Here is a 53051-nt window from a genome sequence, read left to right as displayed (position 1 = left end):
CGGCTGCGACAACCGCGGGTCGGCACCCGCAAGCTGCATTATCTGCTCCAGGGTCAGGATGATGTGTGGCTCAAGGTCGGGCGGGACAGGCTGTTTCGGATATTGGCCGAGCATCGCCTGCTGGTGCAGCCCAAGCGGGCGTATCACAAGACCACCCACAGTTTTCACCGCTTCTACCGTCATCCCAACTTGCTCAAGGCAGGGTCGGAGCAGGTCACGCCGGTGGCACCGGAGCAAGTCTGGGTCGCCGACATCACCTATCTGCCAGCCAGGAGCGGGCCACTGTACCTGAGCCTGGTGACGGATGCTTACTCACGCAAGATAGTGGGTCATCACGTGCACGAGGGGATGCACGCCGAGTCGGTGGCGATGGCGTTCAGACAAGCGCTGAAGCAACAGCGTGGCGGCGGGGGGCTTATCCATCACTCGGACCGCGGCGTGCAGTATTGCTCGGGCTTGTATCAGTCATTGCATGAACGGCACGGGGTGAAATGCTCGATGACGGATGGCTATGACTGTTACCAGAATGCGTTGGCGGAGCGGGTGAACGGGATATTGAAAGGAGAGTTGTTGTTGCAAAGCCCGCAAGATTTGGCGCAAGCACGGGAGATGGTGCGTGAGGCGGTGGATATTTACAACCTGGAGCGGCCGCATCAGGCCTTGAAATACAGAACCCCCGATGCGGTGCATCGGGGGTTCTGAGTGGAGAAATGCTAGCCGAAAATGTGTAAACCTATTTCAGGACTAGACAACCTTTACCGCGGCTAGATGTCGTCGAGCCGATGCACACCGTGTACCAGTCGGGTCAAGCGGGTTTGTTCCAGCGACGCCAGCGAGGTCAGCAAGACAGCTGTCTCGTCGGTCGGGCACTCGCGGGCCAGATGGCTCAGCTCGCCGATGAGTTTTTCTTCCTGACGACACACCTGCTGCACTATGTCCTGAGTCTGGGCAGTGGCAGGTAGTGCCAACCGCTGGATCTCGGGCAACAGATCCTCGCTGAAGCCCCGCTCCAGCCAGGTTTCCTTGACGCCCTGACTCAGCTGTCCCTGATAATCGTGCAGATGGGCACTCGCTTCATCTTCCCGCCCTTGCAGATACGCCAGCAACATGCGGCTGCGCTCGCCATCCACTTCTGCCATCAGTCGCCCATAACAGAGTCCGAGCTGGTGATGAACCTGTTCGAGGTAAGACAGCAAATCCTTGATCTGTTGAAATCGCATCACTCACTCCTCCTGCCACGCCACACCTGTTGAGTATAAAAAACAACCACACATATCCCAAACCAAAGGAGGTCACTTTTTGTGCTGCATCAAGGGGATGGATAACAAAAGAGATAAAGGAACAAAGTGGAACGATTTGTGCCATCTTGGTGGCAGCCAAAGAGTGCGAACAGCCCTCCTGCTCCCATGACTAACAAAACAGACAACGAAAGCAGATTATCCAGGCTATATTCGGAAAAAATCAACAATAGCCAAATACAATATTGCGCCCTGATAAACCACTGTCGTCGTTAGTCATCCGGCGAGAATCCTTATCACTTTTTTAGACGTCTAGACGTAGAAACATGCGTTGACATAGCCATCCAGACATCTTAGCATCATCCTCCATGATGACAGAGTAACCCAGTGGAACCTCTGCCCAATTCACCCGCCTGTAGCGCCCTGTGCTTTAAGGCTGTTAGCACGGAAGAATCCATGATTAAGTTGATCGGTCTCAACAAAGTCTACGGTAAAGGCAGTGATGCCGTGCACGCCCTGCGTGACGTGAGCCTGCATGTGCCACAAGGCAAAATTTTCGGGGTGATCGGTGCCTCCGGTGCCGGCAAGAGTACCCTCATTCGTTGTGTCAACCTGCTGGAGCGCCCGACAGAGGGGCAGGTCATCGTCGACGGCCAGGACCTGACCGCCCTGCCGGAGCGGGAGCTGACCCAGGCCCGCCGCCAGATCGGCATGATTTTTCAGCACTTCAACCTGCTCTCCTCCCGCACAGTGTTCGCCAATATCGCGTTCCCGCTGGAACTGGCAGGCTGGAGCAAGGCCCAAATCCAGACCCGGGTCTTTGAGCTGCTGGCGCTGGTCGGGCTGGAAGCCCGCGCCCACGCCTATCCGTCCGAGCTGTCCGGCGGCCAGAAACAGCGTGTCGCCATCGCCCGCGCCCTGGCACCGGCTCCCAAGGTATTGCTGTGTGACGAAGCCACCTCGGCCCTCGACCCGCAGACCACACGTTCGATCCTGAGCCTGCTCAAGGAGATCAACGTCAAGCTGGGGCTCACCATACTGCTCATCACCCACGAGATGGATGTGGTGAAGGGGATTTGTGATGACGTGGCCATCATCAGCGACGGCAGTCTGATCGAGCAGGGCGAGGTCGCCTGGTTCTTCAGCAATGCCAAGACCCAGCTGGCCCGTGATTTCATCCACTCCACCATCCATCTGGAGGTGCCGCAGGAGTATCAGGACCGCATGGGCAGCGAGCGAGTGGCGGGCAGCTATCCGCTGGTGAAACTCGGCTTTACCGGCAGCACCGTCGATACACCGCTGATTTCCGAGGCGAGTCGTCGCTTCAACATCGATATCAGCATACTGAGCGCCGATATCGAGTACGCCGGGGGCGTCAAGTTCGGTTTCCTGCTGGCAGAACTGTTCGGGGATGAGGCCCAGTGCGAGGCGACTCAGCAGTTCCTGATAGACAACCATATTCAGCTGGAGGTCATGGGTTATGTCCGCAGCAACGACTGATCTGCTCATCACTGCCCTCAAGGGCTGCCAGACGCAGTCCCTGATCACAATCGCATTCAGCTGGAGGTAATGGGTTATGTCCGAAGCCATGATTAATCTGCTGGTCACCGCCCTCGGTGATACCCTGCTGATGGTGTTTGCCTCCGCCCTGTTTGGCTGCCTGCTCGGCCTGCCGCTGGGTGTGGCACTGCACGTGACCAAGGCGGGCCAGATCCTGGCCAACCCGGCCCTGAACAAGTTGCTCGGCATTCTGGTCAACATTGGCCGCTCAGTGCCCTTCATCATTCTGCTGGTTGCCATCATTCCGCTGACCCGGCTGATCGTCGGCACCAGCATAGGCACCATAGCCGCCATAGTACCGCTGACCATAGGTGCCGTGCCCTTCATCGCCCGTCTGGTGGAAGGGGCACTGATGGAGGTGCCGGACGGCTTGCTGGAAGCGGCCAAGGCCATGGGTGCCAAACCTTTGCAAATCATCACCAAGGTGCTGCTGCCAGAAGCCCTGCCCGGCATCATCAACAGCGTCACCATTACCCTGGTCACGCTGGTGAACTACTCCGCCATGGCCGGTGCCATCGGAGGGGGTGGCCTGGGCGATGTGGGTATTCGCTACGGTTATCAGCGCTTTGACCCCACCGTCATGCTGGCAACCGTTGTGATTCTGGTTTTACTGGTTCAAATCATCCAGAGCGCGGGTGAGCGCCTGGTCAACACATGTGATCATCGTTAATCGTCGATTTCTGACAGGAGGTTTTTATGAAATTTGGCATTAAATCCGTTGCGGCAGCCTTGTTGGCTGGCTTGGTACTGGCCGGTTGCGGTCAAAAAGAAGAGAGCAAGACCCTGAAAGTAGGCGCCATTGCCGGGGCGGAATCCCAGCTGGTGGAAGCCGCGGCCAAGGTCGCCAAGGACAAGTTCGGTCTGGATGTCGAAGTGGTCACCTTCTCCGACTTTGCCACCCCGAACGTGGCCCTGAACGATGGCAGCATCGATCTGAACGCCTTCCAGCACAAACCGTATCTGGATAGCCAGGTCAAGGATCGCGGCTTCGATCTGGTACCGGTTGGCAACACCTTCGTCTACCCCATCGCCGGCTACTCCAAGAAGATCAAGGCCCTGGCTGATCTGAAAGAGGGCGCGCAAATCGCCGTGCCGAACGACCCGACCAACCTGGGCCGCTCTCTAATCCTGCTGCAAAAGCAGGGCCTGCTGACCCTGAAAGAAGGCACAGGTCTCGAAGCGACAGTGCTCGACATCGCCAGCAACCCGAAAAATCTGAAGATTGTTGAACTGGAAGCGGCACAGCTGCCCCGCTCCCTGGAAGATGTGGACTTGGCCATCATCAATACCGTGTATGCCTCCCAGATCGATCTGCTGCCTGGCCGTGACGGTCTGTTCGTGGAAGACAAGGATTCTCCCTATGTCAACCTGCTCGTCTCCCGTGGCAACAACAAGGATGACGCCAAGGTGAAGGAGTTCGTCCAGGCCTTCCAGAGCGACGAAGTGTACAAAACTGCTGACGAATTGTTCAAAGGCGGCATCGTCAAAGGTTGGTAATCACTCACTCAGCAAAAAAGGCCACGCCAAGCGTGGCCTTTTTTATTGCCGCGGTTATCATAACCGGGAGCACGGCAACACGAACGTAACAGAACATGAAAAAATGGTATCTGGCCTACTGCAAGCCAAAGGAAGAGGCCCGCGCACGCGCCCATCTCGAAGCCCAGGGGATTGAGTCCTATTACCCCATGGTCGAGATCGAGAAGCTGCGACGGGGCAAGCGTGTCCCTGTGCGGGAACCCATGTTTCCCAACTATCTGTTTATCTATGTGGATCTGGAGGAGGTCACGCCGGTCACCCTGAAGTCGACCCGTGGCATCAGCCGCATCATCCACTTCGGCAAGGAGTGGACCGCCATCAGCAGCCAGCTGGTTTATCAGTTGATGAGCCGTGACGACAGCGACGAGGCGAGAGCCAGCTACGCCAACCTGCCGACCCAGGGCGACAAGGTATTGATCGAATCGGGCCCATTGGCCGGATTCGAGGCGATTTATCTGGAACCGGATGGGGAGAAACGCGCCATCCTGCTGGTCAGCCTGCTCAACCAGGAGACCTCCAGCAGCTTCGATAATCAGGCTTTTCGCCGCCTGTAATGACCCTCATCAGGCAGGCGTTCATGACAAGCAACGCCTCATTCTTTCAGCAGCTTCGACTATCATGCTGTCTGCCGCCTGTACCAATGCTGAGGCGGGCCATCTGGCCCGCCTCATTTATTTATCCAGATCATCCGCCTTGGCGGCGTTATCAGGCCCCCAGTTCGAAGCGACTGATGACGGACGTCAAACGACCCGTATCCTGTGCCAGTCTGGCCACTATCTCTTCCCCCTGCTGGCTGCGCTGGCTCGATTGCCGGCTCAGCCCGGCGATCTCTTCCACTGTGCCCGCCACCTCCTGGGCAACCCGCGACTGCTGCTCGGTAGCGGTGGCAATGGCCCCCAGCTGACCGGACAGATCCTGCACCAGCTGCAGCATGGTATCCAGGGTCTGCGTCACAGAGGCAACGGCGTTGCGGCCCTGTTCGACCAACTGGGTACCGCTGCCGACCGTGCTCACCGTCTGGCGGGTCTGTTGCTGAATACTGGCGATGGTCTGACTGATCTCCTCGGTTGATTGACTGGTGCGACTGGCAAGCAAACGCACCTCATCGGCCACCACGGCAAAGCCACGCCCCTGCTCCCCGGCCCGCGCCGCCTCGATGGCAGCATTGAGCGCCAGCAGATTGGTCTGCTCGGCTATGGTAGCGATCACCTCGGTCACCCGGCCGACCTGCTCGCTCTGGGCACTGAGCAGCCCCATGGCCTGATTGGCCTGAGCTATCATGGCGGCAATCTCCTGCATTGTGGTGGTCATGCGACCGAGGGCACTGCCCCCTTGCTGTGTCTGTCCCTCAGCCTGGTGGGCCACTCGAGCCGCCTCGGCTATGTTCCCCGCCACATCACGGGTGCTGACTGACATCTGTTCGATCGCCGCCGCCACCGTATCCACCCGCTGATTCTGACTCGCCAGATCGTCGACGATGGCCCTGGTGGTGTTACCCACCTCGACACACGCCCCCTCCACCTGCCCCACTGCGCCCTGGATCTCGCCGACCAGCTGACGCAGCTGCAGCGACATCTGGTTGATGGATCCCGTCAATCCACCCAGCTCATCCTGACTCTGCACCGGCAGAGGGCGGGACGGCAGACGGCCATTGGCCACCAGATCGGCCCGCACCACCAGACTGGCGATGTCCCGGGTCAGACGGCGACTGAACAGCAGGGCGACCAGGGTGCCCAGCACTATGACGGTCAGGGTAGCCAGCAACAGGGTACGGTTGATGGTCTGACCGGCACTGGCCATCTTCTCCCCCATGCTGTCCACTTCAGAGCGAGTCTGGGTCACCTGGGCGGCCAGCTGACTGGCCAGCTGGGTCAACGCAGGTTCTATGTCGGTTGCCATCAGATGATTGGCCTGATCCCAGTCCGGGGCCTGACGCTTGCTTATCACCTGACCGACCAGTTCGGCAAAGGGCGCTGACATCTCTTCAAACAGCGACCAGAGGCTCTTCTGGGCCTCGGAGAAATTGGCCTGCTGCTGTTTCAGCTCGGCGACCCGCTGCTGATGGAACTGGTAGTAATCCTGATACTTGGTGCCATATTCGGGGTCACCCGAGATAAGGAAGTCGCGCAGGGCTGAGAGGGCATTGGAGAGGCTGTTATACGCATCCCCCACCTGCTTGAGCAGCAGACGGCGATCCCCTGGCAACTGATCCTGTGGGGTGGCTACCTCTTCATTGGCGAATGACTGCAACTGATCGAGGGCCGCTTCTGCCAGCGGACCCGCCTCCAGCAGCATGAGCGTGTGGGCGGGCAGGTTCTCCTCTGTGTGGGCGATGGCCCATACCTGCTCCTGACGTCCTTTGAAGGCCTTGAGCGACTGGGCAAGTGCGGGAGTGAACTGCTGCTGCTCGATGGCTTGCCAGGCCCCTTCCCACTCCTGCTTGAGGCGGGAGGCCTGGACCGGATCCTTGCCAAGAATGAGATAACCACGCAAGGAGGAGACGGTGGCCACCAGCGCCTTCTGGCTCGCCTCATCCCGTTGCAGGGCAGGCAGTGCCTGCTCCAGCAGCGCTGTCTCGACCTCGCCGATCCGGCCGAGCTGGTGATAGACAAGGCCGGAGGAGAGGATCACCAACAGATTGATAAAACAGAAACTAAACAACAACTTGCTTGAAATTTTCATGAACGTCCTTGTTCAACTGCGGGCATGCCGCCTGGCGATCAGTCCCCGATCAGGCCGGGTAACCGTTCGCGCCAGGTGTCATGCCACCCCATCAATTCATCCCGCGGCATGGGCCGGGCGGAGAAGAAGCCCTGACACACATCGCACCCCAATCTGGCCAGCAGTCGCCAGGTCAGCTCATCCTCGACCCCTTCGGCGACCGACTTGAGTCCCAACTTGCGGGCCAGTTCGATACTTGACTCTATTATGGCCAAGCGAGAGGGGTCCTCATAGCAGCGATCGACGAAAGAGCGATCCAGTTTGAGCTCGGTGAAGGGCAGCAGCGCCAGCTGCTGCATGGAGGAGTAGCCGGTCCCGAAATCATCGATGGAGAGGCCAAAGCCATGCATCCGCAGCCGAGTCAGCACTTCCAGCGACTTGCCCAGATCCTTGACGAACGAGCTTTCGGTCACCTCCAGGGTGATGAGCTCGGGGTTGATGCTCCAGCGCTGGCACTGGTTGATCAGGGTATTGCAGAGATCCCCCTCGATAAGGGAGGTGGTTGAGAGGTTCATCGACAGATTGAGGGAGAGACCTGTCTGCTCCCACAGGTGACCGTCACGCAACGACTTGCTGATGATCACCTCAGTCAGTTGATCGATGAGGCCGTTGTTCTCCGCCAGGGGAATGAAGCGCACCGGCGAGATGAGGCCGTAGTCAGGGTGCTGCCAACGGGCAAGCGCCTCCATGCCGACCCAGTGCCCCGAGCCAAAACTCACCTTGGGCTGATACCAGGGCAGCAGTTGATCCTGCTCCAATGCCCGGCTCAGCTCATCCAGCGTCAGGCTGTGACCATCTTCCTCCTGGGTACGCTCCTGCTGTGGGCGCCAGGCGCCGATCAACTGGCTGATCTGCTGCTGGCTGGAGGGCTTTTCGATGCGCCCAAGCACCTGCAGGCCATAGGCGGCACTCATCCGCAACACAGCCTCGACCACGTCATCTTCCAGTGCACTGGAGAGGATGATACCGCCACGAAAGCCCCCGAGGGAGAGACGGCGCAGCAACGCCATGCCATCCATGCCGGGCATGCGCAGATCGCAAAACAGAATGTCGACCTGATGGCGCTGACACATTGCCAGTGCCTCCACGCCATCCTGAGCCTCCAGCAGTGAGGTATAACCGAGCCCACGGATCTGGTGCATCAGTGCCTTGCGCTGAAACGCGTGGTCTTCCACCACCATGATCGCCAACTCATGCTGTGTCTTGTTCATCGAGCCATAGTCCAATTTCGCGTGTTATAGAGTTCATCAGCGCCTGTACTGTCTGGCTCAACTCGGTGAGTTCTTCCAGCTGTTTCAGTCGGGCCGCCGCTTCGAGTCGGGCAGCTTCCTCTGCCAATGGTAGCTGTCCTACCATGCGGGCAGCCCCCTTGATGCGGTGCGCAGTCTCTACCAGAGCATACGTATCCTGACGGGCCAATGCCTGCATCATGTCATCACTATCCTGGCGGTTGGAATCCAGATACTCCCGCGCCATGCTGCGGGCCACCGCCTCATCGCCAAACAGCGAGATCCAGCATGCCCCCAGATCCGCAGCGGGTTCAGCAGGCACCGGTATTACCTCGGCGACCGGTGCGGCGACCGGCAACCAGTCCTCCAGCATCTGGCGCAAGGTATCCAGGGTGTAAGGCTTGAACAGCATGTCGTTCATGCCGGCCTCCTGCATCTGCAGACTGGCTTCTTCTGACGTATCCGCCGTGACGCCAATGATGGGCGCCTGTTCCCCCTGCCCTCGCAGGGTCCGCGTCAGGGTATATCCATCCATCACCGGCATGTGGCAATCGGTGAGCAGCAAGGCAAAATCTTGCCCCTGCCAGGTGCGCAGCGCCTTCTCGCCATCATCCACCACCTCGGCATCCACCCCCAGAATGGCGAGCTGACGGGCCAGCAGGGCACGGTTGATGGGATGATCATCGGCCACCAGCACGCGTCCTTGCAACTTGGCCGTATGGGCCTCGACCGGATTGATCGCTTTCTCTCCCAGCAGCTGATGGCAGGTTTCCAGCAACAGATCCGGATAGAGCGGGGATTGCCCCAAGCGCCACCAGGCATCCGATCCCATGCGTCCGCGCAGTGCCTCCAGCGGGGAGAGCACTATGCCCTTGAGCGCGGATTGCTGTAAACGTGTCAGCCAATCGCTGCCCAGGGCCTGTTCCAGCCAGCCCTCCTCCGCGAACAGCAAGCCACTAAGTGGCTGTTGCCACTGCTGAGGATCCAGACGATTCAGCCTGGCCCCCAGCCGCTGCATGGCAGACTGCAAGGCGGCATCCTCGCCAAACAGCCACCATTCCTGACCCGCCAGCGCAGGTGCATCCCATCGACTCTCGGTCAACGGAAAGCTGAACGTCAGGCGGGTTCCCTGGCCGGGCTTGCTCTCAAGGGCCAGGCTGCCTCCCATTTTCTGCGCCAGCTGATGACAGATGGCCAGCCCCAGCCCTGTGCCGCCAAAGCGTCGATTTATGTCGGATTCCACCTGCTCGAATGGGGTAAACAGGCGATCCTGCTTCGCTTCGGCAATGCCGATACCGGTATCACTGACGGCGATGAGCAGTTGCTCGGCGCGATAACTGACCTGGATGCGGATCTCCCCCCGCTCGGTGAACTTGACCGCATTGTTGAGCAGATTGGAGAGCACCTGTCCCACCCGCACAGCATCGATACGCGCCTGGTCCGGCACGTCTGGCGCCCAATCCAGTGTCACTTTGAGCCCCTTGCCATGGGCCAGGGTGGCATGACCACGGATCACGTCACAGATCACGGAGGCGAGACGGCAGGCTTGATAATGCAGTTGCAGCTGGCCCGCCTCTATCTTGGAAAAGTCGAGCACATCGTTGACCAGATAGAGCAGATTGTTGGTAGAGGTGATGACGTTGCGCAGCATGTAACGCTGATCTTCATTCAATTCGCTCATCTGCAGCAGCTCCAGCATGCCGTGCATGCCGGAGATGGGGGTTCTGAGTTCGTGGCTCATGGTGGCGAGGAAACGGCTGCGCACCTGCATCGCCTGCTCCGCATAGGCGCGCGCCTCCCTCAACTCATGCTCCTGACGCTTGAGGGCAGTGATGTCCTGGATCACGCCGTTGAGGATCAGATTCCCCTCTTCCTGCGGCACGAAACTGCCGCGCACCTGCAGGTAGCGATCTCCCTCAGGGCGCTCGACCTTTACCTCCAGGTCGAGCGGTGCCAGTGTCTCGGCGTGGTTGGCGACCTTGCTGACAAAATCCTGCAGCGCCTCTTCGGTAAAGCCGAACACCTCGCCCCCGGACTCCGCCGACAGCATCTCCTGCTGGCTGGCCCCCAGGATCTCGTTCGCCCCTTGCGAGGCATAGAGGAAGCGCCCCTGGCCCGGCCCCTGCCACAGGTACTGATATACGATACCCGGCATACTGTCAGTGATCTGGGTGAGCCGTGTCTCAGCCTTGCGGGCCCGCGCCTCGGCTTCCTTGATACGGGTCACATCGGTGAGCACCGTCAATACACCCAGCATATCGCCGCTCGGTGATCGGTAGGGGCGCTTGGCATAGATGACGTGAAACAGGGTGCCATCCTGGCGGCGACTGTAACCAGCCCCTTCCAGCTGCTTGCCGCTGTGCCACACATCCTGCTCCTCTTTGAGCACCCGCTCACGCTCCTGGGGCGGCATGCCGTCAAGATCGATACACTCATCGCCCACGCAGGCACCAAGGAAAGCATCCCGATAAGCCTGGTTGCACAGCGTGATGCTCTGCTCCCGGTCACGCAGTGCCACCATGTTGGGCAGGGAGTTGAGCAGGGTCTGCACAAAGGTCAGCTGCTCGTTCAATTTGCGCTCGGCCAGCTGGCGCTGGACTATCTGGCGACGCAGCGTGCGGTTCCAGCCCATGAACAACAGCACGCAGAGCAGGAAGGCCCCCATACCGAAAGAGGACCAGAGCAGCACGGTCGCCGGGTTGATGCCGGTCTGGATGGTGAGGGAGAGCCACTTCTGTTCCAGCCTCGACAACTCGTCAGGCCGGATGGAGAGCAAGACCTTGGTCAAGATCTGCTGCAACATGGGATCTTGCTGATGGGCCGCCATGGCAACGGGCACTCGCAACTCGTTGCCAGAGAAGACCACCTGATAGCGGTTGTTGAATCCCTTCTGCAACGCCAGTTGCAGCGTCGTCATGCTCATCAGCACATAATCGACCTCATTCTGATCGAGCAGGGGCAACAGCCTGGTATCACTGCTGACCGTCACCGGATAGGCTCCCACCTCCTTGAGCACCAGTTCCTCCACAGAACCACCGACTATGCCTACCTTGTGCCCCTTGAGCTGATTGAGATCCTCAAGCTCAGCCACCCCCTGTCTGGCCGCGATCACTCTGTGGATGAAGGCGTACTCAGGGGTAAACAGAGAGAATTGGCGGCGCTCGGGCGTCGGCGTCATGGCCGGAATGAAATCCAGTTTGCGCGCCTGGAACAGCGCCTGGGTTTCGGTCCAGCTGCTGGTCGGTACCAGAGTAAACTTGAGACCGGACCGGGTGCTCATCACCTTGAGCAGGTCGGCGATGAAACCCTTGAGCTGACCCGTACTGTCGATCTCGCTCACAGCGGGCCAGTCAGGTGCAACGCCAAACTTGAGCGTGGGATGCAAGGCCAGCCAATTCAGCTCGCTCTGGTTGAAGATAATCTGGCGAGGGCCATGAGCCAGTTCATAGTCGACTATGCCCCCCGTCTCCAGAATGCGGCGCCGATCCTCAAGGGGGATGTCGTTGAGCGCCAGCTCCAGCAGTGCCAGTAGTCCCTGATTATTGGGTCCCACTGCCATGGCCAGCGAGGTATCCGTCACCCAGTCCGGAGTGATCACTTTCAGGCCGGCCTGCTGCTGCAGGCGTTGCAAGCGAACCAGGGCAGGCAGATCGGCCAGATAGGCGTCTGCCAACCCCTTTTTCACCATGAAGACGGCCTCGTCGCTGCTGTCTGCCTGCGCCAACTGGTCCATGCCCAGCTTCTCAAGGTCCTCACAGGAGTTGAATCCCTGTTCACACACCCAGCGTAATTGACGAGCCGCCGCCAGGGAGAGGGTGTCGTTCCCCTTCGCCAACAGCACACCACGGGGCAGCCCCATGAGATCCGAGGTAAACCGCATTTTCTGTTGCCGCGAGGCACTGGGGGTCACGCCGATCAGCATGTCGACCTCGCCATCAAGCAAAGCTTGCTGGGCACCAGCGTAGTAGGGATAGGTCTTGTAGCGCAGCGTCAGTCCAAGCCGACCTGCAACCAGAGAGGCAAAATCATCCAGCGGACCACTGAACCCCCCCCGGCTATTGGCATAGACGTAAGGGGGCCAGGCCACAGAGGGCATGCCGACAACCAGATCGCTGCGCGAGGCGAGCCACAGGCGCTCAGACAGCCCCAGCCGGTCCTTGTCCAGACTGGTTTGTGCCACAGCCAAATGACCCCAGCAGGCAAGCCAGCACAGCAGGAAGGCGCGATAGCAAAGACGCAACATGGATAACTCCTGAACAGATCGGAGAGCGATAATAGGGATTTTGGCAAAATGTGCGAATGAACATTCGTAATCAAACTCAACCGGATACAAAAATGGCAGGCCCAAGCCTGCCATTTTCCTGCAAGAAGGGGGCCAAGCCCCTTCTTGTCAGGTTATTCGATTCCCAAGTCGGAAGCCGGTTTGATATTCCTGCTCACGGATGTGGGCGATCTGCACATTTTGCCCTTCCAGGCCGATATCTTTCAGCAAGGCAGGTGAGAGGTGCAGGTAGCTGATGCGGCGCTCCAGCCGGGTGATCCGTTTCTGAACCAGGGATTCGACAGTGCGCAGCAGAGCCAGTTCGATAGACATGATATTCTCCAGTTGAACGTGCGGTTCTCCCGGAGAGAAGAGATCACCCTGCGGGACAACCGCGGGTGATAAAAAGACAGGGGTTACCTGTTTCCTCCACGCGGTAAAAAAAGAGCACGAGTCTTCGCGCTGCCAATGCAGCGATCGGACGCAACGTTTAGCATTGAATGTTGCATATTCGTCTCCTTACCAAGTGAAAGTTGAACAAGTTGCCACAGTCTAAAAAAAGACCGAATTTTATACAATAACCTCACCCCCATATGGGTGGTGAGTCATCTATCAATGCCTGCGCGCGTTCATTTCTGCCCTTCTCGCGGGCGTATCAGATCCCGGACAGCAAGCGGAACTCTTCCAGCGCATAGGTATCCGTCATGCCGCTGACATAGTCGAGCAACAGCCGCACCCTGTAGTACCACTCCTGCTCTGCACCGCTGTCGAAACGGGGATCCCTGTTGGCCACGGCCAGCCGGTATGCCTTGAGATGACGGGCCGACAAGCGGTGAAACAGGCGACGGGCGAAGAAGAGCTCGCTGCCCCCCTGCCCGGCCAGCAGGCGCTCGAATTGACTGGCGGGCAATGCCAGCAGGCAGGCATAGGTAGAGAGCACACCGCGCAAGGCGGCATAGCCTTCGAGCTCCAGCGCCTCGACCTCGGGGCGCATGAAAACCTGCTCGCGAGCCACCTGCTTGAGGGTGTCGAGCACCATGGCCGCCGGAGCCTGACCGTGCAGCAGCGCCTGGGGATAGGCACCGCTCAGTATGATCTCGTGCTCGCTCACATAGGTGTGGGCTGCCAGTGCGATCAAGTCGTGAGTCAGATGCTGGCGAAAATGGGGGAAGAAGCCTCTGTCCGAGGCAGTGGCATCCGTCAGCAGTCCGGCCATGTAGCTGCCTTCATCGGCCAGACGCAGCGCCTGTTGCAGCTCGCTCAGGCTGAGAATGCGTCTGTCCACCGCATCTTCGAGATCGGCGATGCAGTAAGAGATGTCGTCAGCCGCCTCCATGATGTAGACCAGCGGATGGCGGCAACCGGGTGCCAACCCCAGGCTCTGGCTCAGGGAACGGTAGAGGGGTTGCTCACTGAAGAAGATGCCGCGCTTGCTGGTCCAGCCGTGATGCTGGCCGTAATGAAGCCCCGGTAGGGGTTGCTGCGGATACTTGCACAGGGCGGCCAGCTGCCCCAGGGTCAGGTTCAGCTCATGCAGACTGTGCACCAGCCGCAGGCTCTGGGCATTGCCGTCAAACACCAGCAGATCCTGGCGCAGCTCAGCCCACTGCGGACTGGGCGTCTGGCCAAGGGCTGCAGCGAACAGGGTATCCAGCTCCTGTGCCAGCCACTGGCTCATCACCTGTTCGCCAAAGTGGCCGAACGGCGGGTTGCCGACATCGTGCAGCAGGCATGACATCTCCACCAGATTGATGAAGGCCCCCTCGCACACAGCACCCGCAGGCAGCGCCGCCAGAATGCGGCGGCTGATCTGGCGGCCGGTCTCCTGCACCTCCAGCGAGTGGGTCAGACGGCTGCGTACCGAAGCCTTCACATCGAGCGGGAAAACCTGGGTCTTCTGTTGCAGCCGGCGCACCGGTGCCGCCTGTACGATGCGGGCACGATCCAGCTCGGTCGCCTCAAGCAAATCTTCCTCACCCCAGGGGTGACTGCGCAGTGACGGGATCAAGCGCTGATACATATTATTCATCTCCTTCTGTGCCTGAAGCGGCAACGTAATGAGGCGGCAGACAGGCTCAGGAGAGCAGCCAGCGCTTCAGCCGGGCTATGTCACCCGGGCACTCGCGGCGCAGCGACTCTATCCAGTCCTCCACGTTCTCCCACCAGGCGGGGTGATCCGGGCTCTGGATCAGCTGGGCCAGCTGTTGCAGCCGGCGCAGACCGATGGAACCGGCCGCGCCCTTGATCTTGTGCGCCTCTTCCACCACGCCTGCCTGATCCTTGGCAATCATGTTGGAGTCGAGCACAGCCATGTAGTCCGGCATCATTTTCTCGAACAGTTCGACGCTGGAGAGCAGCACCGGCTTGCCCACTGTATCGGCGTAATCGGTGAGAAAGGCCAGGTCAAGCAGCGCATCCTGATTGTCTGCATCGGCTTGCTCGTCGGCCTCATCGTCAGCCAGATCCGCAAACAGGTGACCAATCACTTCGCGCACCGCCCTGGAGCCCAGCGGCTTGCTGATCACATCCTGCAGGCCGCGATCCCGATAATACTGGCGATCGCCGGTGGCATTGGCAGTGAGCGCCACCATGGGTGGCAAACTGTCGCCGTAGCGTGCCAGCAACTGGGCCGCCACATCGAAGCCGGTCATGTCCGGCAGCTGGATGTCGAGCAGGATCAGGTCAAAGTCATCGGGATTGGCCATGGCCAGCGCCTGGGCGCCGTCCCGGGCCACCTTGACCTCATGCCCCAACTTGTTGAGCAGGGCGCAGGCCACTGTCACGTTCAGCTCCACGTCCTCCACCAGCAGGATATCGAGGGTCGGCATCTCCTGCTCGGAAGTGGCCACCTGAGGTTCGACGCAATCCACCTCCAGCTCGGCGGTGAAGCAGGATCCTTCACCCGGGTCGCTGTCCACATAGAGCTGACCACCCATGGCCTGCACCAGCTGGCGGGAGACGGCCAGACCTATGCCGGTGCCGGTGGCGTGCTTCTTGCCTTGCACCTGATAGTACATGGCAAAAATTTTCTCCTGCTGGGCGCGAGGTATGCCGACACCGGTATCCTCCACCTCGAAGTGCAATGCCAACTTGCCCGGCACATCGGCCGCATGGGAGAGGCAACGCACAGTCACGCCGCCCTCATCGGTAAATTTGACCGCATTGCCCACCAGATTCCACAGCACCTGGCGCAGGCGGGTGCCATCGGCCATCACGAACTGCGGCATGTCGCCATCCCGATCGAAATGCAGATAAAGCCCCTTCTGCTCCGCCTGGATGCGCGACAGCGTCTCCAGCTCGTCCAGAAAGGCGGGCAGGTCGATGGGGGTCGGCGCTATCTCCAACCGGCGCCGGTCCAGCTTGTCCAGATCTATGATGTCATTGAAGATATTGCCCAGGGTCACGGCACTCAGGTGGATGGTCTTGAGCTGCTGATGCTGCCGGGGATCGAGGGGAGTATCCATCAGCATGCGACTGAGGCCCACTATGCCGTTGAGCGGAGTGCGCAGCTCATGACTGATGGTGGAGATGAAGGTGGTCTTGTCGCGGCTCGCCTTCTCCAGCTTGTCCTGATACTGCTTGCGCTCTGTGATGTCGCGGCCAAAACCGAGCAGGCCGAGCCGCTTGCCGAAGCGATCGAAGAAAGGCACCTTGCGCAGCTCGAAGTAGGCCTTGCGACCGTCGGGGTACTCCAGCCACTGTTCATAAGTGAGCGGCTCGTTCTGGGCGAAGACCTGCTTGTCGGTCTCCACCACCTTGCTGGCGATGTCGTGCTTGTAGACATCGAACGGGGTCAAGCCGATGAGCTCCGCTTCCACCTTGCCGGTCAGCTCCTCCATGGCGCGATTGCAGCCGGAGAACTGCTCGTCTTCGTTGCGGTAGTAGACCAGATCGGGGGAGCAGTCGATGAAGGAGCGCAGCAGGGCGGTGCGCTCCCCCAGATGCAGCTGGGCCTTCTCGCGCTGGAATACCTCGTTCTCCAGATCCTCGATGGCCTGCTGGCGCAGTGTCTCGGCCCGGTTGGTCTCGGCGATCTGGGCGTTGAGGCGGCTGATGTTCTCCTGCAGCTGGCTGTTGAGCTCGAGATCCCGCTCGCGCATGTCCTGCAACTTGCGCACCATGCGAGTCAGCCGCTGGCGGGAATCCTCCAGCTGATCCACCACGATGGAGAGAAAATAGACGGCCCAGGGGGTCACCAGCAGGCCGAAGAAGACGGAGCGCACCAGGTCGACTATGTCTACGGTGCCGCGCAGAAACAGGGTTACCCCCATCTGGATGGAGACGGCCAGCACTATGATGCCCGTCGCCAGGAACATGCTGAAGCGCACCAGACCCAGCTTGGTCATCAGATCGACGTAATATTGCGCCCAGGATTTTATTTGTTTCATCTTGTTGTTTTCTCCCCGATATTCGCCGAACAGAATACCAGCACGGCGCGCCGAACTCTTGTTCCGTCACGCTATTAATTATTGATTAACGCCATCTGCCAACTGGGATAGCATGCTTTGGTGGACTCAGTCAGCCGCAGTTCAGCTTGCTGTCCTATCATCCCGAGCCATTTCATCCAACAGCTTGTTATTTCAGGAGTCTTACCGATGCGCACTCTCACCCTGCTGAGTCTTGGCCTGCTGGCAGCCAATGCCGCACACGCCGATCTGGGGGAGATCCCCAAGCAGTCCGGCTGGTCCGGTTTCCTGCTGGGCGGGGTCAACGCCGTCAGCTACAAGTCCAACTTCTATGCAGGCGATGACAGCAACAGCCGCATCAATGACCTCGGCTCTCCCGACAGTGAAAGCGGTCTGACTCCCCTCATCAACGCTGACATTCGCTACACCTTTGCCGATACCCGTACCCAAGTGTTCCTCGGCAACCTGATCCAGGATGCGATCCGCTTCGACTTCACCCAGCAGCTGGGTCTGCGCCAAGAGATGGGCGACAAGGGAATTGTCGCCACTTCCCTGGTGTTCAACGCCATGCCGGTCGAGCTGTGGAGCGATCCCTTCGCCACCAATGTGGATCGCAGCTCCACCGATGTGAAATCAAAAGGGGTTCGCTTCACCTGGGACAAGATCTGGGGCAGCAACTTCCACGGCAGCCTCACCAGCCGGGAAGTGGATCTGGATGAAGAGCGCAGTGGGCAGCAGTATGACCTGACCCACGGTACCCACTATGCCTCCATGCTGGATCGCAACGGCAAGGTGCACGACATGGAGATCTCCTATCAGTGGCACTTTGGCGGCAACCAGCTGCTGGAGCCCGCGATCCTCTACAAGCAGGCAAGGCTTGATGGCAGCGCCGAGAGCTTCAAGAACACGGGTCTGCAGCTGACCTACGCCAAGCGTGGCCCCCAGTGGTCCATCGTCAGCAACGTCTATGCCGGCAAGCGCAACTATGAAGAGGCGAATCCCATCTTCGGCCAGAGCGCCGATGCAAACGAGTTTGCCATCAACGGTACCTTCTTCTGGCACAGTCTGTTCGGCGTCAAGGATCTCGCCGCCACCTTTACCACGGCCTACTCCACCGCCGACTCCGACATCAGCTTCTACGACAGTCAGGCCACCCGCGTCAGCACCGGCCTGCTCTACAACTTCTAAACCGGTCCATTCCAGCAACAACAAGGCCACCCCATGGGGTGGCCTTGGCATTTGTGCGCGTGGCTGACGTCAGATACCGAGCGAATCGAGCAGATCGTCGTGCTCATTGGCCGCCTTGGCGGCAACCGGCGTCGGCTTGGATGCCGCCAGCTTGGTCTGGGCGATCAGCGCATCCGGATCCAGCTCCTCTTCGTCCATGCCATCACTGTGAATGCGGATGAACTCTGTCCTGTCCATCGCCAGCTCCAGATAGAAGATGTTGTTGCGGGAGGTGAAGAAGGTAACCCGCCGCGCTTCCGGGTTGTCGAGGTTGGTGTCGACGCTCAGCATCACCTGTTTGTTCAGCGCCAGCATTTTCGGCTGGTTCTGGGTAATGTGAGTCTGCAGATCCCGGCCCACCTTGACGGTGAAACTGCCGACGATCTGGTTCATCAACTCGCCCATGACGTTGCTCACCTCGTCCGAAGTGTGGGAGATGGCGAGATCTTCCTTGGAGAGGCCCATGCTGAGCATGTAGCTCTCGTACAGCTCCATGGCCGCAGAGGCGGAGAAGTTGATCACGACCAGGCCGGAGAAACCACCGTCGAACAGCACGAAACAGCCGATATCCGGCTTGAGACAGGTCTTGCTGATGCGCTGCACCATGCCGGAGAAACGCACCTGACTCTGGGTCGCCGCACTCAATACCCCCGTGACCGAATGGCACAGACTCAGCAACACATCCTCTGTGGTCAATACGGCGTCGTTGTCGGCTCTTGTCACTATCATGGGACCTTCCTGAACATCGAAAATGGGCTTATCTATACCATAACTCTAACAGATAGCGCGGCTTGAGCTCTGAAATAGCGAGCCGCCTCTCACTTGACTCAATTATCAACGCAAAGCGGGATGAAACCGGCCAGATGGGCAAGCCGGGCACGCCAGCTATCGGCTTGGGTTCGCAAGGCCTGCGGGTCATATGGCAAAGCGGGGTGAGCCCCCCAGATGGGGCCGGGCCAGGCTTTGTCCGTGGTGAAGCGGGCGACATGGTGCAGATGCAGTTGCGGCACCAGATTGCCCAGCGCCCCGATGTTGATCTTGTCCGGGCTGAGGGCCTGTTCCATCAGGGTGGCGACGGCGCAGGACTCCTGCATCAGCTGTTGCTGCTGAGCGGGCGCCAGATGGTGGATCTCGCGCAAGTTGTCTACCCGTGGCACCAGGATGAGCCAGGGATACTGGCTGTCTTTGGCGAGCAGGACACGGCAAAGCGGCAGATCGCCGAGCAGCTGGGTATCCGCCTGCAGGCGAGTGTGCAATTCAAACATGAAGACCTCGTTGGATAAGGTGGGCGCTATGCACGATGAGAGCCCCCACGTTACTGCAACGGGCTGCAAACTTAAAGTCGCGGCACGGCCCAGCCGACGAAGCGCTTGCGAAGCTCCGGGTCCGCCTGCAAGAAAAGTTGCTGCAATCGCCCCTCCAGTTCGCTGGTTGCCACAGCAGGCACAGCATTGCCCGCTGCCACTGTGGTTGCCGCTCCGGCCATCGTCAACGCTGCCTTGCCACCGCTGCGGTTGTACTCCTCGAGCCGGGCTCGCCAGTCCATACCGATCAGCATGCCGCTGGTCATCAGTGCATCCTGCTGAGTATCGAGCGCCTGACCATTGGCCTGCAGCGTCACAACTGGTGCCTTGGCATAGGCCACCATCGCCTGCTCATCGGCTGGCTGTTGGGCCACCAGCGTCAAGCGCTGGTTGCTGGCCTGATAGCGCACCACCTGGGGATCGGATCGCACCTGACGATCGTTCTCGCTGCTATTGCGACTCGGGATCACCCCCTCATATCGCACCAGCAACTGCTGCTCCCCATCCGCCAGGGTAGCGTGCTGCTCATCTTGCAGCTTGCCCGCACTGACCGCCAGGATCTGGAAATCCGGTGGCACCACCACCTCGACGGCGGCCTGCGCCGTACTCATGCCCAGCGCCGACCAAAGCAGTGTCAAACCACTCCACTTCTGATAACTCTTCATGCTCGCTCATCTTCCTGATCGCTACGATGGGCGCAGGGTAGCAGCCGAAGATGACAGAAAAATAACGCAGGTCAGAGCAAGTAGCGGGGCCGCTCGGCAAACCACTGGGCCAGCACCTGCTTGAACAACCGGATCTTGCGTGGCACCCGCCGCTGCTGGGCGTGCAGTACATGGAGCTGATGCAGGCCGCTCTGCCACCCGTCGAGCACGGTCACCAGCTCTCCCGCGGCCAGCGCGGGCTCCACCAGCATCAGAGGGCACTTGGCATACCCCATGCCGGCGCGGGCCAGTTGCAGTACGGTACTGTAATGATTGGCCCGCACCTTGCCTTGCACCAGAATGTGGGCCTCTTCCTCTCCTCTGCGAAAGTGCCACTGCTCCCAGGCGGGGTTGCTCCCCTGCAACAGGCAGGGGCGGCTACTCAGCTCATAGGGGCTGGCTGGAATCCCTTCCCGCACCAGCAGAGCGGGGCTTGCCACCACCACGTCCTTGAGCTGACCGAGTGGCAACGCCACCAGGTTGTCGGGGATGCTGCTCATGGCGCGCAGGGCTATGTCGTTCTCCCCCTGGCTCATGTCTACCATGGCATTGGTGAAGTTGAGTTCGACCTCGACACCCGGGCAGAGCACTGCAAAATGGCCAAGCAGCTCGCTCACCATGCGATCCCCTGTGCTGACCGCGCAGGTAAAGCGCAAGCGGCCAGCATCCTCCTCGGTCAGTGCCTGGATATCCTCTTCCGCCTGCCGGACTAGCGCAAAGATCTGCCCCGTCTGCAAATAGAGGGTCTTGCCCGCCTCGGTGAGGCTGAGCCGGCGGGTAGTGCGCTGCAACAACTGGGCATTGAGGGCGGCTTCCAGGGCGCTGACATGGCGGCTCAGCATCCCCTTGCTCACCCCCAGCACATCGGCAGCGGCAGAGAAGCTGCCTCGCTGCACCACCTCGTAAAAGCTGGCCAGATGGGCGATATCCATCATTAGCTCCAATATGGAAACAATGAGTTTATTTTACGCGCTTTTTCCCCCGTTTCATCGCGCTAGAATCGACTTATCCCAACCAGGAGTGAAACAGATGAAGATTGTGATTGTGGGTGCCTCCGGCACCGTCGGCTCTGCGGTCAGTGAACTGCTTGCCAAGGACCATCAGGTGATCCGGGTCGGTCACAGCCGTGGCGATGCCACTGTCGACATGCGCGATCCCGCCTCCATCAAGGCGCTGTTTGCCCAGGTGGGCCAGTTCGATGCGCTGGTCGTCGCCAGCGGCAGCGTGGCCTTCAACGGTCTGACCGAGATGACCGACGAGCAGTGGCAAGTGGGGCTCCAGAGCAAGCTGATGGGCCAGATCAATCTGACACGTGCCGCCATTCCCTATCTGAATGACAAGGGCTCCATCACCCTGATCAGCGGTATTTTGAGCGAGGAACCCATCAACTGGGGAGTCAGTGCGACCACCATCAATGGCGCCATCGAGCACTTTGTGAAGGCCGCCACCTGCGAGCTGCCAAAGGGCTTGCGCATCAATGTGGTGAGCCCGACCGTGCTGACCGAGTCGATGGACAAATACGCCGACTTCTTCCCGGGCTTCGTGCCGGTGCCCGCCGCCAAAGTGGCACTGGCCTACCAGAAATCAGTGCTGGGCGTGCAGACCGGGCAGGTGTTCAAGGTCAACGGCTGATAGCCGCCACCCTCTTGCCGCCAGACCAGCAATAAAACGGGCCCCGCACTGGGGCCCGTCTGTTGGTCGGATTGTGCCTTTTGCCACCGGCAAACGTTTGTTTTCCGATGACAAAAAAAGGCGGCAACCCTTAGTCGATCAGACCGTACTGATCCCGCAGCACCTCGATGATCTCCTGCTTCGGATTCGCGGAGCGCACCAGCGGGTGACCGATGATCTTCTCGGCGATCCCGACATAGGTGTTGGAGATATCCATCATCACCTCGGTCGGCAGCTTGTTGCCTTTGGCCAGGGCGAAACGTTCCGGCATGCGGTTCTTGTTGAGCAGTATGTCCGGATCCGGGAAGTGGTTGAGCAGCCACTGACGGAAACCCTCTTTGGACTTCTCGACGATCTGGCCATCACGCAGCGCCGCGCCATCCCAGATGCGGGAGCTGTCGGGGGTGCCCACTTCATCCATATAGATGAGCTTCTCGTTGCCGGCAGCATCCTGGACATAGCCAAACTCGAACTTGGTGTCGACGAAGATCTGATCCAGCGAGGCCAGCGCATCGCTGATGACGTTGAAGCCCTCTTTGAGCAGCACTTCGTAGCGGTCTATGTCAGCCGGTTTGCTGAAGTTGAAGCCTTGGTAGTGGCGTTCGATATCCGCACGGGAGACGTTGACGTCATCGGCTTCCGGCACACCATCCAGCCCGGTCAGCACACCCTTGGTGGAGGGGGTGATAAGGATCTCCGGCAACTTTTGATCCTTTTTGAGCCCTTCTGGCAAAGTAATACCGCAGAACTCACGCTCGCCATCCTTGTAGGCACGCCACATGGAACCAGTGATGTACTGGCGGGCGATCGCTTCGATCATCACGGGGCGGGCTTTTTGCACGATCCAGACGAAGGGGTGCGGAATATCCAGGATGTGGCTGTCGGCCAGTCCCTTCTCCTTGAACAGCTTGAACCAGTGGCTGGAGATGGCGTTGAGCGCAGCGCCTTTGCCCGGTACGCCATTCAGCCCGTCGACACCTTGCCAGATGCAGTCGAAGGCCGAGATGCGGTCGCTGATCACCATGAGGGCGAGCGGCGCATCGGCAGGCACATCATAGCCTTTCTCTTTTATGAGCCGGGCACTGTCTTCGGGGGTCAACCAGTAGACGCTGCGCACTTTGCCGGAATGGACAGGTTTATCGGTACGGATCGGCAAATCGTCATTCACCGCCAATACTTGATCTGCAAGACTCATGGCTAATAACACTTCCTGTTTGTGGGAGGAATAAAACAGGGGCACCAGGCCCCTGTTTCTGGGGGGTTAACATATCAAGCGCATCAGACCCTGTATTTACAGGGGGATTAACCTAACAAAACAGGGGCACTAGGCCCCTGTTTCTATTCTGTTTTTGCTGCCTGGTCAGCCAAGCCCTTGGCAAAGGCCTCGGACAGGCTGATGTACATCTGGGAGATGACGCCGGACGCCACTGGCTTCTTGTCCTTGTCGAACAGGGTAATGGAGGTCTTGCCCCCCGCCATCTCGCCCAACTGGAAGCGATACTTCTCCTCTTCCAGCTTGAACGGCTCGCCACCCTTGGCTTTCCAGAAATCGCTGCCCGGTTCGTCGTATTCGACGTCGATCCAGCCCAGGGACTGCTGGGTATCCTTGATGGTGAAACCATAGGCCGGCAGCACCTGATTGAGGCGACGCCAGACCAGATCAAAGGAACCGTCCGCAATCCAGGCACTCAGCTCATTGTTGTCCAGACCCAGCTGCAAGCCCATGCCATCGTTGGCCTTGTGCTGCTCGCGGGACTTGAGCTGCTTGTCGTAATAGAGGGAGAACTGGTTCAGGGCGCGGGTCGCGTAGCGCTGGGCATCGGCTGGCGTCAACACATTGGTGGTCTCGCCATCAATGGTCTCTTCGTGATCCAGCACCCGTACCGACATGTTGACGGCATGACGCTGGGCATCGTTGCGCACTGTGAACTGGTAACGCTGGCGGATGTTGAAATCATCATCCTCTTCACTCCAGCCATCGAGGGCCTTGGTGTTGTCAAACCAGCCGGTCTGCAAGACGCCAGCCTGCTGATCCAGCTTCTCTGTGGTCACCTTGTATTGGGCCAGGAAGTTCATCAGGAAGGCCCAGGTATCGCGCTCCACACTCTGATTGGTACTCAGGGCATAGAAGGCCACTGTGGGTTCGCTGGCATTGGGCACGACCTGGCTGCCCGGTACCACTGTCAGCAGCTGGGCAGGCGGACGCACGTCAATCTTGGCGCCAAGAGCACCGTCACGGCTGCTCTCTGGCAACGCCGGGATGTCGAAATTGCTGTTAAAGGCGGGGGTACTCAACCCGGACGGCACCAGAAACGCACGACCTTCAAGTCGGGCATCCTCGTACTCGAAACCACGGTTGGCCATCTTGCGATCCTGGGGTGAACTACAGGCTGCCAACACGGCAACGGTCGCTACACTCAGCACCAGGCGCACTGCATTTCCCTTTCCATTTGCTTTAAACACTCGCCATCAACTCCGCAGTCGTCAGTGCTCGCGTCATCGCTTGTTCGCCCTCTGGGGTGAGGTCGGTGAGCGGCAGACGCAAGGTCGCCATCGCAATCAATCCCAGTCGGGCGCAGGCCCACTTCACCGGGATGGGACTCGGTTCGCAGAACAGAGTCTGATGCAACGGCATCAATCGATTGTTGATGTCATGCGCCTGCCCGGCATCACCGGCCAGCGCAGCACGACACATGTCGGCCATCTGGGCCGCTGCAATATTGGTGGTGACCGAAATGACTCCGTCTCCCCCTTGCAGCATAAAATCACATCCACTGGCATCATCGCCACTATAAAGCGCGAATTCCTCTCCGCACAGCTCACGCAGCAGCGGAGTACGGCTCAGATCCCCGGTGGCCTCTTTCAGACCTATGATGCCGGGTACCCTGGCTAACCGGGCTACCGTCTCCGGTTTGAGATCGCAACAGGTGCGACCGGGCACATTATAAAGAATTTGGGGCAGACCACTAGCCTCGGCGATCGCACAATAGTGACGATAGAGGCCTTCTTGGGTGGGTTTGTTGTAATAAGGGGTAACCGAGAGACCCGCCACCACGCCCGTTTCGGCGAATCGTTTGGCAAGGGCGATGGCATGGGCGGTGTTGTTGGATCCGCAACCGGCGATGACAGGAATGCGTCCGGCGGCCAGTTCCACGGTTTTTTCCACGACGGCGATGTGCTCCTGCTCGCTCAGGGTCACCGATTCCCCTGTGGTACCGACCGCGACGATGGCGGCTGTGCCCGCGCTGACATGATAATCGACCAAGGTGGCCAGACTGGCCCAGTCGACTTCACCTGAAGCCAGCATGGGGGTAACGAGCGCAACAAGACTACCGCGTAACATGGATATTTCTCCCGATTTTCAGGGGCGTTATGGTAAAGCTGCCCCCTTGGAAAAACAAGGGAGGCAGGGGGCAAGCCATGATACCATCCGGCACAAAACCCTGTGCGCGAGCGCAACAGCATGCGCCAAATCGTGGTCGTGACCACCACAGGCAGGGCTCGCCGCAACAACATTCTCAACAAGGTTGTCATGTCAGGGTGCAGAGAGTGGCCAGAGCGCTCCCGCTGTACTCACATTCACAACCAGCTAATGGACGAGAGAAGATTTATGACTCACTACCTGGTCGTAACGGCCATAGGCACGGACAGGCCTGGCATCGTCAATGAAGTCACTCGCCACGTCAGTGGGTGTGGCTGCAACATTGTCGATAGCCGTCTTGGTATCTTCGGTAATGAATTCACCTTCATCATGCTGCTGTCCGGTGACTGGAACAGCCTGATGCAACTCGAGATAAGCCTGCCCCTGCGCAGCCAGGAGTGGGAGCTCATCACCATGATGAAGCGCACCGAGCGTCACCATTCGCTGCAATACGACATCAGCGCCAACGCCGAGATCCTGATCCGGGATCAGCCTGGCATCGTAAGCCAGTGCACCCAGTTCTTCAGCGACCACGGCTGGGACATCCAGGCCATGCAGACCATGACGCTGGAGCAACAGCCCTACAACCTGCTCAAGGCAAGCTTCCAGCTCAATCTGGCCAAGCAGGGAGAAGCAGCCGGTTCGGATACGGCCTTCGCCGGATTCTGTCGTGAACTGGGCGCCGAATCGTTCGAATTCATCGTCAACAACAAACACGCCTGACGACCAACCCCAAGGAGAATCCATGCAACCTTTATCCGCTGGCACCCTGGCCCCCGACTTTTCCCTGTCAGATCAGGATGGCAATCCGGTTCGTCTATCCGACCTGCGCGGCAAGAAAGTGCTCATTTATTTCTATCCCAAGGCGATGACCCCTGGCTGCACCACCCAGGCCTGCGGTCTGCGTGACGTCAATAGCGAGCTGGCCGCTCTCAACGTGGTGGTGCTCGGCATCAGCCCGGATCCGGCAAAGCGCCTGAAGAAGTTCGAGGAGCGCGACAGCCTCAACTTCCGCCTGCTGGTCGATGAAGATCACGCCGTCGCCGATGCTTTTGGCGTCTGGGGCCCGAAGAAGTTCATGGGCAAGGAGTATGACGGCATTCACCGTCTGAGCTTCCTCATCGATGAAGAGGGCAAGGTCGTCCACCGCTTCGACAAGTTCAAGACCAGCGACCACCATCAGGTGGTGCTCGACCTCATCAAGGGTTGAGCCCGAAGACATATAAAACACACCATGCAAGAAGGGCCTGCAACTGCAGGCCCTTCGCTTGTCTCGCTCGCCGAGATCACAGTGTGATGATGGCATCACCTGATGAGTCAAGGCCGGGTAGCCATCTTGGCGGCCCCGTTTTCGTTGCCCCGTCTGCCAGGGCCTGTGGCCACAGCGACGGAGTCATGTTTGTGATGGTCTGGCATGCACCTGTGTCGGGTGCCTTGGTGGCGAGTCATCCGGGCACAAGCCAGATGACTCCTTTATTGTTACCAGCTCAAGCCGCAATGCAAGCACGCAACCGCTGCTTTTAATTAACCAGAAACCGCTCCGTTTTGATTTCCCGATCCGGCTTTCTCACCAACCTCCCCTGCCAGATCAAAAAATTCATCTGAGATATGGGTTAACGTGACCCCAGTTTCATTTTCCAGTGAGAAAAGCCCATGAACATGAGCCACACCGAACGCCTGATCCTGAGCAACCAGTACGAGATCCTGGCCAAACTCAATCCAGAGAAAGCGGCGTCTTACCAGCGGGCCAGCACCATCATAGCGCGCGGCTACTGCCTGCAGATCCTCGAACTGGAGAAGAGCTTCGGTCATCTGGATCTGGCCACCTGTCAGGAGGTGATCGACACCCTGGAACTGCACCATGCGCTGGCCATCTCCTGGGGCAATCTTGATGGGGCCGATCAGAGTGAAATCACCGCCAGCCGGCTGGAATTCAACGGCTACAGCCGCAGCCAGGAGCGGGAGCTGGCCGACTACGTCTGCTTCCTGCTGGAAGTGGACAAGCGCTTCCCCGAGCTCAAGTGCCCATGTGACGAGCTTTCGAGCGACATTGCCATGCGCGACAAGTACCAGCGCATGCTGACCGTATGGCGCCAGTGCCCCCGTCAATACAAGCTCTCCATCCAGGAGATCCGCAAAGTATTGGCGGCCTGATCGACATGGATGGAAAAGGCGCCTCTGGGCGCCTTTGTCTGATTGGAAAACCTTGTTCGCCTATTCGTAGAGAAAAGATTTGTCCAGTTGCTTGAACGCAGCATTGAGGGTATCGGCCAGCTCTTCGTAACGGGGCTGGGCCACCAGTTGGCGATGACTGCCCTGCTCGTTCATCTTGCCGTTGATCTCGCGATACCAGCTGGCAAGGGAGGGAGGCAAACGGGTATCGGCACGCTGACCGAGCCAGTAGTAACCTTGCAGCGGCAGACTGAGCAAAAACAGCACTGAGGTCATGACGGAAGGCCAGTAGTGCAGCTCACCGAGCTGGAACTGCAACATGACGCTGAGCACCGCCAGCGCCGGAATGATCTTGAGGGCGAATTCGGTGGCCTTGATCACCCGATTCTCCGGAAACATGGAATTAAGCTCGGGACGGCGGGGCCAAAGGGTCATATAATGACGGCCTTGCTGTAACTTAGTTCCAAAAATGTTCATGCTCATGCTACCTCCGAGCTTTTTTTGAACGTATTAACGGCAAAACCTCGACTATATTTGATGCGCAATAACAAAGGTTGAGGATGACTTTGTTATTTTTCAACAATCGAGTTATCCTTTGTACGCCCAATTTTTGCACCAACGGCCTGCCGTTGAGCTGTCAGGGACGTCTGGATTTCGGGTCTTGTATCACTATACAAGGGGCAAGCAACAGATTGCCAACCCTCATAAGGATAAGTTGAAAGTTTTTGGACGCAACGCGTCCAACGCATCCTCCTACACAACCCAATCTGCGATAGGATTTATTCATGAGTAAGCTGGTTCTTGTACTTAACTGTGGCAGCTCGTCCCTGAAGTTTGCTGTCATTGACGCAACCACCGGTGATGACCTGTTGTCCGGCCTGGCCGAGTGTTTCAACCTCGACGACGCCCGCATCAAGTGGAAACTGAATGGCGAGAAAGGCAGTGCCGATCTGGGCGCTGGTGCCGCTCACCAGGAAGCGCTGGACTACATCGTCAACAAGATCCTGCCGCTCAATCCGGAACTGTCCCAGAATCTGATCGCCATTGGTCACCGTGTTGTTCACGGTGGTGAGCGCTTCACCTCCTCCGTTGTGATCTGTGATGACGTCATCGCCGGCATCGAAGCCGCCGTACCTTATGCACCGCTGCACAACCCGGCTCACCTGATCGGTATCCGTGAAGCCCGTCGTATCTTCCCGGCCCTGGCCGACAAGAACGTGGCCGTGTTCGACACCGCCTTCCACCAGACCATGCCGGAAGAAGCCTTCCTGTACGCCCTGCCGTACAAACTCTACAAAGAGAACGGCATCCGTCGCTACGGCGCCCACGGCACCAGCCACTACTACATCAGCCTGGAAGCCGCCAAGCAGCTGAACAAGCCGGTTGACGAGCTGAACATCATCAACTGCCACCTGGGCAATGGTGGTTCCGTCTGCGCCATCAAGAACGGCAAATCCGTTGATACCTCCATGGGTCTGACCCCGCTGGAAGGCCTGGTCATGGGTACCCGCTCCGGCGATCTGGATCCGGCCATCATCTTCTTCCTGCACGACAAGCTGGGCATGAGCGTGGCGGATATCAACACCATGCTGACCAAAGAGTCCGGCCTGCAGGGTCTGACCGAAGTGACTTCCGACTGCCGTTTCGTTGAAGACAACTACGACAGCAAAGAAGAAGCCAAGCGTGCCATGGATGTCTACTGCTATCGCCTGGCCAAGTACATCGGCGCCTACGCCGCCGCCATGGACGGTCGTCTGGATGCCGTGGTCTTCACCGGTGGTATCGGTGAAAACTCCGCTCCGATCCGTGAAATCACCCTGAACAAGCTGGGTCTGCTGGGCTTCGACGTCGATCACGACGCCAACCTGGCTGCCCGCTTCGGCAAGGGTGGCGAGATCACCAAGGCTGGTTCTACCAAGGCCCTGGTTATCCCGACCAACGAGGAGTGGGTCATTGCCCACGACGCGCTGGAACTGGTCGGCGCATAAATTCGCTGTAGAGCAAGGCCGCCCCAGGGCGGCCTTTTCCTGATCCCAAAAAATGAACAAGGGGTATTAAGTGGCACGCACTATTATGCTTATCCCGGTCGGCACTGGTGTCGGCGTAACTTCCGTGAGTCTTGGCGTTGTCCGCGCCATGGAACGTCACGGTGTCAATGTCAGCTTCTTCAAACCGGTCGCTCAGCCGCGTCCGGGTGAAACCGGTACCGAGCGCTCCACCGCCGTGATCCGCGCTGCTGCCAACATCAACCCGCCCGAGCCATTCGCCCTCTCCTACGCCGAGAACATGATCACCTCCAGCAACACCGACATCCTGCTGGAAGAGATAGTGGCTCGCTTTGAAGAGCACGTGAAGGCCAGCGGTGCCGAAGTGCTGGTCATCGAAGGCATGGTACCGACCGACAAGCAGCCGTTTGCCAACAAGCTGAACTATGACGTCGCCAAGGCGCTGGATGCCGACATGGTGTTCGTGACCCATCCGGGCAACGACTCCAGCCAGAAGCTCAAAGAGCGCATCGAGCTGGCCTGCTCCAACTTCGGTGGCGTCAACAACCCCCGTATCGTTGGTTGCGTCATCAACAAGGTAGGCGCTCCGGTTGACGAGCACGGCGTGACCCGCCCCGACCTGACCGAGATGTTCGAGGCGCACCACCACGCTTCTGAAGCGGCCCACAATCTGGAAGTGCTGCAAGTGTTCGGCAAGAGCCCGCTGCGCATCCTGGGTTGCATCCCCTGGAATACCCAGCTGATCGCCCCGCGCGCCAAGGATCTCGCCAAACATCTGGCCGCCAAGATCCTGCACAAGGGTGAGCTGGACAGCCGTCGCCTGCAAACCGTGACCTTCTGTGCCCGCTCCATCCACAACATGGTTGAGCACTTCCGTCCGGGCAGCCTGCTGGTGACCTCCGGCGACCGTTCCGACGTCATCGTTTCCGCCTGCCTCTCCGCCATGAACGGCGTCAAGCTGGGCGCACTGCTGCTGACCGGCAACTATCATCCCGAGCCGCAAGTGATGGCCCTGTGCCAACAGGCCATGGCCACCGGCCTGCCGATCATGATCACCGGCACCAACACCTGGCAGACCGCCGTCAGCCTGCAAAACTTCAACGTCGACATTCCGGAAGATGACCGCGAGCGTATCGAGCTGGTGCAGGACTATGTGGCTGGCCACATCGACAAGCACTGGATCGAGTCTCTCTCAGCCAAGTCTACCCGTTCCCGTCGTCTGAGCCCGCCGGCGTTCCGTTATCAGCTGACCGAGCTGGCCCGTCAGGCCAACAAGCGTGTCGTGCTGCCGGAAGGCGAAGAGCCGCGTACCATCAAGGCAGCTTCCATCTGTGCCGAACGTGGTATCGCCCGTCCTGTGCTGCTGGGTAACCCGGAAGAGATCCGTCGCGTTGCAGAGCAGCAGGGTGTGGTGCTGACCGACCGTGTCGAGATCATCGACCCGCTGGAGGTGCGCGAGCGCTATGTGCCGCGTCTGGTCGAACTGCGCAAGAACAAGGGCATGACCGAAGTGGTTGCCCGCGAACAGCTGGAAGACAACGTGGTGCTGGGCACCATGATGCTGGAGCGTGGCGAAGTAGACGGTCTGGTATCCGGCGCGGTACACACCACCGCCAACACCATCCGTCCGCCGATGCAGATCATCAAGACTGCCCCGGGCTCTTCCCTGATCTCCTCCATCTTCTTCATGCTGCTGCCTGATCAGGTGCTGGTGTACGGTGACTGCGCCATCAACCCGGATCCCACTGCCGAGCAGCTGGCCGAGATCGCCATCCAGTCCGCCGACTCCGCTGCCGCCTTCGGCATCGAGCCACGCGTCGCCATGATCTCCTACTCTACCGGTACCTCTGGCGCCGGTGCCGATGTAGAGAAAGTGCGTGAAGCGACCGAGCTGGCCAAGGCCAAGCGCCCCGACCTCATCATCGACGGTCCGCTGCAATACGATGCGGCCATCATGGAGAACGTGGCCAAGTCCAAGGCCCCTAACTCACCGGTTGCAGGTAAAGCCACAGTGTTCGTCTTCCCGGATCTGAACACAGGCAACACCACCTACAAGGCGGTACAGCGTTCCGCAGATCTGGTCTCCATCGGCCCCATGCTGCAAGGCATGCGCAAACCGGTCAACGACCTGTCCCGTGGCGCCCTGGTTGACGACATCGTCTACACCATCGCCCTGACCGGTATCCAGGCAGCTCAGGCCGAGTAATCGACCTTCAGCCAACCCTGTGAAAAACCCGCCGAGAGGCGGGTTTTTTTATAGTGGGCGGGCGACATATTGATCCGCAAGATCAAATCAGGATCCTGACCGGATCACTATGCCTCTCTCCATGGCTTGTCTGGCAAGGCTGGCAGGATAAGCAAACACTCACACCCGCCACAGGGGATTGCACAATTGCACCCCAGCAGAGATCAGATCCAAATACCCCTTTAAGATCAGCTCACTAACACTAGACACACCGCTAATCTACAGAGTTTTCCACAGCTTTTGTGGATAGTTTACTGATCATTTGAAAGAAAATGACAGACTCGCACTTCCCCCAGGCCCAGCTTGCGCCCGTGAAAAAGGGCTCCGAAGAGCCCCTTTGGGATAACAAATCCACCTGCCGAACAATCAGGGGCGCAGTGCCTTGTCCGCCCGGGAGATACCACAGACGCCGGAGCGCACCACTTCGATGATCTCGTTGGTCTGGGCGGCAGTCTTGATAAAGGCATCCAGCTTCTCGCTGGTGCCCACCAGCTGCACAGTGTACTGCTCCGGGGTCACGTCGACGATCTGGCCACGGAAGATGTCCGCCAGCCGTTTCAGCTCGTCGCGAGCACCACCGGCGGCGCGCGCCTTGACCAGCGCAATCTCCCGCTCGATATGCTCCCCTTCGCTCAGGTCACACACCTTGAGCACGTCCACCAGCTTGTGCAGTTGTTTCTGGATCTGCTCCAGCACCCGCTCGTCACCCATGGTGACGATTGTCATGCGCGACAGGGTGGGATCCTCGGTGGGGGCCACCGTCAGGGTCTCGATGTTGTAGCCGCGCTGGGAGAAGAGGCCCACCACGCGGCTCAGGGCGCCGGATTCGTTCTCCAACAGCACGGAAATAATATGTCTCATCAAATCTCCCCCGCCTTGCTCAGCCACATCTCGTCATTGATGGAACCAAACTTGAGCTCCATGAGGACGACCGAAATAATGTGTCCCATTGTCAGGTCCTCTCCGTCTTGCTCAGCCACATCTCGTCCATGGCACCAAACTTGATCTGCATCGGGTAGACATGCTCATCCGGATCGACCGAGATATCCATGAACACCAGCCGATCCTTGATGGCAAAGGCTTTCTCCATGGCGCTCTCCAGCTCCGCCGGATCGCTCACCGCGATACCGACGTGGCCGTAGGCTTCCGCCAGCTTGACGAAGTCGGGCAGGGATTCCATGTAGGAGTGGCTGTGACGACCGCCGTAGAACATCTTCTGCCACTGCTTGACCATGCCAAGGGCGCGGTTGTTGATGGAGATGATCTTGATGGGCACACCGTACTGCAAACAGGTGGAGAGTTCCTGAATGTTCATCTGTACCGAGCCGTCACCAGTGACGCAGCAGACCACGGCATCTGGGTTGGCAAACTGGGCGCCCATGGCGGCCGGAATACCAAAACCCATGGTGCCGAGGCCTCCGGAGTTGATCCACTGGCGCGGCTTGGCAAAGGGGTAGTAGAGGGCGGCGAACATCTGGTGCTGGCCCACATCGGAGGCAACGAATGCCTCCCCCTTGGTCACCTTGTACAGGGTCTCGATCACCTGCTGCGGCTTGATCAGGGTGGGGTGGGTCTCATAGGCCAGGCAGTTGCGGGAACGCCACTGGGCGATCTGGCTCCACCAGTCTGCCAGCGCCTGCTTGTCGTTGTCGAAGCCGCACTCGCGGATCACTTCCAGCATCTGCTCCAGCACGGTTTCCACCGAGCCGACGATGGGCACATGGGCCTGTACCGTCTTGGAGATGGAAGTGGGATCGATATCGATGTGCACTATGGTGGCATTGGGACAAAACTTGGCCACGTTGTTGGTGACGCGATCATCGAAGCGGGCACCCACGGCAAAAATCAGATCCGCATTGTGCATTGTCTTGTTGGCTTCGAAGGTGCCGTGCATCCCCAGCATGCCGACAAACTGCGGATGGGTGCCAGAGAAGGCTCCCAGCCCCATCAGGGTGGTGGTCACCGGCAGGTTCAGCAGCTCGGCCAGCTTGGTCACCAGATGATCCGCATTGGCATTGATGGCACCGCCGCCCACGTACATCACAGGGCGCTGGGCATCTACCAGCAATTTGGCGGCCCGCTTGATCTGGCCCTTGTGTCCGGCCTTGGTCGGATTGTAGGAGCGCAGGGAGACCGTCTCGGGATACTGATAGGGAAATTTCTCTTTCGGGTTCTGCACGTCTTTGGGCAGATCCACCACCACAGGCCCCGGGCGGCCGCTGGCGGCAATGTAGTAGGCCTTCTTGATGGCATCGGGAATATCGCTGGCTTTCTTGCACAGGAAGCTGTGCTTCACCACAGGACGGGAGATGCCGATCATGTCGGTCTCCTGGAATGCATCCTCCCCGATCATGCTGGTCGGTACCTGACCGGACAGGATCACCAGGGGGATGGAGTCCATGTATGCGGTTGCGATCCCCGTGATGCAGTTGGTCGCGCCAGGACCCGAGGTCACCAGCACTGTGCCCACCTTGCCGGTGGAGCGGGCGTAACCGTCCGCCATATGCACCGCGGCTTGCTCGTGCCGCACCAGGACATGCTCCATCTTTCCGTTTTCAAAGAGAGCGTCATAGATGTCGAGCACTGAGCCACCAGGGTAGCCGAAAACGTGCTCAACTCCCTGATCTTCCAGCGCTCTAACCACCATCTGGGCGCCTGATAACATCTCCATGATAAAGCCCTCCAGGCTTTGCTCCGTTAAGCGAAAGCTATCGACAGTCCGCTGCTTCCCGGCAGCGCCGGCCCCGTGTCTTGTTGTTGTCTGAATACGGGCCAGGCGAGTTCGGTGCCGTCGATAGTAGAAAAATAGGTTTTTTCCATCATTCACCCGAAAAGCGGGTGAAAATCCAACTTAACCCGCTTGCGAACGCTTGTCCACGGCTTTGTCTGACCAGAACAGTCATAAATTTCAAACAGCTATTAACATTCAGTGACTTGGTGAAAAGGGTGGGAACAAAGCGGGGAAGATGGGGGACTGGCTAGCGGATCATGCTGTCACTATGAGAAAAACAAGAAAAAAATAGCCCACCCGTCAGGGTGGGCTGTCGAGCAGAGCACAGACTTACTGTTCGTCTTCCGGCTCCGCCAGCCAGATCTGTTGATCCGGATCCGTCTCTTCACAGACCGAGATGCTGACCCCCATGTCCAGCAGCTCGTGCAGTGTCAGATTGTCTGCCAGTGTCATGGTATCGCCGTTTTCATTGGTAAAGCGCATTGTGTCCGTCCTCTCCTTGGTGGGATCCCTTTCAGTCTAGTCAAAGGCGCTCACTTGCGATAACCAAGTGCTGTTTAATGCGCAGCCCCCTTCCAGCTCACTCAAGCGATCACACACCTCTTCCGGAAACAGGGTGCGAGCCCACAGTCGGCGCGAGAGCTGTGCCACGCTCTCCTCTGCCCCGGCGGCGAGCCAGCTCGCCAGCTCGCCCGCCACATCAGGGTAGAGGATCTGGCCCGGAGCCGACGCATCCAGCCAGGCGCGCACCGCATTGGCATCCAGTCCATCCATCAAGTGGGCCAGCCCCATCAGCTCCAGCGTCTTGCTGTTGGTCAGTTGCTCGAACTGCCCTCCCAGCGGCTTGACCAGCAGCTTCTTGCCAAGGGAAAGCGCCTCCGACGCCAGCTCAAATCCCCCGTTGGTAATGACACCCCGGCAACCTGCCAAAACCTGCTTGAATCCTTCCCGTGCCTGCGGCTCGAAACGTATGTTGCGCCACTGGCTGGCGCTGCGAATGGCCGGGTGAAAGCAGACGAAACGCTGTTGATTGAAGCGCGACAAGAGAGCGGCGATGGCTTCAGTCTGTTCAAACGGCAGATAGACCAGGATCTGCTGATTGTCGGGCAGTGCAACGATGGGATCTATGATGGGGGGCAGCAGTGGCTGACCGAAGTGAAACCAGTGCAGTCCGAGGGACTGGCGAACCGGGGCAAAATGACGCATCAGCTGGCGATTGAAGCCGCTCTCGCCCCAACGCGGGATCGGCCAGTCAAAACTGGCCTGATGGCTGATGGTAAGGCTGGGCTTGCCCCAGCGATGGGCCGCGTGAGCACTGAGCGGTTCGAAATCGCTGATCACCAGATCGTAATCGCGACAATCCAGGGCCCGCATATCCCGCCAGAAGCGCAGGGGTGAGAGCCCCTTGAGGGTACGCCAGCCAGAAATGGCCCCCTCATGGCTGACAAAGGTGATGCCGGCAAAGGTACGGTAGTCGCCGAACTCGTCCATCTCGAAGTAACCATCGGCGGGGCGACCGCTGAACAGGTAATCGACCTCCAGCCCCTGCGCTCGCAGTGCACGAGCCAGGGTACGGCTGCGGCTGATATGACCGTTGCCGGTACCCTGCACGCCAAACAGTATCCTCATCCCTGATGCCAGCTGAGCGCAAGCAGGGCGCAACCACCGCCGAGCAGGGCACCGGCCACCAGATCGCTCAGGTAATGCACCCCAAGCAACAGACGTGACGCCCCCACCAGTGCGGCCCAGACAAACAACAAGGGCGCCCAGAGCGGGAAACTGGCGGCCAGCACGGTCGCCATCAGGAAGGCGGCGGCGGTATGACCGGAGGGCAGACTGTAACGATCGGAGGGGGTAATGAAAACCGGCAAACCCACCGGCCGCTGGCGTTTCAGCGCATTTTTGAGCAGCAGATAGAGCGGCAATTCGATGGCAAAAGCGAGCAGAGCCACCCCGACCAGTTCACGTTCCGCCTCCCCCTGCCACCAGAGCAGTGTCGCCAGTACGGCGTAGAGGGGCCCGTCACCGGTGCGGGAGATGAGCCGACTGATCCTGGCCTGTGGCCGGTTGTAGGAGTGGAGCAGGCAGATACGGCACACCTGCAGGTCCCATTGCTGGATCTTGTTCATAACCCCTCCTTCCCTGAAGTCTCTGTGCAGACTAGGGCAATGGAGTGACACTAAATTGAACAAGGGATAACAGATTTATGAAAAAAGGGCCGAATGGCCCTTTTTTACCGCAAGCGAGGCAAATGATCAGTTCAGGGTGCCGCGCAGGCCGTTTTCCATCAGCCGGCAGTTGTGATCCGCCAGACGGGCCATGAAGTGCTCATCCACGGTCAGACCAAACACCTGCTCGTAGAGATCCTTCATCACGAACGGCTGCCACATCATGCTGAGAAAGGAGATCTTCAGCATCTCGGGATCCAGGTTGTCACCCAGCTCGCCATTGCTCTTCATGGACTCCAGCAAGGCATCAAACTGGGGCAGTTGACGTTCCAGCAGACGATTCAGCACAAAATCCCGCCCGGGACTCTTCTCGGTCGATAATGCGCTGGAGATGGCGGAAGTGAGTTCGCTGTTAGGCGCCATCACCTGATAGTAGGTATTGAGCAGCTCATTGAGGCTGCGGTTGCCAATCTCGTCTTGCCATGCCTGGTCCAGCGGCTCGGCCACATCGCCCAGCACAGCCTTGTAAAGACCCTCTTTACTGCCGAAGTAATAATGGATCATCGCCAGATTGGAGCCGGCCAGCTCGGCGATCTCGCGGGTAGTGACTTTGCTGTAGGGCGTATTGAGAAAACGCTCACGAGCGGCACAAAGCAACTTGTCACGAATGTCAGAACGTCCGACCGGACGACCAGGTCTGCGTTTTTCCATTGGATACCTCAGATAATTCAGCAAAAACTGATAAGTCGATCTGATTGCATAGATGATCGAGTACAGCAGGAATGACCAGATAATCGGGCAAGGGCCGAATATGGGACAAGTAAATTTGCACTCCTTTACAATCCGATTAAATAAACCAGCGGATTGAACCGGTGAGTCCGGGTTGACACAGCATAAAAATCTCGATATTGGTAACAGCGTTATCGACTGGAAGGATTGAGTCATCATGCATATTGCCGCTCCGCTACTACTACTCTCCCTAATCGCGACCAGTCGCGCGGGATCCTTGTAGCCGGGCTCAGGCATAGCCGGAATTTACAAAAACCCGTGCACCCTGCACGGGTTTTTTTATGCCGCCGCAGGATGCACGTTACCGAACTTAGGAAGAGGGAAGTCACATGTCAGATCGGGTCATCATTTTCGACACCACCTTGCGCGATGGTGAGCAGGCCCTGGCGGCCAGTTTGACCGTCAAGGAGAAGCTGCAGATCGCCCAGGCACTGGAGCGGCTCGGCGTCGACATCATGGAAGTGGGATTCCCTGTCTCCTCCCCCGGCGATTTTCAATCGGTGCAGACCATAGCCCGCCACATCAAGAACAGCCGGGTCTGCGCCCTCGCCCGCGCCCTGCCCCAGGATATCGACGCCGCCGGTGAAGCCTTGCGGGTCGCAGAAGCCTTCCGCATCCATACCTTTATCTCCACCTCCTCCATTCACGTCGAGAGCAAGCTGAAAAAGAGCTTCGAGGATGTGCTGGAGATGGGGGTCAGCGCCATCAAGCACGCTTTGCGCTACACCGACGACGTGGAGTTCTCCTGCGAGGATGCAGGACGCACCCCGATTGATAATCTCTGTCGCATGGTGGAAGCGGCCATCAAGGCCGGCGCCCGCACCATCAATATCCCGGATACCGTCGGCTACACGGTTCCGACCGAGTTCTCCGGTATCATCCAGACCCTGTTCAACCGGGTGCCCAACATCGACAAGGCCATCATCTCTGTGCACTGCCACGATGACCTGGGACTGTCGGTGGCCAACTCCATCGGCGCCGTGCAGATGGGAGCCCGCCAGATCGAGTGCACCATCAACGGTATCGGCGAGCGGGCGGGCAACTGCTCCCTGGAAGAGGTCGCGATGATCCTGAAAACCCGCGCCGATCTGCTTGGGGTCCATACCAACATCCGCCACAGCGAAATTCATCGCACCAGCGCCCTGGTCAGCCAGCTGTGCAACATGCCGGTGCAGCCGAACAAGGCCATCGTCGGGGCCAACGCCTTCTCCCACAGCTCAGGCATCCATCAGGACGGCGTGCTCAAGGCGAAGAACACCTATGAAATCATCACCCCGGAGAGCATTGGCCTGCCTCAGAACAACCTCAACATGACCTCACGCTCCGGCCGTCACGTCATCAAGCACAGAATGGAGTCCATGGGCTATGCCGAGAGCAGCTACGATCTTGACCACCTCTACGGCAAGTTCCTGACCCTGGCCGACAAGAAGGGGCAAGTATTCGACTACGACCTGGAGGCGCTGGCCTTCTTCAGCCAAATCCACGAAGAGCCGGAGCACTTCAAGCTGGAGTATCTGGGCGTACAAAGCGGCAGTTCGGTACTGGCCACCGCCTCGGTCAAATTGAAGGTCGGACAGGATCTGGTCTGCGAAGCGGCTACCGGCAATGGTCCTGTGGATGCGGTCTACCAGTGCATCAACCGCATCACCGGCTACGAGATCCGCATCGACAAATACGCCCTCAAAGCCAAGGGTGAGGGCAAGAATGCCCTCGGCCAGGTCGACATAGTCGCCGAATACAAGGGACGAAAATTCCACGGCATGGGCCTGGCTACCGATATCATAGAGTCCTCTGCCCAGGCGTTGATCCACGTGATCAACAGCATCTGGCGCGCCGATCAGGTGGCCGAACAGATGGAACGCAACGTCACAAAAACAGACAAGATAAATACGGAGAGTGTGTGAGTATGAGCAGTTATCGGATCGCAGTGTTGCCGGGTGACGGCATTGGCCCGGAAGTGATGGCCGAGGCCGTCAAGGTGCTGGAAAAAGTGCAGGCCAGGTTTGGCTTCTCCCTCGAGTATGATCGCCACGACGTGGGTGGCATCGCCATCGACAACCATGGCACACCGCTGCCACAAAGCACCATCAAGGGCTGTGAGGCGGCCGATGCCGTGCTGTTCGGCTCCGTAGGTGGCCCCAAGTGGGAGCACCTGGCCCCCAACGATCAACCCGAGCGCGGCGCCCTGCTGCCCCTGCGTGCCCACTTCAAGCTGTTCTGCAACCTGCGTCCGGCCCGTATCTACACAGGTCTCGAGCAGTTCTCCCCCCTGCGCGCCGACATCTCGGATCGCGGTTTTGACATCGCCTGCGTGCGCGAGCTCACCGGCGGCATCTACTTTGGCCAGCCCAAGGGGCGAGAGGGGGAAGGGGCGAACGAGAAAGCATTCGACACCGAGGTGTACCATCGCTTCGAAATTGAGCGCATCGCCAGGATAGCGTTTGAATCGGCCCGTGTTCGCAAAGCCAAGGTCACCTCCATCGACAAGGCCAACGTGCTCGCCTCCTCCATCCTGTGGCGCGAGGTGGTGACTGAAGTCGCCAAATCCTATCCGGACGTGGCGCTGAACCACATGTACATCGACAACGCCACCATGCAGCTCATCAAGGATCCGTCCCAGTTCGACGTGCTGCTCTGCTCCAACCTGTTTGGCGACATCCTCTCTGACGAGTGCGCCATGATCACCGGCTCCATGGGGCTGCTCCCCTCCGCCAGCCTGAACGAATCTGGTTTTGGCCTGTTCGAACCGGCCGGTGGCTCGGCCCCTGATATTGCCGGCAAAGGGATCGCCAACCCCATCGCCCAGATCCTCTCCGCCGCCCTGATGCTGCGCTACAGCCTGGGACAGGAAGCCGCCGCTCAAGCCATCGAGCAGGCCGTGGCCCAGACATTGGCAGAGGGATACTTCACCGCCGACCTGCATCGGGCAGATGCTCGCCATCCGGTGCAGAGTACCGCCGACATGGGCACCCAGATCGCCGCACGGATCTGAGCCACCCAGCACATAACAAGGAATACAGAGCAATGGCCAAAACCCTTTATCAGAAAGTATTCGACGCCCACGTGGTACGCGAAGTGGACGGCGAAACGCCGCTCATCTACATCGACCGCCACCTGGTGCATGAAGTGACCAGCCCGCAGGCGTTCGATGGCCTGCGCGCCATGAACCGCCCACTGCGGCGCCCAGATCTGACCTGGGCAACCATGGATCACAACGTCTCCACCACCACCAAGGACATCGCCGCCTCCGGCGAGATGGCCCGCATCCAGATGGAGACACTTGCCGACAACTGCAAGGAGTTCGGGGTTCGCCTCTACGATCTCAACCACAAATATCAGGGGATCGTCCATGTGATGGGCCCCGAGCTCGGCATCACATTGCCCGGCACCACCATCGTCTGCGGCGACTCCCACACCGCCACCCACGGCGCCTTCGGTTCCCTTGCCTTTGGTATCGGCACCTCCGAAGTGGAACATGTGATGGCCACACAGACCCTGAAACAGGGCCGCGCCAAGACAATGCGCATTTCGGTCAACGGCAAGCTGGCGGAGGGCATCAGCGCCAAGGACGTGGTGCTGGCCATCATCGGCCAGGTTGGCCATGCCGGTGGTACCGGCTACGTGGTGGAATTCGCTGGCGAGGCCATTGCGGGCCTCTCCATGGAAGGGCGGATGACGGTGTGCAACATGGCCATCGAGCTGGGTGCCAAGGCGGGCATGGTAGCCCCCGACCAGACCACCATCGACTACATCCGTGGCAAGGAGTTCGCCCCCAAGGGTGAATCACTGGATCAGGCCATCGCCTACTGGCTGAGCCTCAAGAGCGACCAGGGCGCCCACTTCGATGCCGAAGTGATCCTCGACGCCGCCGATATAGCCCCGCAGGTCACCTGGGGTACCAACCCGGGCCAGGTGATTGCCGTCAATGAACCGATCCCGGCACCGGAATCCTTCAGCGATCTGATGGAGCAGCAATCCGCCCGCAAGGCGCTCGCCTACATGGACCTGCAACCGGGCCAGAAGCTCACCGATGTCGCCATCGACAAGGTGTTCATCGGTTCCTGTACCAACAGCCGCATCGAGGATCTGCGTGCCGCCGCCGCCATCGCCCGTGGCCGCAAAGTCGCCGCTGGCGTACAAGCGCTGGTGGTACCGGGATCCGAACAGGTGAAGGCCCAGGCCGAAGCCGAGGGTCTGGACAAGATCTTCCTCGAGGCGGGTTTTGAATGGCGTCTGCCCGGCTGTTCCATGTGTCTGGCCATGAACAACGACAGGCTGCAACCGGGGGAGCGCTGCGCCTCCACCAGCAACCGCAACTTCGAAGGGCGTCAGGGCCGTGCCGGCCGCACCCATCTGGTGAGCCCGGCCATGGCCGCCGCCGCCGCCGTCACCGGTCGCTTTGCCGACATTCGCGCACTGTAAGAGGAAATAGCGATGACAGGATTCAAACAACATAAAGGGATCGCCGTTCCCCTCGACAGTGCCAACGTCGACACCGACGCCATCATTCCCAAGCAGTTTTTGCAGAAGGTCAACCGCATCGGTTTTGGCAAGCACCTGTTCCACGACTGGCGCTTTCTCGATGATGCGGGCCAGCAGCCCAATCCCGAGTTCGTGCTCAACCAGCCGCGCTATGCCGGAGCCAGCATCTTGCTGGCCCGGGAAAACTTCGGCTGCGGTTCAAGCCGTGAGCACGCCCCCTGGGCGCTGGCGGATTACGGCTTCAAAACCCTGATAGCCTCAAGCTTTGCCGATATCTTCTATGGCAACGCCATCAACAACGGTCTGGTACCTGTGCGGTTGAAAGAAGAGGAGGTGGATCTCCTGTTCCAGCTGGTTGCCACACAGCCGGGCATCGAAATCGAGGTGGATCTGGAAGCCAATCAGGTGCGTGCCGGCGAGCTCAGCTTTGGTTTCGAGATCGACGAGTTTCGTCGCTATTGCCTGCTCAACGGGCTGGATGCCATCGGTCTGACCCTGCAGCACGAGGCCACCATCAGCGCCTTCGAAGCAAAGCAGCCAAGCTGGATCTGAACTGATCGCATTCCCTTGTAACAAGGCGCGGCCATCAAAAATAAAGCGAGTAGAATCAACAGGGAGCCTTGGCTCCCTGTTTTATTATCCCGCCGCCATGGGCGCCGATAGCGGGCTATCACGACACCACCGACAGGAAAGGATGATGAAGAGACCGACGGCTATCCCCCTGCTTTTCAGCTTGTTGTTCGCGCTTTCAGCGAGTGCAGGACAGACCTATTTCAACAACAACGGCGGTCAACTCAACGTCGGCTGGCAAGACAAGGAGGGCAAAGCCCAGCAGCTCAGCTATCGGCTGGACACCGGCAAGTTGCCGCCGCTCATCGCCTATCGCCCTGCCCGTATGCAGGAGGACGTGTTGCAGAGCCTGCTGCGACAGGCTGGCACCGAATTTCCCGAGGTGCAATTCACCCTCTCCCGCCCCGATATGAAGCTGCACCTGAAGAGCCGCAATCAGGACAAAGCCCGGGAGGCTCTGGCCTGGGCCACCCTCCAGCGCAGCAAGCTGGAGGCACAATGGCTCATGCAGCACTACTTCCAGCCCTTCACCCCGCCCGACGGCGGCCCAGCCATCAAGCAGGATCATGTACGCATAGCGCTGGAAAGCCGGGCCGAGCTGGCCCCGCTGGCCGAACAGCTCAAACAGAAGGGCGCTACCGAGACGGAGGCTCGCCAGAAGACGGTGGCTCATATGCTCGACTTCATCCAGGCCATCCCCTACCAGCTGCTCGACAGCCAGTCAGGACGCTCGGGCAAGGGCTTCTTGAGCCCCCGTCAGGTGTTGGAGCAGAACCGGGGGGATTGCGACAGCAAAGTTACCCTGATGGCGGCCATGCTGGCCCAGCTCTTTCCTGAATTGAAACAGGCCATGGTGTTCGTGCCGGGGCATGCTCTGCTGGGTGTCGCCCTGCCAGCCAAACCGGGCGACGAGACATTGATGTGGGAAGGCGAAAGCTATCTGTTGCTGGAACCAACCGGCCCGGGCCAGTTTGCGATGGGGCAAATAGCATCGACCAGCAAGACGCTGATCGATAGCAAGCAACTGAACGTTCAGCCAGTTCAGGCCAAGGAGTAACTCAGGTCGGTCACTCGGGTAAAAGTCGATAACAAGTAGCCAAGTGGGCAACCCAAGGATTTAACTTGGGACCAAATAGCATCGACCAGCAAGCGCTGGTCGATAACAGGCAATGGCGTCTTCAGCCGGTTCAGGCCTGGGATTGAAACTCGATGGCGAGCAGCAGGCCGTCCTCCTCCTCCAGCACCCGAATGATGCGGGCCTGGGCCTCGAACGGCGGCAACAGGTTGTTGTTGGTGGCCAGACTGACCCGGATGGGCTGGCTGACATCGAGCTGATGCTCGGCGACGGCGATCCCCATGCCGTTGGCGCTGAGATCCCGACAGACCCCCTCCAGCACTTGCTGTTGCTGAAAGACGGTGACGGGGGCGTTGATTATCATGCGCTGGAAGGCGCGTCTTTCCTTGGTACTGGTGATCACGGGAACATCCTCTGTTATGCCGAAGCCATCTCGATGGCCCGCAGGAACAATTGTGCTGGCCTCCCCCCAAGAACGTTAATACAATGCGGTTCGTTTCTCAAACGGGGTGCGGTTTACCGCTGAGATTATACCCGTGAACCTGATCCAGATAATGCTGGCGGAGGAATTTGAGGCATGGCGCTCATTTTTTGCGCTCTCATCCGCTGGCACCTCATGACTCATAGCAAGAAGTGCCATTGATGACATTTCCTCAGTTGGCACTTCACTACTAACAGGGAGTGCCGCTTGATGAAAACCCTGCTGCTGGTTGCCACCAGCCTGCTCAGTACCCAGGCCTTCGCGGCTGACACCCTCACCGTTTATACCTACAGCTCCTTCACCGCCAAATGGGGACCCGGTCCCAAGATCAAGCAGGCATTCGAGAAAGAGTGCGGTTGCAACCTCAATCTCGTGGCGCTGGAAGATGGCGTCGCCATCCTCAATCGGCTGCGGCTGGAAGGCAAGCACAGCAAGGCCGATCTGGTGCTGGGGCTGGACGATGCCCTGTTGAGCGAAGCCAAGCAGAGCGGCCTGTTCGCCCCGCACACTACCAAGCTCGATGGCATCAAGGTGCCGGGTGGCTGGCAGGATGACACCTTCGTCCCCTATGACTACGGCTACTTCGCCTTCGTCTACAACAAGGACAAACTCAAAACGCCCCCCAAGAGCTTGAAAGAGCTGGTAGAACGCCAGGATCTCAAGGTGATCTATCAGGATCCACGCACCTCTACCCCGGGTCAGGGGCTGATGCTGTGGATGAAGTCCGTCTATGGCGATCAGGTGCCTGCCGCCTGGACCCAGCTTGCCAAAAAGACGGTCACAGTCACCAAGGGCTGGTCCGAAGCCTATGGCATGTTCCTCGATGGGGAAGCGGACATGGTGCTCTCCTACACCAGCTCCCCCGCCTATCACCTGATCGCCGAGAACAAGCCCCAATATCAGGCCGCCGCCTTCGAAGAGGGGCACTACCGTCAGGTGGAAGTGGCCGCCAAGCTGAAAAGCGCCAAACAGGGCAAGCTGGCCGACCAGTTTCTGCAGTTCATGATAAGCCCCGCCTTCCAGCAGGAGATCCCTGCCGGCAACTGGATGTATCCGGTGACAAATGCGCCGCTGCCCAAGGGCTTCGAGCAGATGATCACAGTCAGCAAGCCGCTGAGTTTCACCAGCAATGAGGTGGCCGCCAATCGCAAGAACTGGATCCGCGAGTGGCTGCAAGCCGTCACCCAGTGAGCACCAAGGTTCGTCCCCTCTGGTGGCTGCCGGGTAGCGCAGCCACCCTCTTGATCCTGTTGTTGTCCCTGGGGCCGCTCGTCGCCCTGCTGTGGCAGGCCGGTTCGCTGGCCCCCCGCACCCTGCTGGCCGATCCCTATCTGCGCCATGTGCTGGGCTTCAGCCTGGGGCAGGCGCTGCTCTCCACCCTGCTGAGCTTAGGTGTAGCCATTCCGGTGGCAAGAGCGCTGGCGCGGCGCCGCTTCATCGGTCGACGCCTGCTGCTCAAGCTATTTGGGCTCTCGCTGGTGCTGCCGGTCATCATCGCCATCTTCGGCATAGTGGCGGTTCACGGCAAACAGGGTTGGCTATCACAGCTGCTGCGCGGCCTGGGGCTGGATCCCGGCAACTACCTGTACGGCCTGTTTGGCATACTACTGGCCCATGTCTTCTTCAACATGCCGCTGGCGGCGCGCCTCATGCTGCAGAGCATAGAGAGCATCCCCGAATCGAGCTGGCGTCTCGCCAGCCAGCTGGGCATGCGCTCCTCCCACATCTTCCGGCTGCTGGAGTGGCCGCTCATTCGCGGCATACTGCCGGGGCTTGCCAGCCTCATCTTCATGCTCTGCTTCACCAGCTTCACCACAGTGCTGGCGCTGGGGGGCGGACCCAGGTCCACCACGCTGGAGGTGGCCGTCTATCAGGCGCTGCGCTTTGATTTCGACCTCGCTACCGCCGGCGGCCTGGCGCTGGTGCAGCTGATCCTGACCGCCACCCTGCTCTTGCTGCAACACAAGCTGCAGACCACACCGGCCAGCCGGATCAGCAGCCATCGTCCCTGTCTGCGACCGGATCGCCATCAACCGGGGACAGTGCTGGTGGATGCCGTGGCGCTCTGCACCGGGCTCGCCATCTTCCTGCCGCCTCTGCTGGCAATCCTGGTGGCCGGTTTCAATCCCGGCCTGCTGACGGCGCTGGCCTCGGCGCAGCTGTGGCAGGCCAGCGGCCAGTCGCTGCTGATCGCGCTGGCGGCGGGTACCCTTGCCACCCTGCTCGGCAGCGGCCTGCTGCTCACCAGCCGTCACCTCAAGGTACGCACCCGTCAGCGGCGGGCCGCAGCCCTGTGGGAAGCCAGCGGATCCATGATCCTGATGATACCGGCGGTGGTGCTCTCCACTGGCCTCTTCATCATGTTCATGCCCTTTACCGATGTCTTTGCCCTCGGCCCCTGGCTGGTGGTACTGGTCAACGCTCTGATGGCGCTGCCCTATGTGCTGCGCACCCTCTCAGCACCCATGCAGCTGGTGGTGCGCCAGTACGATAGACTGGCTGACAGCCTGGGGGTGCGCGGTCTGCATCGCCTGCGGCTGGTGGAGTGGCCCCTGCTGCGCCGCCCGCTGGCACTGGCGATGGCGCTCTCGATGATACTGTCGCTCGGGGATCTCGGCGCCATCGCCATGTTTGGCAGCCAGGAGCTCACCACATTGCCCTGGCTGCTCTATCAGCAGCTCGGCAGTTACCGGCTGACCGAGGCGGCCGCCACCGCACTGCTGCTGCTCACGCTCTGTTTTTCCCTGTTCTGGCTGGTAGAACGCGGGCTTGGAGGAAAAAATGCTGAACATTGATGGGCTGGTCACCAGCTACCCCGATTGGCGAGTCAGCTTCAGCGCGACCCTGCCCAAGGGAGAGATCACCGCGCTGATAGGGCCAAGCGGGGCGGGCAAGTCGACCCTGCTCGGCATGATCGCCGGTTTCGTGCCGGTGGAGTCCGGCACCCTCAGCTTCGACGGCGAAGATCTGCTGCCGCTGGGGCCTGCCGAGCGGCCGGTCACTACCCTGTTTCAGGATCACAACCTCTTCCTGCACCTGTCGGTGTTTGACAATATCGCCATCGGCCTGCACCCGGGCCTGCGTTTGAGCCCGGCTCAGCAGGCGCAGGTGAAGCAGGCCGCAGAGCGGGTCGGCCTTGGCGACATGCTGGCACGGCTGCCGGAGCAACTCTCCGGCGGCCAGCAACAGCGGGTCGGGCTGGCGCGCGCCCTTGTGCGTGGCAAGCCCTTGCTGCTGCTGGATGAGCCTTTCTCGGCGCTCGATCCCGCCTTGCGCCGGGAGATGCTGGCGGAGGTGGCCAGGCTTGCCTGCGAGCAGGGCATCACAGTGCTGATGGTCTCTCACAATCCGGAAGATGCGCAGCTCATCGCCGATCAGGTGCTGTTTGTCGACGAGGGACGCATCGCCCTGCAGGGCACACCGGATATACTGCAAAACAGTGATCATCCCGGCCTGCTGCGCTACCTTGGGCAATGACCCCAGGACGCTGAACCCGTGACGGGATCAAAAAAGGGGAAGCCAAGTGGCTTCCCCTTTTTCATATGAAGATAGTCAGTTAAATCAGAGATTTTCCTCGGCGAAGGAGGCGAGCTTGCTGCGTACCACCCCGTTCAGGAAGATGTTGGCACTGCCATCGAAATCCTTGAAACGCTCGACTATGTAGGTGAGACCCGAGGTCACCGGGCTCAGGTAGTTGGAGTCGATCTGGGCCAGGTTGCCGGAGCAGACGATCTTGGTCCCCTCACCGCAACGGGTGATGATGGTCTTGATCTGGGATGCGGTCAGGTTCTGGCACTCGTCCAGCAGCACGAAAGTGTTCTGGATGCTGCGCCCGCGCATGAAGTTGACCGATTTGAACTGGATGTTGGCCTTCTCCATGATGTAGCTCAGCGAGCCGCTCATGTTCTCGTCCTGCTTGTGCAACACCTCCAGGGTATCTGTCACCGCCGCCAGCCAGGGCATCATCTTCTCTTCTTCGGTGCCGGGCAGGAAGCCGATGCTCTCGGCAATCTCCGGGGTATTCCGGGTGACGATGACTTTCTCGTAAATCCCCTTCTCAATCACCAGCTCCAGCGCGGCGGCCATGGCCAGCAAGGTCTTGCCGCAGCCGGCCGGGCCGGTCAGGATCACCAGATCGATGTGCGGATCGAGCAGGGCATCCAGCGCCATGCCCTGATAGACGTTCTTGGGATGGACCCCCCAGGCCTTGCGTGACATCAGTCGCTCACGGCCCAGATCCTTGATGCGGATCTTGTGGCCATCGTTGCTCAATACCCTGGCGGCGAAGAAATTCTCCTCGTCGAGCAGGTACTGATTGACGTGTACTCCCTCCAGCAAGTTCGAGTCGATCACATGGACGGTATCGCGGCCATGGGTCTCGCTGTCGCACTCGCCGACCCGCTCCCAGAAACTGCCGGGCACCACCTGAAAGCCTTTGGCAAGCAGACGGATATCGTCGATCAGCTGGTCGCTGCGATAGTCCTCGACGTGCGCCAACCCGGCCCCCTTGGCCTTGAGGCGCATGTTGATGTCCTTGGTCACCAGCACCACCTGGCGTTTCATCTCATGCTTTTGCAGATAGAGGGCCGCGTTGATGATGCGGTTGTCCGCCTCCTTGTCGGTGAACACCTCGGCATCCTGGGGCAGATGGTGGTCACTGAAGATACAGATATTGCCGCTCGCCTCACCCGCCAGCGGTACGCCCTGGGTGATCTGCTCCGGCGTTGCATCGCGGAACACGTCTTCCAGCGCACGAATGGCTACCCGCGCGTCGCGGCTGACATCCTTGTTGCGATCCTTGATGTTGTCGAGCTCTTCCAGCACCGTCATGGGAATGAGCACGTCGTGCTCTTTGAAGGAGTAGATGGCGAGGGGTTCGTGAAGCAGAACGTTGGTATCCAGGATAAACAGCTTTCGGTCCGTATTGTCCATAAGCATCCTCCTTGGCACTGAAGGTGCCACGTGTGTGAATCTCAGATGTCATTGAAACCACACGAGCGTGACAGTTTTATTACCCCCAACGCTACGCCCGATTTTACTATCGCGCAACAAATCGCTTGAGCGGCAGGATCGTTCGAACAGAAAAGCAGCAATAAAAAGACCGGCACTGTGGCCGGTCTTGTTCAAGTGCTCAGTGGCTTGTCAGCCACACTTGGAGTCGCCGCAGTTGAGGCAGGTCATGCAGCCATCCTTTTGCACCAGCGCCTTGGTATTGCACTTGTAGCAAAGCGCCGCACTGGCCGGGAAACCATTGCCGGCCTGCTGCTCTTCGGCTTCCTGAGCCGCCTTCAGCTCGGCCTGTTTCTCGGCCAGAAACGCCTGCTGATGCTCATCCAGCCCCGGCAGCTTGATCATGCCGATCTCGGTGAGATGGGTCTCGATCACGTTGCCAATTTCGGCGATAAGGGAGGGAACATACTTGCCCTTGTTCCAATAGCCGCCCTTGGGATCGAACACGGATCTCAGCTCCTCCACCAGGAAAGTGACATCCCCGCCCTTGCGAAACACCGCCGAGATGATGCGGGTCAGCGCCACTATCCACTGATAGTGTTCCAGGCTCTTGGAGTTGATGAAGATCTCGAACGGGCGCCGGGTCTCGTGAACCGTGCCCTCGTTGAGAATGATGTCGTTGATGGTGATGAACAACGAGTGCTCGGAGACATGCTCCGGCGTCTTCAGCTTGTAGGTGGTGCCCATCAGCCGCTCCGGCCGCAGCACGGTTTCGTGCATGTGCACCACGTCATCCTGCGGAGCCAGATCTTCCTGCGGCTCATCCCGGGTTTTCACCTTGTAGGCGACGATTTTCCTGTCGATCTTCTTGACCATAATCTGTTCTCAGAATTTACCGTAATAGCCTTCTTTCAAGGCGTCATAGAGGTTGGCGGCGGTATGCAGCTCGCCATCGTATTCGATCTCTTCGTTCCCCTTGACGGAGATGACAGAGCCATCCTCCAGGGTGAACTCGTACTGAGTGTTCTCCAGATCCTTCTCCTTCACCAGCACGCCCTGGAAGGCCTCAGGGTTGAAGCGGAAGGTGGTACAGCCCTTGAGCCCCGAGTCTGAGGCATACATGTAGATATCCTTGAACTGCTCGAACGGGAAGTCGGTCGGCACGTTGGCGGTCTTGGAGATGGAGGAATCAATCCAGCGCTGGGCCGCTGCCTGAATGTCCACGTGCTGGGCCGGGCTGATGTCGTCGGCCGTGATGAAGTAATCCGGCAGACGGCAGGCCTCATCCTCGGTGTAAGGCATGGCACTTGCGTTAATGAGCTCCCGGTAGGCGAGCAGCTCGAACGAGTAGACATCCACGCTCTCCTTGCTCTTTTTGCCAGGCTTGATGACATTGCGGCTGTAGTGATGGGCAAAGCTCGGCTCTATACCGTTGCTGGCGTTGTTGGCCAACGACAATGAGATGGTGCCGGTCGGCGCTATGCTGCTGTGGTGGGTGAAACGCCCCCCCACCTCGGCCAGCTCGGCCACCAGGGCGGGATCCACCTCGGCCACCTGCTGCATGTAGCGGCTGTAGCGCGCATGCAGCACCTTGCCCTTCACCATGTCACCCAGCTTGATGCCATCGGCCGCCATTTCGGGGCGCAGTCGCAGCATCTTGCCGGTCACCTCGAACTCCTGCTCCATGATGGGGGCCGGGCCCTTCTCTTTTGCCAGGCGCAGGGACTCCTGCCAGCCGGTCATGGCCAGCTCCAGGGATACCTGCTCGGTGAAGGCGACGGAGGCCGCAGAGCCGTATTTGATCTGCAGCATGGTGAGGGTAGAGCCAAGGCCGAGAAAGCCCATGCCGTGACGGCGCTTGGCGGTGATCTCCTCGCGCTGCTTGGCCAGCGGCAGTTGGTTGATCTCCACCACGTTGTCCAGCATGCGGGTGAAGATGGCCACCACCTTGCGAAACCCCAGCCAATCGAAAGCAGCTTGCTCGGTGAAGGGGGCGCGCACAAACTGGGTCAGATTGACCGACCCCAGCAGGCAGGCTCCGTAGGGGGGCAAGGGCTGCTCACCGCAGGGGTTGGTAGCGCGGATCTCTTCACAGAACCAGTTGTTGTTCATCTGGTTGACCTTGTCGATCAGGATGAAGCCGGGCTCCGCATAGTCGTAGGTGGAGGTCATGATGACGTTCCACAGCTTGCGGGCAGGCATGGTCTTGTAGACCTTGCAGGCCACCTGCCCCAGCGCGTTGATGACCACCCCTTCCTTGTTGGGCCAGTCGGCCCAGAACACCACTTCGGGATCGTCCAGCGCAATGCCGTCCTGTTCCACCTCTTTGGCGGTGTAGGGGAAGATCAGCGACCAGGGAGCATCCTCCTTCACCGCCTTGACGAAATCGTCGGTGATGAGCAGGGAGAGGTTGAACTGACGCAAGCGGCCATCTTCACGCTTGGCCTGGATGAATTCGATCACATCGGGGTGACGGATATCCATGGTGCCCATCTGGGCGCCGCGCCGACCACCGGCTGACGAGACGGTGAAGCACATCTTGTCATAGATATCCATGAAGGAGAGCGGGCCCGAGGTGTAGGCACCGGCACCGGAGACGAAGGCGCCGCGCGGACGCAGAGTCGAGAAATCATAGCCGATACCGCAACCCGCCTTCAGGGTCAGGCCGGCCTCGTGCACCTTGCCGAGGATATCGTCCATCGAGTCTTCGATGGTACCGGAGACGGTACAGTTGATGGTTGAAGTGGCCGGCTTGTGCTCGAAGGCACCTGCGTTGGAGGTGATACGCCCCGCTGGGATGGCGCCGTTGCGCAGCGCCCACAGGAAGGGTTCATACCAGGCATCAGACTCCAACTCCTGCTCGGCCAGGGCGCGGGCAACCCGCTGGTAGGTCTCGTCGATGGAGCCATCTATCGGGGCCCCATCCTTGCTCTTGAGACGATACTTTCTGTCCCAGATCTCGAGGGACGTTTCCTGCAGGGGGATGGGGCGAGAGCCGAGTTCACTCTCCAGCACCGGGTTGGATTTAGCCATTTTCAATCAACCTTATGTGAATGCATCAACATCATGACAGCGACAAAACACAACCAATAGTGATACTTGCAAAAAATAACACAATATATAGTACAGCCACTGCCATGAGGGCGCCGATTCTATCCTAAAAAAATGCCCCGGCCAGCAGGTTTCTGGGCCGAGGCATTTAACTGATTCATTTTCTGAAAGATTTAGCGATCAGGAAGCACTCAGGGTTTCTTGACGTACACGCTCGGCGTCTCGCCAGCCATATTCAGATAGAACTCGTAGACCCCATCCGCATCCGGCGAGAATTTCATGTCCTCGTACTTGGAGCAGGGGTTGACCGGCACGGCTTCCCCACCCAGCACGGCGACACCGTCACTCGGGCTCTTGTAACCGAAGTTGGTGCCACAGCTCCAGCCGGAGTCGGCAAACTTGAACTTGTAGGGAGCCCACTCTTTCTTGAGCGTGCCTTTGGCCATGTAAAGCTTGTCAGCGACCTTGACCACCTTGCTCGCATCGGTTGCCATCCAGTCGTTCATCTCCCCACGCAGGTAGATGGACTTGCCACCGAAATCGCTGTTGTCTGCCGCCTGTTCTGCACCACCATGGGATGCGCAACCGCCTAATACCAGGGTTCCCGCCGCCAGCATCATCGTTACTGTTCTTTTGAACATGTGTCCATTCCTCAAATTATTGTGATTCCTTGGCCCATCGAACGTGAGCAGACGAATTAAAGCAGAGCGGGCATCGCAAGAAAGGTAGAGGCATCACATTCTGTGGTTTTTATATCCAACCACTGGGATAAATGGATGAGTTTCGAGCGAAACGATGCAAAAAATGCGGGACAAGATACGGGGAGGGAATCGAGCGAAAGTCTCGTAAGGGGGCTATCACATGGCGATGAGTGCCAAAGACTCAAATTTCAAATAATAAAAAACCCCGCTCGATGAGCGGGGTTCTTCGTGTTGGGTGCCTGGCAGTGTCCTACTCTCGCATGGCGAATGCCACACTACCATCGGCGCTACCGCGTTTCACTTCTGAGTTCGGCATGGGATCAGGTGGTTCCACGGCGCTATGGCCGCCAGG

General features: G+C 59.3%; 46 protein-coding genes, 1 rRNA gene and 1 riboswitch. Of the genes, 20 read left to right on the top strand and 27 right to left on the bottom strand.

All coding sequences use genetic code 11. From position 1 onward, the window contains the following. Positions 1-702, top strand: a 702-nt coding sequence (locus GWQ27_RS20410; RefSeq protein ID WP_275908193.1) for an IS3 family transposase, incomplete at its 5' end; no start/stop codon positions are given. 62 nt (positions 703-764) lie between these two features. Here GWQ27_RS20410 and GWQ27_RS20405 read toward each other — a convergent pair. Then, positions 765-1220 (bottom strand): hypothetical protein, encoded by a 456-nt coding sequence (locus tag GWQ27_RS20405; RefSeq protein WP_275908192.1) that lies wholly within the window; start codon positions 1218-1220, stop codon positions 765-767. 474 nt (positions 1221-1694) lie between these two features. Between GWQ27_RS20405 and metN the strand changes: the two genes are divergently transcribed. From metN to rfaH, 4 genes are all read left to right on the top strand, one after another. Beyond that, a complete protein-coding gene (gene metN / locus GWQ27_RS20400; RefSeq protein WP_275908191.1) occupies positions 1695-2738 on the top strand; it encodes a methionine ABC transporter ATP-binding protein MetN in 1044 nt (347 codons plus the stop codon). A gap of 76 nt (positions 2739-2814) precedes the next feature. Then, entirely contained in the window at positions 2815-3468 is a 654-nt protein-coding gene (locus GWQ27_RS20395; protein ID WP_017411745.1) for a methionine ABC transporter permease, read from the top strand. Positions 3469-3494: 26 nt separating this feature from the next. After that, positions 3495-4295 (top strand): methionine ABC transporter substrate-binding lipoprotein MetQ, encoded by an 801-nt coding sequence (gene metQ, locus GWQ27_RS20390; RefSeq protein ID WP_275908190.1) that lies wholly within the window; start codon positions 3495-3497, stop codon positions 4293-4295. Positions 4296-4390: 95 nt separating this feature from the next. Further along, entirely contained in the window at positions 4391-4888 is a 498-nt protein-coding gene (gene rfaH / locus GWQ27_RS20385; RefSeq protein ID WP_005311640.1) for a transcription/translation regulatory transformer protein RfaH, read from the top strand. A gap of 151 nt (positions 4889-5039) precedes the next feature. On the opposite strand, the gene GWQ27_RS20380 is transcribed toward rfaH, so the two are convergent. From GWQ27_RS20380 to arcB, 6 genes are all read right to left on the bottom strand, one after another. Then, positions 5040-7016: a methyl-accepting chemotaxis protein gene (locus GWQ27_RS20380; RefSeq protein ID WP_159165654.1), complete on the bottom strand. Its 1977-nt coding sequence runs from the start codon at positions 7014-7016 to the stop codon at positions 5040-5042. A 38-nt stretch (positions 7017-7054) separates the two neighbouring features. Next, positions 7055-8266: an EAL domain-containing response regulator gene (locus GWQ27_RS20375; RefSeq protein WP_275908189.1), complete on the bottom strand. Its 1212-nt coding sequence runs from the start codon at positions 8264-8266 to the stop codon at positions 7055-7057. Beyond that, positions 8247-12527 carry a transporter substrate-binding domain-containing protein gene (locus GWQ27_RS20370; protein WP_275908188.1) on the bottom strand — a complete coding sequence of 1427 codons (4281 nt, stop codon included), beginning with the start codon at positions 12525-12527 and terminating at the stop codon, positions 8247-8249. Before GWQ27_RS20370 ends, GWQ27_RS20375 begins: the two co-directional genes overlap by 20 nt. 147 nt (positions 12528-12674) lie before the next feature. After that, complete coding sequence (locus GWQ27_RS20365) at positions 12675-12878, bottom strand: hypothetical protein (protein WP_005311635.1); 204 nt, start codon at positions 12876-12878, stop codon at positions 12675-12677. A 322-nt stretch (positions 12879-13200) separates the two neighbouring features. Further along, positions 13201-14565 (bottom strand): dGTPase, encoded by a 1365-nt coding sequence (dgt, locus tag GWQ27_RS20360; RefSeq protein ID WP_234579848.1) that lies wholly within the window; start codon positions 14563-14565, stop codon positions 13201-13203. Positions 14566-14620: 55 nt separating this feature from the next. Next, the gene (gene arcB / locus GWQ27_RS20355; RefSeq protein ID WP_275908187.1) at positions 14621-16933 is read right to left on the bottom strand and encodes an aerobic respiration two-component sensor histidine kinase ArcB; all 2313 of its coding nucleotides are present in this window, start codon (positions 16931-16933) and stop codon (positions 14621-14623) included. 207 nt (positions 16934-17140) lie between these two features. Here arcB and GWQ27_RS20350 point away from each other — a divergent pair, with 207 nt between their 5' ends. Further along, positions 17141-18139 carry a DUF2860 family protein gene (locus GWQ27_RS20350; RefSeq protein WP_275908186.1) on the top strand — a complete coding sequence of 333 codons (999 nt, stop codon included), beginning with the start codon at positions 17141-17143 and terminating at the stop codon, positions 18137-18139. A 69-nt stretch (positions 18140-18208) separates the two neighbouring features. Here the strand turns inward: GWQ27_RS20350 and GWQ27_RS20345 are convergent, their stop codons facing one another. The 4 genes from GWQ27_RS20345 to GWQ27_RS20330 form a co-directional block, all read right to left on the bottom strand. Continuing rightward, on the bottom strand, positions 18209-18907 hold the full coding sequence (locus GWQ27_RS20345) for a DUF3334 family protein (RefSeq protein WP_021139750.1): 699 nt from the start codon (positions 18905-18907) through the stop codon (positions 18209-18211). A 98-nt stretch (positions 18908-19005) separates the two neighbouring features. After that, complete coding sequence (locus GWQ27_RS20340) at positions 19006-19443, bottom strand: HIT domain-containing protein (protein ID WP_005311624.1); 438 nt, start codon at positions 19441-19443, stop codon at positions 19006-19008. A 71-nt stretch (positions 19444-19514) separates the two neighbouring features. After that, complete coding sequence (locus tag GWQ27_RS20335; protein WP_275908185.1) at positions 19515-20147, bottom strand: DUF2057 domain-containing protein; 633 nt, start codon at positions 20145-20147, stop codon at positions 19515-19517. 71 nt (positions 20148-20218) lie between these two features. After that, a complete protein-coding gene (locus tag GWQ27_RS20330; RefSeq protein WP_219598413.1) occupies positions 20219-21118 on the bottom strand; it encodes a LysR family transcriptional regulator in 900 nt (299 codons plus the stop codon). Positions 21119-21215: 97 nt separating this feature from the next. Here GWQ27_RS20330 and GWQ27_RS20325 point away from each other — a divergent pair, with 97 nt between their 5' ends. Beyond that, complete coding sequence (locus GWQ27_RS20325) at positions 21216-21818, top strand: short chain dehydrogenase (protein ID WP_275908184.1); 603 nt, start codon at positions 21216-21218, stop codon at positions 21816-21818. A 130-nt stretch (positions 21819-21948) separates the two neighbouring features. Here GWQ27_RS20325 and GWQ27_RS20320 read toward each other — a convergent pair whose 3' ends face one another. The 3 genes from GWQ27_RS20320 to dapA all read right to left on the bottom strand — a co-directional run bounded on the left by GWQ27_RS20320 (position 21949) and on the right by dapA (position 25200). Further along, on the bottom strand, positions 21949-23052 hold the full coding sequence (locus GWQ27_RS20320) for a phosphoribosylaminoimidazolesuccinocarboxamide synthase (RefSeq protein WP_005311616.1): 1104 nt from the start codon (positions 23050-23052) through the stop codon (positions 21949-21951). Between the two features lie 143 nt (positions 23053-23195). After that, a complete protein-coding gene (bamC, locus tag GWQ27_RS20315; RefSeq protein WP_088814160.1) occupies positions 23196-24320 on the bottom strand; it encodes an outer membrane protein assembly factor BamC in 1125 nt (374 codons plus the stop codon). Next, the gene (gene dapA / locus GWQ27_RS20310; RefSeq protein WP_271772485.1) at positions 24313-25200 is read right to left on the bottom strand and encodes a 4-hydroxy-tetrahydrodipicolinate synthase; all 888 of its coding nucleotides are present in this window, start codon (positions 25198-25200) and stop codon (positions 24313-24315) included. The genes bamC and dapA overlap by 8 nt, the downstream gene beginning before the upstream one ends. Before the next feature lie 267 nt (positions 25201-25467). On the opposite strand from dapA, the gene GWQ27_RS20305 reads away from it, so the two are divergent. The 3 genes from GWQ27_RS20305 to GWQ27_RS20295 all read left to right on the top strand — a co-directional run bounded on the left by GWQ27_RS20305 (position 25468) and on the right by GWQ27_RS20295 (position 27432). Beyond that, entirely contained in the window at positions 25468-26001 is a 534-nt protein-coding gene (locus GWQ27_RS20305) for an ACT domain-containing protein (protein WP_005311611.1), read from the top strand. Between the two features lie 22 nt (positions 26002-26023). Then, positions 26024-26488, top strand: coding sequence for a thioredoxin-dependent thiol peroxidase (gene bcp / locus GWQ27_RS20300; protein WP_275908183.1), 465 nt, complete (start codon positions 26024-26026; stop codon positions 26486-26488). 443 nt (positions 26489-26931) lie between these two features. Further along, a complete protein-coding gene (locus GWQ27_RS20295) occupies positions 26932-27432 on the top strand; it encodes a YfbU family protein (protein WP_017412149.1) in 501 nt (166 codons plus the stop codon). Between the two features lie 60 nt (positions 27433-27492). Here GWQ27_RS20295 and yfbV read toward each other — a convergent pair whose 3' ends face one another. Next, the gene (gene yfbV / locus GWQ27_RS20290; RefSeq protein WP_011899053.1) at positions 27493-27933 is read right to left on the bottom strand and encodes a terminus macrodomain insulation protein YfbV; all 441 of its coding nucleotides are present in this window, start codon (positions 27931-27933) and stop codon (positions 27493-27495) included. A gap of 302 nt (positions 27934-28235) precedes the next feature. Here yfbV and GWQ27_RS20285 point away from each other — a divergent pair, with 302 nt between their 5' ends. Both GWQ27_RS20285 and pta read left to right on the top strand, forming a co-directional pair. Then, a complete protein-coding gene (locus tag GWQ27_RS20285; protein WP_005311607.1) occupies positions 28236-29438 on the top strand; it encodes an acetate kinase in 1203 nt (400 codons plus the stop codon). A 70-nt stretch (positions 29439-29508) separates the two neighbouring features. Then, positions 29509-31662, top strand: coding sequence for a phosphate acetyltransferase (gene pta, locus GWQ27_RS20280; protein ID WP_042467240.1), 2154 nt, complete (start codon positions 29509-29511; stop codon positions 31660-31662). Positions 31663-32067: 405 nt separating this feature from the next. Here pta and ilvN read toward each other — a convergent pair whose 3' ends face one another. The 6 genes from ilvN to GWQ27_RS20250 form a co-directional block, all read right to left on the bottom strand. Then, complete coding sequence (gene ilvN, locus GWQ27_RS20275; RefSeq protein WP_005311605.1) at positions 32068-32562, bottom strand: acetolactate synthase small subunit; 495 nt, start codon at positions 32560-32562, stop codon at positions 32068-32070. Between the two features lie 91 nt (positions 32563-32653). Further along, positions 32654-34372, bottom strand: coding sequence for an acetolactate synthase 3 large subunit (locus GWQ27_RS20270; protein ID WP_219591845.1), 1719 nt, complete (start codon positions 34370-34372; stop codon positions 32654-32656). Between the two features lie 390 nt (positions 34373-34762). Continuing rightward, positions 34763-34915 carry a hypothetical protein gene (locus tag GWQ27_RS20265; RefSeq protein ID WP_010673158.1) on the bottom strand — a complete coding sequence of 51 codons (153 nt, stop codon included), beginning with the start codon at positions 34913-34915 and terminating at the stop codon, positions 34763-34765. 36 nt (positions 34916-34951) lie between these two features. Then, complete coding sequence (locus tag GWQ27_RS20260; protein WP_034283657.1) at positions 34952-36061, bottom strand: MJ1255/VC2487 family glycosyltransferase; 1110 nt, start codon at positions 36059-36061, stop codon at positions 34952-34954. Next, positions 36058-36561, bottom strand: coding sequence for a phosphatase PAP2 family protein (locus tag GWQ27_RS20255; protein WP_021139762.1), 504 nt, complete (start codon positions 36559-36561; stop codon positions 36058-36060). The genes GWQ27_RS20260 and GWQ27_RS20255 overlap by 4 nt, the downstream gene beginning before the upstream one ends. Positions 36562-36687: 126 nt before the next feature. Further along, positions 36688-37311 (bottom strand): TetR/AcrR family transcriptional regulator, encoded by a 624-nt coding sequence (locus tag GWQ27_RS20250; RefSeq protein ID WP_021139763.1) that lies wholly within the window; start codon positions 37309-37311, stop codon positions 36688-36690. Between the two features lie 407 nt (positions 37312-37718). Between GWQ27_RS20250 and leuA the strand changes: the two genes are divergently transcribed. From leuA to GWQ27_RS20225, 5 genes are all read left to right on the top strand, one after another. After that, positions 37719-39293: a 2-isopropylmalate synthase gene (gene leuA / locus GWQ27_RS20245; RefSeq protein WP_005311593.1), complete on the top strand. Its 1575-nt coding sequence runs from the start codon at positions 37719-37721 to the stop codon at positions 39291-39293. 2 nt (positions 39294-39295) lie between these two features. Continuing rightward, entirely contained in the window at positions 39296-40381 is a 1086-nt protein-coding gene (gene leuB / locus GWQ27_RS20240) for a 3-isopropylmalate dehydrogenase (RefSeq protein WP_275908182.1), read from the top strand. A 32-nt stretch (positions 40382-40413) separates the two neighbouring features. Then, positions 40414-41811 carry a 3-isopropylmalate dehydratase large subunit gene (gene leuC / locus GWQ27_RS20235; protein ID WP_275908181.1) on the top strand — a complete coding sequence of 466 codons (1398 nt, stop codon included), beginning with the start codon at positions 40414-40416 and terminating at the stop codon, positions 41809-41811. Between the two features lie 12 nt (positions 41812-41823). Continuing rightward, positions 41824-42423, top strand: a complete 600-nt coding sequence (gene leuD / locus GWQ27_RS20230) for a 3-isopropylmalate dehydratase small subunit (RefSeq protein ID WP_005311585.1) — start codon at positions 41824-41826, stop codon at positions 42421-42423. Between the two features lie 145 nt (positions 42424-42568). Next, positions 42569-43498, top strand: a complete 930-nt coding sequence (locus GWQ27_RS20225; protein ID WP_275908180.1) for a transglutaminase domain-containing protein — start codon at positions 42569-42571, stop codon at positions 43496-43498. Between the two features lie 130 nt (positions 43499-43628). On the opposite strand, the gene GWQ27_RS20220 is transcribed toward GWQ27_RS20225, so the two are convergent. Beyond that, positions 43629-43919: a PilZ domain-containing protein gene (locus GWQ27_RS20220; protein WP_021139767.1), complete on the bottom strand. Its 291-nt coding sequence runs from the start codon at positions 43917-43919 to the stop codon at positions 43629-43631. Between the two features lie 92 nt (positions 43920-44011). Beyond that, a riboswitch (TPP riboswitch) is annotated at positions 44012-44102 on the top strand. Positions 44103-44207: 105 nt separating this feature from the next. Between GWQ27_RS20220 and thiB the strand changes: the two genes are divergently transcribed. The 3 genes from thiB to thiQ are packed head-to-tail and all read left to right on the top strand — an operon-like array spanning position 44208 to position 47474. Then, a complete protein-coding gene (thiB, locus tag GWQ27_RS20215; protein ID WP_275908179.1) occupies positions 44208-45188 on the top strand; it encodes a thiamine ABC transporter substrate binding subunit in 981 nt (326 codons plus the stop codon). Continuing rightward, positions 45185-46792, top strand: coding sequence for a thiamine/thiamine pyrophosphate ABC transporter permease (thiP, locus tag GWQ27_RS20210; RefSeq protein ID WP_125596184.1), 1608 nt, complete (start codon positions 45185-45187; stop codon positions 46790-46792). Before thiB ends, thiP begins: the two co-directional genes overlap by 4 nt. After that, entirely contained in the window at positions 46779-47474 is a 696-nt protein-coding gene (gene thiQ, locus GWQ27_RS20205) for a thiamine ABC transporter ATP-binding protein (protein WP_034523917.1), read from the top strand. The genes thiP and thiQ overlap by 14 nt, the downstream gene beginning before the upstream one ends. 84 nt (positions 47475-47558) lie before the next feature. On the opposite strand, the gene GWQ27_RS20200 is transcribed toward thiQ, so the two are convergent. From GWQ27_RS20200 to rrf, 5 genes are all read right to left on the bottom strand, one after another. Then, positions 47559-48929: a PhoH family protein gene (locus GWQ27_RS20200; RefSeq protein ID WP_021139771.1), complete on the bottom strand. Its 1371-nt coding sequence runs from the start codon at positions 48927-48929 to the stop codon at positions 47559-47561. Between the two features lie 210 nt (positions 48930-49139). Next, a complete protein-coding gene (locus tag GWQ27_RS20195; RefSeq protein ID WP_021139772.1) occupies positions 49140-49823 on the bottom strand; it encodes a hypothetical protein in 684 nt (227 codons plus the stop codon). 9 nt (positions 49824-49832) lie between these two features. Beyond that, the gene (locus GWQ27_RS20190) at positions 49833-51980 is read right to left on the bottom strand and encodes an adenosylcobalamin-dependent ribonucleoside-diphosphate reductase (protein WP_275908178.1); all 2148 of its coding nucleotides are present in this window, start codon (positions 51978-51980) and stop codon (positions 49833-49835) included. Positions 51981-52189: 209 nt separating this feature from the next. After that, positions 52190-52639 (bottom strand): pullulanase, encoded by a 450-nt coding sequence (locus GWQ27_RS20185; RefSeq protein WP_034523914.1) that lies wholly within the window; start codon positions 52637-52639, stop codon positions 52190-52192. A gap of 297 nt (positions 52640-52936) precedes the next feature. Further along, a 5S ribosomal RNA gene (gene rrf, locus GWQ27_RS20180) occupies positions 52937-53051 on the bottom strand.

This window comes from Aeromonas sp. 5HA1 (genome assembly GCF_029237245.1).
GTDB classification, from domain to species: Bacteria; Pseudomonadota; Gammaproteobacteria; order Enterobacterales; family Aeromonadaceae; genus Aeromonas; species Aeromonas salmonicida.
Note: the sequence above shows the minus strand (reverse complement) of the source record. Positions and strands in the feature narration are given on the sequence as shown.

Excerpts from the sequence above, each read along its gene's own strand:
- GWQ27_RS20405 (WP_275908192.1), bottom strand. The coding sequence starts at position 1,220 with ATGCGATTTCAACAGATCAAGGATTTGCTGTCTTACCTCGAACAGGTT.
- metN (WP_275908191.1), top strand. The coding sequence starts at position 1,695 with ATGATTAAGTTGATCGGTCTCAACAAAGTCTACGGTAAAGGCAGTGAT.
- GWQ27_RS20395 (WP_017411745.1), top strand. The coding sequence starts at position 2,815 with ATGTCCGAAGCCATGATTAATCTGCTGGTCACCGCCCTCGGTGATACC.
- metQ (WP_275908190.1), top strand. The coding sequence starts at position 3,495 with ATGAAATTTGGCATTAAATCCGTTGCGGCAGCCTTGTTGGCTGGCTTG.
- rfaH (WP_005311640.1), top strand. The coding sequence starts at position 4,391 with ATGAAAAAATGGTATCTGGCCTACTGCAAGCCAAAGGAAGAGGCCCGC.
- GWQ27_RS20380 (WP_159165654.1), bottom strand. The coding sequence starts at position 7,016 with ATGAAAATTTCAAGCAAGTTGTTGTTTAGTTTCTGTTTTATCAATCTG.
- GWQ27_RS20375 (WP_275908189.1), bottom strand. The coding sequence starts at position 8,266 with ATGAACAAGACACAGCATGAGTTGGCGATCATGGTGGTGGAAGACCAC.
- GWQ27_RS20370 (WP_275908188.1), bottom strand. The coding sequence starts at position 12,527 with ATGTTGCGTCTTTGCTATCGCGCCTTCCTGCTGTGCTGGCTTGCCTGC.
- GWQ27_RS20365 (WP_005311635.1), bottom strand. The coding sequence starts at position 12,878 with ATGTCTATCGAACTGGCTCTGCTGCGCACTGTCGAATCCCTGGTTCAG.
- dgt (WP_234579848.1), bottom strand. The coding sequence starts at position 14,565 with ATGTATCAGCGCTTGATCCCGTCACTGCGCAGTCACCCCTGGGGTGAG.
- arcB (WP_275908187.1), bottom strand. The coding sequence starts at position 16,933 with ATGAAACAAATAAAATCCTGGGCGCAATATTACGTCGATCTGATGACC.
- GWQ27_RS20350 (WP_275908186.1), top strand. The coding sequence starts at position 17,141 with ATGCGCACTCTCACCCTGCTGAGTCTTGGCCTGCTGGCAGCCAATGCC.
- GWQ27_RS20345 (WP_021139750.1), bottom strand. The coding sequence starts at position 18,907 with ATGATAGTGACAAGAGCCGACAACGACGCCGTATTGACCACAGAGGAT.
- GWQ27_RS20340 (WP_005311624.1), bottom strand. The coding sequence starts at position 19,443 with ATGTTTGAATTGCACACTCGCCTGCAGGCGGATACCCAGCTGCTCGGC.
- GWQ27_RS20335 (WP_275908185.1), bottom strand. The coding sequence starts at position 20,147 with ATGAAGAGTTATCAGAAGTGGAGTGGTTTGACACTGCTTTGGTCGGCG.
- GWQ27_RS20330 (WP_219598413.1), bottom strand. The coding sequence starts at position 21,118 with ATGGATATCGCCCATCTGGCCAGCTTTTACGAGGTGGTGCAGCGAGGC.
- GWQ27_RS20325 (WP_275908184.1), top strand. The coding sequence starts at position 21,216 with ATGAAGATTGTGATTGTGGGTGCCTCCGGCACCGTCGGCTCTGCGGTC.
- GWQ27_RS20320 (WP_005311616.1), bottom strand. The coding sequence starts at position 23,052 with ATGAGTCTTGCAGATCAAGTATTGGCGGTGAATGACGATTTGCCGATC.
- dapA (WP_271772485.1), bottom strand. The coding sequence starts at position 25,200 with ATGTTACGCGGTAGTCTTGTTGCGCTCGTTACCCCCATGCTGGCTTCA.
- GWQ27_RS20305 (WP_005311611.1), top strand. The coding sequence starts at position 25,468 with ATGACTCACTACCTGGTCGTAACGGCCATAGGCACGGACAGGCCTGGC.
- bcp (WP_275908183.1), top strand. The coding sequence starts at position 26,024 with ATGCAACCTTTATCCGCTGGCACCCTGGCCCCCGACTTTTCCCTGTCA.
- GWQ27_RS20295 (WP_017412149.1), top strand. The coding sequence starts at position 26,932 with ATGAACATGAGCCACACCGAACGCCTGATCCTGAGCAACCAGTACGAG.
- yfbV (WP_011899053.1), bottom strand. The coding sequence starts at position 27,933 with ATGAGCATGAACATTTTTGGAACTAAGTTACAGCAAGGCCGTCATTAT.
- GWQ27_RS20285 (WP_005311607.1), top strand. The coding sequence starts at position 28,236 with ATGAGTAAGCTGGTTCTTGTACTTAACTGTGGCAGCTCGTCCCTGAAG.
- ilvN (WP_005311605.1), bottom strand. The coding sequence starts at position 32,562 with ATGAGACATATTATTTCCGTGCTGTTGGAGAACGAATCCGGCGCCCTG.
- GWQ27_RS20270 (WP_219591845.1), bottom strand. The coding sequence starts at position 34,372 with ATGGAGATGTTATCAGGCGCCCAGATGGTGGTTAGAGCGCTGGAAGAT.
- GWQ27_RS20265 (WP_010673158.1), bottom strand. The coding sequence starts at position 34,915 with ATGCGCTTTACCAATGAAAACGGCGATACCATGACACTGGCAGACAAT.
- GWQ27_RS20260 (WP_034283657.1), bottom strand. The coding sequence starts at position 36,061 with ATGAGGATACTGTTTGGCGTGCAGGGTACCGGCAACGGTCATATCAGC.
- GWQ27_RS20255 (WP_021139762.1), bottom strand. The coding sequence starts at position 36,561 with ATGAACAAGATCCAGCAATGGGACCTGCAGGTGTGCCGTATCTGCCTG.
- GWQ27_RS20250 (WP_021139763.1), bottom strand. The coding sequence starts at position 37,311 with ATGGAAAAACGCAGACCTGGTCGTCCGGTCGGACGTTCTGACATTCGT.
- leuA (WP_005311593.1), top strand. The coding sequence starts at position 37,719 with ATGTCAGATCGGGTCATCATTTTCGACACCACCTTGCGCGATGGTGAG.
- leuB (WP_275908182.1), top strand. The coding sequence starts at position 39,296 with ATGAGCAGTTATCGGATCGCAGTGTTGCCGGGTGACGGCATTGGCCCG.
- leuC (WP_275908181.1), top strand. The coding sequence starts at position 40,414 with ATGGCCAAAACCCTTTATCAGAAAGTATTCGACGCCCACGTGGTACGC.
- leuD (WP_005311585.1), top strand. The coding sequence starts at position 41,824 with ATGACAGGATTCAAACAACATAAAGGGATCGCCGTTCCCCTCGACAGT.
- GWQ27_RS20225 (WP_275908180.1), top strand. The coding sequence starts at position 42,569 with ATGAAGAGACCGACGGCTATCCCCCTGCTTTTCAGCTTGTTGTTCGCG.
- thiB (WP_275908179.1), top strand. The coding sequence starts at position 44,208 with ATGAAAACCCTGCTGCTGGTTGCCACCAGCCTGCTCAGTACCCAGGCC.
- thiQ (WP_034523917.1), top strand. The coding sequence starts at position 46,779 with ATGCTGAACATTGATGGGCTGGTCACCAGCTACCCCGATTGGCGAGTC.
- GWQ27_RS20200 (WP_021139771.1), bottom strand. The coding sequence starts at position 48,929 with ATGGACAATACGGACCGAAAGCTGTTTATCCTGGATACCAACGTTCTG.
- GWQ27_RS20195 (WP_021139772.1), bottom strand. The coding sequence starts at position 49,823 with ATGGTCAAGAAGATCGACAGGAAAATCGTCGCCTACAAGGTGAAAACC.
- GWQ27_RS20190 (WP_275908178.1), bottom strand. The coding sequence starts at position 51,980 with ATGGCTAAATCCAACCCGGTGCTGGAGAGTGAACTCGGCTCTCGCCCC.
- GWQ27_RS20185 (WP_034523914.1), bottom strand. The coding sequence starts at position 52,639 with ATGTTCAAAAGAACAGTAACGATGATGCTGGCGGCGGGAACCCTGGTA.